The 56,850-nt window shown below is 71.3% G+C and carries 54 protein-coding genes (2 of these 54 cut by a window edge); 35 read left to right on the top strand and 19 right to left on the bottom strand.

From position 1 onward, the window contains the following. Together JQS43_RS05325 and JQS43_RS05320 are read left to right on the top strand one after the other, a co-directional pair. A protein-coding gene (locus JQS43_RS05325; RefSeq protein ID WP_239677943.1) for a carbohydrate ABC transporter permease crosses the window boundary here: on the top strand, positions 1-115 show its 3' portion. It extends 728 nt beyond the left edge of the window; the window shows 115 of its 843 coding nt (coding positions 729-843); its start codon lies off the left edge, out of view; its stop codon occupies positions 113-115. 14 nt (positions 116-129) lie between these two features. Beyond that, complete coding sequence (locus JQS43_RS05320) at positions 130-1,380, top strand: ABC transporter ATP-binding protein (protein ID WP_239677942.1); 1,251 nt, start codon at positions 130-132, stop codon at positions 1,378-1,380. On the opposite strand, the gene JQS43_RS05315 is transcribed toward JQS43_RS05320, so the two are convergent. Together JQS43_RS05315 and JQS43_RS05310 are read right to left on the bottom strand one after the other, a co-directional pair. Then, complete coding sequence (locus tag JQS43_RS05315) at positions 1,375-2,832, bottom strand: sensor histidine kinase (protein ID WP_239677941.1); 1,458 nt, start codon at positions 2,830-2,832, stop codon at positions 1,375-1,377. The genes JQS43_RS05320 and JQS43_RS05315 overlap by 6 nt on opposite strands. A gap of 2 nt (positions 2,833-2,834) precedes the next feature. After that, on the bottom strand, positions 2,835-3,527 hold the full coding sequence (locus tag JQS43_RS05310) for a response regulator transcription factor (protein ID WP_239677940.1): 693 nt from the start codon (positions 3,525-3,527) through the stop codon (positions 2,835-2,837). Positions 3,528-3,673: 146 nt separating this feature from the next. Here JQS43_RS05310 and JQS43_RS05305 point away from each other — a divergent pair, with 146 nt between their 5' ends. The 10 genes from JQS43_RS05305 (at position 3,674) to JQS43_RS05260 (ending at position 13,049) form a co-directional block, all read left to right on the top strand. Further along, on the top strand, positions 3,674-4,822 hold the full coding sequence (locus JQS43_RS05305) for a LolA family protein (protein ID WP_239677939.1): 1,149 nt from the start codon (positions 3,674-3,676) through the stop codon (positions 4,820-4,822). Beyond that, positions 4,819-5,763, top strand: coding sequence for an ABC transporter ATP-binding protein (locus JQS43_RS05300; protein ID WP_239677938.1), 945 nt, complete (start codon positions 4,819-4,821; stop codon positions 5,761-5,763). The genes JQS43_RS05305 and JQS43_RS05300 overlap by 4 nt, the downstream gene beginning before the upstream one ends. Then, on the top strand, positions 5,750-6,598 hold the full coding sequence (locus tag JQS43_RS05295) for an ABC transporter permease (RefSeq protein ID WP_239677937.1): 849 nt from the start codon (positions 5,750-5,752) through the stop codon (positions 6,596-6,598). Before JQS43_RS05300 ends, JQS43_RS05295 begins: the two co-directional genes overlap by 14 nt. Positions 6,599-6,655: 57 nt before the next feature. Next, positions 6,656-7,843, top strand: coding sequence for a MalY/PatB family protein (locus JQS43_RS05290; RefSeq protein WP_239677936.1), 1,188 nt, complete (start codon positions 6,656-6,658; stop codon positions 7,841-7,843). Between the two features lie 5 nt (positions 7,844-7,848). After that, a complete protein-coding gene (locus JQS43_RS05285; protein ID WP_239677935.1) occupies positions 7,849-8,448 on the top strand; it encodes a nucleotide-binding protein in 600 nt (199 codons plus the stop codon). 73 nt (positions 8,449-8,521) lie between these two features. Then, on the top strand, positions 8,522-8,881 hold the full coding sequence (locus tag JQS43_RS05280; RefSeq protein WP_239677934.1) for a hypothetical protein: 360 nt from the start codon (positions 8,522-8,524) through the stop codon (positions 8,879-8,881). Continuing rightward, the gene (locus JQS43_RS05275; protein WP_239677933.1) at positions 8,874-9,305 is read left to right on the top strand and encodes a hypothetical protein; all 432 of its coding nucleotides are present in this window, start codon (positions 8,874-8,876) and stop codon (positions 9,303-9,305) included. Before JQS43_RS05280 ends, JQS43_RS05275 begins: the two co-directional genes overlap by 8 nt. A 283-nt stretch (positions 9,306-9,588) precedes the next feature. Then, positions 9,589-10,890, top strand: coding sequence for a quaternary amine ABC transporter ATP-binding protein (locus JQS43_RS05270; protein ID WP_239677932.1), 1,302 nt, complete (start codon positions 9,589-9,591; stop codon positions 10,888-10,890). Positions 10,891-10,892: 2 nt separating this feature from the next. Next, positions 10,893-12,002: an ABC transporter permease gene (locus JQS43_RS05265; RefSeq protein WP_239677931.1), complete on the top strand. Its 1,110-nt coding sequence runs from the start codon at positions 10,893-10,895 to the stop codon at positions 12,000-12,002. A gap of 99 nt (positions 12,003-12,101) precedes the next feature. Next, entirely contained in the window at positions 12,102-13,049 is a 948-nt protein-coding gene (locus JQS43_RS05260; protein ID WP_239677930.1) for a glycine betaine ABC transporter substrate-binding protein, read from the top strand. Positions 13,050-13,109: 60 nt separating this feature from the next. Here JQS43_RS05260 and JQS43_RS05255 read toward each other — a convergent pair whose 3' ends face one another. Continuing rightward, positions 13,110-14,393, bottom strand: a complete 1,284-nt coding sequence (locus JQS43_RS05255; protein WP_239677929.1) for an MFS transporter — start codon at positions 14,391-14,393, stop codon at positions 13,110-13,112. Between the two features lie 58 nt (positions 14,394-14,451). Between JQS43_RS05255 and JQS43_RS05250 the strand changes: the two genes are divergently transcribed. Next, the gene (locus JQS43_RS05250; protein WP_239677928.1) at positions 14,452-14,838 is read left to right on the top strand and encodes a phage holin family protein; all 387 of its coding nucleotides are present in this window, start codon (positions 14,452-14,454) and stop codon (positions 14,836-14,838) included. A 157-nt stretch (positions 14,839-14,995) separates the two neighbouring features. Continuing rightward, a complete protein-coding gene (gene rocD / locus JQS43_RS05245) occupies positions 14,996-16,225 on the top strand; it encodes an ornithine--oxo-acid transaminase (RefSeq protein ID WP_239677927.1) in 1,230 nt (409 codons plus the stop codon). A gap of 34 nt (positions 16,226-16,259) precedes the next feature. On the opposite strand, the gene JQS43_RS05240 is transcribed toward rocD, so the two are convergent. The 5 genes from JQS43_RS05240 to JQS43_RS05220 form a co-directional block, all read right to left on the bottom strand. After that, positions 16,260-17,318 carry an FHA domain-containing protein gene (locus JQS43_RS05240; protein ID WP_239677926.1) on the bottom strand — a complete coding sequence of 353 codons (1,059 nt, stop codon included), beginning with the start codon at positions 17,316-17,318 and terminating at the stop codon, positions 16,260-16,262. Further along, positions 17,318-17,638: a 4a-hydroxytetrahydrobiopterin dehydratase gene (locus JQS43_RS05235; RefSeq protein WP_239677925.1), complete on the bottom strand. Its 321-nt coding sequence runs from the start codon at positions 17,636-17,638 to the stop codon at positions 17,318-17,320. Before JQS43_RS05235 ends, JQS43_RS05240 begins: the two co-directional genes overlap by 1 nt. 138 nt (positions 17,639-17,776) lie before the next feature. Beyond that, positions 17,777-20,359, bottom strand: a complete 2,583-nt coding sequence (locus JQS43_RS05230) for an SCO7613 C-terminal domain-containing membrane protein (RefSeq protein WP_239677924.1) — start codon at positions 20,357-20,359, stop codon at positions 17,777-17,779. Between the two features lie 71 nt (positions 20,360-20,430). Beyond that, positions 20,431-21,507 (bottom strand): 1-acyl-sn-glycerol-3-phosphate acyltransferase, encoded by a 1,077-nt coding sequence (locus JQS43_RS05225; protein ID WP_239677923.1) that lies wholly within the window; start codon positions 21,505-21,507, stop codon positions 20,431-20,433. Beyond that, a complete protein-coding gene (locus JQS43_RS05220; protein ID WP_239677922.1) occupies positions 21,507-22,337 on the bottom strand; it encodes a patatin-like phospholipase family protein in 831 nt (276 codons plus the stop codon). The genes JQS43_RS05225 and JQS43_RS05220 overlap by 1 nt, the downstream gene beginning before the upstream one ends. Positions 22,338-22,495: 158 nt before the next feature. On the opposite strand from JQS43_RS05220, the gene JQS43_RS05215 reads away from it, so the two are divergent. The 15 genes from JQS43_RS05215 to JQS43_RS05145 all read left to right on the top strand — a co-directional run bounded on the left by JQS43_RS05215 (position 22,496) and on the right by JQS43_RS05145 (position 36,763). Further along, positions 22,496-23,896: a serine/threonine-protein kinase gene (locus JQS43_RS05215; protein WP_239677921.1), complete on the top strand. Its 1,401-nt coding sequence runs from the start codon at positions 22,496-22,498 to the stop codon at positions 23,894-23,896. Between the two features lie 326 nt (positions 23,897-24,222). Then, positions 24,223-24,801: a hypothetical protein gene (locus JQS43_RS05210; RefSeq protein WP_239677920.1), complete on the top strand. Its 579-nt coding sequence runs from the start codon at positions 24,223-24,225 to the stop codon at positions 24,799-24,801. Between the two features lie 74 nt (positions 24,802-24,875). Beyond that, the gene (locus JQS43_RS05205; RefSeq protein WP_239677919.1) at positions 24,876-25,886 is read left to right on the top strand and encodes a hypothetical protein; all 1,011 of its coding nucleotides are present in this window, start codon (positions 24,876-24,878) and stop codon (positions 25,884-25,886) included. 29 nt (positions 25,887-25,915) lie between these two features. Continuing rightward, on the top strand, positions 25,916-26,668 hold the full coding sequence (locus tag JQS43_RS05200; RefSeq protein ID WP_239677918.1) for an SAF domain-containing protein: 753 nt from the start codon (positions 25,916-25,918) through the stop codon (positions 26,666-26,668). A gap of 3 nt (positions 26,669-26,671) precedes the next feature. Next, the gene (locus JQS43_RS05195; protein ID WP_239677917.1) at positions 26,672-27,496 is read left to right on the top strand and encodes a CpaE/TadZ family protein; all 825 of its coding nucleotides are present in this window, start codon (positions 26,672-26,674) and stop codon (positions 27,494-27,496) included. A 2-nt stretch (positions 27,497-27,498) separates the two neighbouring features. Next, positions 27,499-29,217 carry a TadA family conjugal transfer-associated ATPase gene (locus tag JQS43_RS05190; RefSeq protein WP_239677916.1) on the top strand — a complete coding sequence of 573 codons (1,719 nt, stop codon included), beginning with the start codon at positions 27,499-27,501 and terminating at the stop codon, positions 29,215-29,217. Next, positions 29,178-30,113: a type II secretion system F family protein gene (locus JQS43_RS05185; RefSeq protein WP_420847680.1), complete on the top strand. Its 936-nt coding sequence runs from the start codon at positions 29,178-29,180 to the stop codon at positions 30,111-30,113. The genes JQS43_RS05190 and JQS43_RS05185 overlap by 40 nt, the downstream gene beginning before the upstream one ends. Further along, on the top strand, positions 30,110-30,967 hold the full coding sequence (locus tag JQS43_RS05180) for a type II secretion system F family protein (RefSeq protein ID WP_239677914.1): 858 nt from the start codon (positions 30,110-30,112) through the stop codon (positions 30,965-30,967). The genes JQS43_RS05185 and JQS43_RS05180 overlap by 4 nt, the downstream gene beginning before the upstream one ends. 24 nt (positions 30,968-30,991) lie before the next feature. Further along, a complete protein-coding gene (locus JQS43_RS05175; RefSeq protein ID WP_239677913.1) occupies positions 30,992-31,198 on the top strand; it encodes a hypothetical protein in 207 nt (68 codons plus the stop codon). Between the two features lie 86 nt (positions 31,199-31,284). Further along, positions 31,285-31,632: a TadE family protein gene (locus JQS43_RS05170; RefSeq protein ID WP_239677912.1), complete on the top strand. Its 348-nt coding sequence runs from the start codon at positions 31,285-31,287 to the stop codon at positions 31,630-31,632. Continuing rightward, positions 31,629-32,075 (top strand): TadE family protein, encoded by a 447-nt coding sequence (locus JQS43_RS05165; protein WP_239677911.1) that lies wholly within the window; start codon positions 31,629-31,631, stop codon positions 32,073-32,075. The genes JQS43_RS05170 and JQS43_RS05165 overlap by 4 nt, the downstream gene beginning before the upstream one ends. Then, a complete protein-coding gene (locus tag JQS43_RS05160; RefSeq protein ID WP_239677910.1) occupies positions 32,075-32,533 on the top strand; it encodes a pilus assembly protein TadG-related protein in 459 nt (152 codons plus the stop codon). Before JQS43_RS05165 ends, JQS43_RS05160 begins: the two co-directional genes overlap by 1 nt. A 14-nt stretch (positions 32,534-32,547) precedes the next feature. Then, positions 32,548-35,961, top strand: coding sequence for a LysM peptidoglycan-binding domain-containing protein (locus tag JQS43_RS05155; protein WP_239677909.1), 3,414 nt, complete (start codon positions 32,548-32,550; stop codon positions 35,959-35,961). A 121-nt stretch (positions 35,962-36,082) separates the two neighbouring features. After that, positions 36,083-36,436 carry a hypothetical protein gene (locus JQS43_RS05150; protein WP_239677908.1) on the top strand — a complete coding sequence of 118 codons (354 nt, stop codon included), beginning with the start codon at positions 36,083-36,085 and terminating at the stop codon, positions 36,434-36,436. 21 nt (positions 36,437-36,457) lie between these two features. Then, complete coding sequence (locus tag JQS43_RS05145; RefSeq protein ID WP_239677907.1) at positions 36,458-36,763, top strand: hypothetical protein; 306 nt, start codon at positions 36,458-36,460, stop codon at positions 36,761-36,763. Positions 36,764-36,836: 73 nt separating this feature from the next. Here the strand turns inward: JQS43_RS05145 and JQS43_RS05140 are convergent, their stop codons facing one another. The 3 genes from JQS43_RS05140 to eccD form a co-directional block, all read right to left on the bottom strand. Next, on the bottom strand, positions 36,837-37,334 hold the full coding sequence (locus tag JQS43_RS05140) for a hypothetical protein (protein WP_239677906.1): 498 nt from the start codon (positions 37,332-37,334) through the stop codon (positions 36,837-36,839). After that, the gene (locus JQS43_RS05135; protein ID WP_239677905.1) at positions 37,331-38,353 is read right to left on the bottom strand and encodes a CpaE/TadZ family protein; all 1,023 of its coding nucleotides are present in this window, start codon (positions 38,351-38,353) and stop codon (positions 37,331-37,333) included. Before JQS43_RS05135 ends, JQS43_RS05140 begins: the two co-directional genes overlap by 4 nt. An 810-nt stretch (positions 38,354-39,163) precedes the next feature. After that, entirely contained in the window at positions 39,164-40,504 is a 1,341-nt protein-coding gene (gene eccD, locus JQS43_RS05130; protein ID WP_239677904.1) for a type VII secretion integral membrane protein EccD, read from the bottom strand. 102 nt (positions 40,505-40,606) lie between these two features. Between eccD and eccCa the strand changes: the two genes are divergently transcribed. Next, positions 40,607-44,557 carry a type VII secretion protein EccCa gene (gene eccCa / locus JQS43_RS05125; protein ID WP_239677903.1) on the top strand — a complete coding sequence of 1,317 codons (3,951 nt, stop codon included), beginning with the start codon at positions 40,607-40,609 and terminating at the stop codon, positions 44,555-44,557. A gap of 9 nt (positions 44,558-44,566) precedes the next feature. On the opposite strand, the gene JQS43_RS05120 is transcribed toward eccCa, so the two are convergent. The 5 genes from JQS43_RS05120 to JQS43_RS05100 are packed head-to-tail and all read right to left on the bottom strand — an operon-like array spanning position 44,567 to position 48,225. Then, complete coding sequence (locus JQS43_RS05120; protein WP_239677902.1) at positions 44,567-45,283, bottom strand: hypothetical protein; 717 nt, start codon at positions 45,281-45,283, stop codon at positions 44,567-44,569. Further along, positions 45,283-45,771 carry a DUF1795 domain-containing protein gene (locus JQS43_RS05115; RefSeq protein WP_239677901.1) on the bottom strand — a complete coding sequence of 163 codons (489 nt, stop codon included), beginning with the start codon at positions 45,769-45,771 and terminating at the stop codon, positions 45,283-45,285. Before JQS43_RS05115 ends, JQS43_RS05120 begins: the two co-directional genes overlap by 1 nt. Beyond that, the gene (locus JQS43_RS05110) at positions 45,768-46,592 is read right to left on the bottom strand and encodes a hypothetical protein (RefSeq protein ID WP_239677900.1); all 825 of its coding nucleotides are present in this window, start codon (positions 46,590-46,592) and stop codon (positions 45,768-45,770) included. Before JQS43_RS05110 ends, JQS43_RS05115 begins: the two co-directional genes overlap by 4 nt. Before the next feature lie 9 nt (positions 46,593-46,601). Further along, the gene (locus tag JQS43_RS05105; RefSeq protein WP_239677899.1) at positions 46,602-47,975 is read right to left on the bottom strand and encodes a hypothetical protein; all 1,374 of its coding nucleotides are present in this window, start codon (positions 47,973-47,975) and stop codon (positions 46,602-46,604) included. A gap of 19 nt (positions 47,976-47,994) precedes the next feature. After that, complete coding sequence (locus JQS43_RS05100; RefSeq protein WP_239677898.1) at positions 47,995-48,225, bottom strand: hypothetical protein; 231 nt, start codon at positions 48,223-48,225, stop codon at positions 47,995-47,997. 89 nt (positions 48,226-48,314) lie between these two features. Between JQS43_RS05100 and glpK the strand changes: the two genes are divergently transcribed. Next, positions 48,315-49,793, top strand: a complete 1,479-nt coding sequence (gene glpK / locus JQS43_RS05095) for a glycerol kinase GlpK (protein ID WP_239677897.1) — start codon at positions 48,315-48,317, stop codon at positions 49,791-49,793. Positions 49,794-49,828: 35 nt separating this feature from the next. On the opposite strand, the gene JQS43_RS05090 is transcribed toward glpK, so the two are convergent. From JQS43_RS05090 to JQS43_RS05080, 3 genes are read right to left on the bottom strand one after another with little or no spacing between them, the layout of a single operon-like run. Beyond that, complete coding sequence (locus JQS43_RS05090) at positions 49,829-51,037, bottom strand: S1C family serine protease (RefSeq protein ID WP_239677896.1); 1,209 nt, start codon at positions 51,035-51,037, stop codon at positions 49,829-49,831. Positions 51,038-51,074: 37 nt separating this feature from the next. Further along, positions 51,075-52,580: a HAMP domain-containing sensor histidine kinase gene (locus JQS43_RS05085; protein ID WP_239677895.1), complete on the bottom strand. Its 1,506-nt coding sequence runs from the start codon at positions 52,578-52,580 to the stop codon at positions 51,075-51,077. A 7-nt stretch (positions 52,581-52,587) separates the two neighbouring features. Then, positions 52,588-53,280, bottom strand: a complete 693-nt coding sequence (locus JQS43_RS05080; RefSeq protein WP_239677894.1) for a response regulator transcription factor — start codon at positions 53,278-53,280, stop codon at positions 52,588-52,590. 85 nt (positions 53,281-53,365) lie between these two features. Between JQS43_RS05080 and JQS43_RS05075 the strand changes: the two genes are divergently transcribed. From JQS43_RS05075 to JQS43_RS05060, 4 genes are all read left to right on the top strand, one after another. After that, entirely contained in the window at positions 53,366-54,049 is a 684-nt protein-coding gene (locus JQS43_RS05075) for a hypothetical protein (RefSeq protein ID WP_239677893.1), read from the top strand. A gap of 62 nt (positions 54,050-54,111) precedes the next feature. Beyond that, a complete protein-coding gene (locus tag JQS43_RS05070; protein WP_239677892.1) occupies positions 54,112-55,017 on the top strand; it encodes an ABC transporter ATP-binding protein in 906 nt (301 codons plus the stop codon). Continuing rightward, complete coding sequence (locus JQS43_RS05065) at positions 55,014-55,886, top strand: ABC transporter permease (protein WP_239677891.1); 873 nt, start codon at positions 55,014-55,016, stop codon at positions 55,884-55,886. Before JQS43_RS05070 ends, JQS43_RS05065 begins: the two co-directional genes overlap by 4 nt. A gap of 154 nt (positions 55,887-56,040) precedes the next feature. Beyond that, positions 56,041-56,850: the 5' end (the start) of a multifunctional oxoglutarate decarboxylase/oxoglutarate dehydrogenase thiamine pyrophosphate-binding subunit/dihydrolipoyllysine-residue succinyltransferase subunit gene (locus tag JQS43_RS05060; protein ID WP_239677890.1), read on the top strand. Its footprint extends 3,051 nt past the window's final position; only the first 810 of its 3,861 coding nucleotides appear in the window; the start codon lies at positions 56,041-56,043; the stop codon falls past the right edge of the window.

Here is a 56,850-nt window from a genome sequence, read left to right as displayed (position 1 = left end):
CACCGGATCGATCTCGGCAGCCGCGGTGGTGATCACCATTCCGATCATCATCTTCGTGCTGCTCTTCCAGCGCCGGATCGTCTCCGGCCTGACCTCCGGCGCCGTCAAGGGATAGTAGGTGAGCCGACCATGGCCGAGATCGTGTTGAGCAGCGTCAGCAAGAAATTCCCCGATGGCACCATGGCGGTCGCCGAGGTAGACCTCTCCGTGGCGGACGGTGAGTTCGTCATCCTGGTCGGCCCGTCCGGCTGCGGAAAGTCGACGACGCTGAACATGATCGCCGGCCTGGAGGACATCAGCAGCGGGGATCTCTACATCGCCGGGGAACGGGTCAACGAGCAGGCCCCCAAAGACCGCGACATCGCGATGGTGTTCCAGTCGTACGCGCTATACCCCAACATGACCGTACGCGAAAACATGTCGTTCCCGCTGCGGTTGGCCAAGCTGGACAAGGCCACGATCGACGAGAAGGTGGCGGAGGCGGCCCGGGTTCTGGAACTTACCGAGTTGCTGGACCGCCGACCGGCGAACCTCTCCGGCGGCCAGCGGCAACGGGTAGCGATGGGCCGGGCGATCGTCCGGAGCCCGAAAGCGTTTCTCATGGACGAGCCCTTGTCCAACTTGGATGCCAAGCTGCGGGTGCAGATGCGCACGCAGGTGTCGCGGCTACAGAAGCAGCTGGGCACCACCACCGTCTACGTCACCCACGATCAGACCGAGGCGATGACGCTCGGTGACCGGGTGGTGGTGATGCGCGGCGGCCGGGTGCAACAGGTCGGCCCGCCGCAGGAGCTCTACGACCACCCGACGAACCTGTTCGTGGCCGGCTTCATCGGCTCACCGGCGATGAACTTCCTGGAGGCCCAGCTTGCGGAGGGCCGGCTGCGCAGCGTCCTCGGTGACCTGGTGCTCCCGGACCCGCTTCGGCGCCGGCTGGCCGCGGCCGAGGCTCCCCGCGACCTGATTCTGGGCGTTCGACCAGAACACTTCGAAGACGCCGAGCTGGTCGAGCCGGCGCAACGCCAGGAAGGACTGGTCTTCGAGAGCCGAGCCGACGTGGTCGAATCGATGGGCTCGGACAAGTACGTCTACTTCACGCTGGAGTCGGGGCGGGCCAGCGCGCGGGAGCTGGAGGAGCTCGCCGCCGACGCCGGCACCACGGATCTCTCCGCCGCCAGCACGCAACTGGTCACCCGGCTATCGGCGGAGTCGACCGCCCGCGAGGGTGAACTGGTGACGGTCTGGTTCAACGCCGAGAAGCTGCACCTGTTCGACCCCGAGTCCGGCCGCAACCTCTCGACCGGCCCCGAGCCTCCGCCCGAGCCTCCGCCCGAGCCTCCGCCCGAGCCTCCGCCCGAGCCTCCGCCCGGCCGATCATGAGCCAATCAACCGACTCACCGGGCGAGTCGTACCAGTACGCTCATGATCGGCCGGGTGGGGATCGGCCGGAGGAGGGTCAACCAGCGGCGGGAGCCGGACCTCGGCCCGCAGACCGGGCGCCGGGTCCGCCTCCACCAGTCGCACCGAACCACCGTGCCGGCGCACCAGCTCCCGGACGATCGCCAGGCCGAGGCCGGCCCCACCAGCGTCGCGATCCCGGGCGTCGTCGAGCCGGGTGAACCGGTCGAAGACCCGTTCGCGGTCCGCCGCCGGGATGCCGGGGCCGTCATCGGTCACCGTAATCAGCTGGTACGGGCCGGCTGGTGCGACCGCCAGCGTCACCCGCTGGGCGGCGTACCGGACCGCGTTGTCGAGCAGATTCGACACCACCCGCCGCAACGCCTCGGGTTCGCCGGCTGCCCACACCGGCGGGCCTTCCGTGTCGACCACCACCGAGCCAGCCGGGTACCCCCGGGCGACCTCCCGCAGTAGCTGCCCTAGCTCGACCGGCGCCACCGGTCCGGGATGCCGCGCGGTCTCGTCGGCGCGGGCCAACAGCAGTAGGTCGTCCACCAGCCTGCTCAACCGTTCGACATCGGTGAGCAGCTCGTCGGAGAGTTGGGACCAGTCAGCCGCGGCCGGGTCGCGCTGGGCCAGCCGCTGCGCCACCTCCAGCTGGGTGCGCAGAGTCGCCAACGGGCTACGAAGCTCGTGGGCCGCGTCGGCGACGAATGCCCGCTGCCTGACCCGGGCGCGCTCCAACCGGTCGAGCATGTCGTTGAGGGTGACCGCTAGTCGCCGGACCTCATCCCTGGATGCCGGCACCGGCAGGCTCGCCGGCCCTCCGGCCGCGGTGATCTCGGCGGCGCTGGCCCGCAGGCCCTCGACCGGTCGCAGCGCCGCTCCCACCACTCGCCACATCACCATCGCGAGCCCGGCCACCAGCAGCGGGAAGGCCAGTAGCAGGATGCCGCGGACCGCTGCGTAGCTGTGCCGCAGGTCCGACATGGGCTTCGCCACCAGCACTGTGACCTCTCCTGCGGCCGGGCTGCTCGCCGCCACCGCCACCACCCGGACGCTGCCGGCGACCCCCAGCCGGTCGCCGTCGACCATGGTGTTGCCGCCGGTACGGAGCTCCGCCAGCTCGTCGTCGCGGAGGATCGGCACCAGCCGGTCGGCGCCAAGCGAGGCGGCGAGCACTCGGCTCTGCCCGTCGACCACCTGCACCACCTGCTCCCCCGTAACCGGCACCGGCTCGGGCAGGGCTCCTGCTTGGACCAGCCGGGCGACGTCCGTGCCGGTCCGGTTCGCCTCAGAATCGACGCTGCGTTGCATTGTCATGGCGAGGACGGCGAGCATCACCAGCCCGCCGACCGCGAGCCCGGCCGCGAGCCCACCGACCGCCAACGAGGTGAGCCGGGTCCGCAGGCTGGCCCGCCGCCACCACCGCATGGTCACCCCTCCGTCACCGGTTGCGGCTGCGCCACCGGTTCGCTCACCAGGCGGTAGCCCGCGCCGCGTACGGTCAGCAGCCGTTCCCGGCCGAGCTTGCGACGCAGGTAGCCGATGTAGACCTCGACCGCGTTGGGGGCGGTGGCCACCGCCGAGTCCCACACGTGGTCCAACAGTTCGATCTTGGAGACCACCTCGCCCTGCCGGCGGATCAGGTACTCCAGGACCGCGAACTCACGGCTGGTCAGCACCACCTCGGCGCCCTGGCAGGTAACCCGCCGCCGGGCCGGGTCGAGGCTCAGGTCCCCGGCGGTGATCACCGCCGGGCGCTGCGGGGCGCCGCGCCGCAGCAGCGCCCGGAGTCGGGCCAGCAGGACCACGTACGAGAACGGCTTGGTCAGATAGTCGTCGGCGCCGACGTCGAGCCCATCGGCCTGGTCGTACTCGCCATCTTTGGCCGACAACATCAGCACCGGCACCCAGTTCGATTCGTCCCGGAGCGCCCGCACCACCCGATATCCCGACAATCCCGGCAGCATTACGTCGAGGATCACCGCGTCGTAGCTACCGTGCCGGGCCGCGTCGAGCCCGCTCGGGCCGTCCAGCGCCACATCCACGGCGAAGCCCTCCGCCTGCAACCCGCGCCGCAGCGCCCCGGCCAACCGGGCCTCGTCCTCCACCACCAGCAGTCGCACCCAGACAGCCTGGCACGGCCACCCCGCGACCAGCGACTCGCGGTACACCTGCGGTGCTTCTCAGCTACCGCACAGACACCAGTCGGCACCCTGGCAACCAGGCGCCCGGCGGGCGACGATGGGGGCACGAGTGAGGAGGTACGGCGATGAGCGTGTGGAGCAGGCGACCGGCGCTGCGGTGGCTGGTGCCGGCGACCGCGACGGCGATGGTGATCGGCGGCGGAGCCGCCGCGAACGCGATCGCGGCGACCGAGCCCGAGCTGCCCCCTCGCAGCGCCACCGAGCTACTGGTGGATCTGCAGACCGCCGAGGTGGATGGGTTCTCCGGCACCGTGGTGCAGACGATCGACCTCGGGCTGCCCGGGCTCCCGGAGACCGCCGGCCACGGCAGCGCCGACCTGGGCACGCTATGGTCCGGCTCCAATACCCTGCGGGTCTGGTATGGCAGCCCGGACCAGCTGCGGATCGCACTGCTGGGCACGCTGGGGCAGTCGGACATCATCGTCGACGGCGAGGACCTGTGGATCTGGGAGAGTCGGGAAAATCAAGCCTCCCACCGGCAGCTACCACCGTTCGGCGAGGCGGGCGGGCCGCAGGACACCACGCCCGGGCTCACCCCCCAGGCCGCCGCCGAAGCAGTGCTCGCCTTCCTCGATCCCACCACCGAGGTGACGACCGGCGGCACCGCCGAGGTGGCCGGTCGGGCCGCGTACGAGCTGGTGCTCTCGCCGCGCGATGACGAGTCGCTGTTCCGGGAGGTCCGGATCGCCATCGACGCCGAGCACAGCGTCCCGCTCGCGGTGCGGGTCTTCGGCGCCGCCGCCGACCCGGCGGTCGAGGTGCAGTTCACCCACCTCAGCTTCGAGCGACCCGACCCGGAGCAGTTCCGGTTCAACCCACCGCCCGACGCCACCGTGACCGAGGCGGAGCTGCTGCCGTGGGGTCCGGTCACGGGGCACGAGGGGCACGAGGGGCAGCCGTGGCCGGCCGCGACCGTGGTCGGCGAAGGCTGGGCGAGCGTGCTGGTGCTGGCCGTCCCGGAGGCGAAGCTGGACCAGGACGAGCTGGCGTGGCTGCTCGCCGGGCTACCTACGGTCAGCGGTGAATGGGGCAGCGGCCAACTGCTCACCGGCGACCTGTTCAGCGCGCTGCTCACCGACGACGACCGGTTCCTGATCGGAGCGGTTCCCCCGGAGCGGCTGGTGGCGGTGGCCGACGACCCAGCGGCAGCGTTGCCGGACCAGCCGTCACCGGAGTCCTCGGGAGAGCCGGAGTCCCAGGGAGAGGATGAGTGACCGAGCCTGACCAGGGTTGGGCGGTCCGGACCGAAGGGTTGAGCAAACGGTACGGCGGGCGGCTGGTCGTCGACGGCGTCGACCTGGCGGTCCCCCGCGGCAGCGTCTACGGATTCCTCGGGCCCAACGGTTCCGGCAAGACCACCACCATCCGGATGCTGCTCGGCCTGGTCCGACCCAGCGCCGGGCGGCACACCCTGTTGGCGGCCCCGATGCCGGAGTCCGCCGCAGCGGTGCTGCCCCGGGTCGGGGCGTTGGTCGAGGGGCCCGCCTTCCACCCGTACCTGTCGGGTCGAAACAACCTGCGCCGGCTGCTGCTAGCTGACCGGACCGCCGATCCGCGTGGCGGGTCTGACCAGATCGCCACCGCGTTGCGTCGGGTCGGGCTCAGCGCGGCCGGCAACCAGCGGTACCGGACCTACTCACTCGGCATGCGGCAGCGGCTGGCGCTGGCGGCGACCCTGTTACGCCCGCGCGAGCTGTTGATCCTGGATGAGCCGACCAACGGCCTCGACCCCCAGGGCACCCGGGAGGTCCGGGCGTTGATCACCTCGCTGGCGCGGGAGGGCACCACCGTGCTGCTCTCCACGCATCTGCTCGCCGAGGTCGAGCAGATCTGCAGCCACGTGGGGGTGATGCACCGGGGCCGGCTGGTGACCCAGGCACCGCTGCCACAGCTGCGTACCGCCACCGCCCGGCGGGCGCTGATCCAAACCGATCAGCCTAGCGAGGCCGGCCGGACCCTGCGGCGACTCGGCCTCACCGGGATCAATCTCGGCGAGGCGACCGCTGGTGGCGAACTCGGCGAGGTGGCGCCCGAGCGGATCGTCGCCGAACTGGTACGCGACGGGGTGCCGGTCCGCGGCTTCACGGTTGCGAGCCCGGGGTTGGAAGAGACGTTCGTGGCGCTCACCGGGGAGGGTTTCGATGTCAGTGGCTGAGGTCGCGCCCGCCCGAGGGTGGCCGCGGCTGCGCCTGCTGCGCGGCGAGCTGTGGCTGATCTTCGGCCGCCGCCGGAACTGGGCCGGCCTGGCGGTCCTGGCGGCGGTGCCGGTGGTGATCGCGGTGGCGATCCGGATCGCGGACCCGGTCGCGGGGGCGGGCGGGCCGGAGTTCTTCACCAGAATCACCGGCAACGGTTTCTTCGTGGCGCTGGCCGCGCTCAGCGCGTGCCTGACCCTCTTCCTACCGCTGGCGGTGGCGGTGATCGCCGGGGACGCCATCGCGGGCGAGGCCCACACCGGCACCTTGCGTTATCTGCTCACCGTGCCGGTGGGTCGGACCACCCTGCTGGCGGTCAAGGGCGTGGCGGTCGCCGCGTTCACGGTCACCGCGGTGCTGCTGATCGCGGCGGTCGGGCTGCTCGCCGGCGGGCTGCTGTTCGGTGGTGGCCCAGTGACGCTGCTCTCCGGCCAGCAGGTCGGGCTGGGCGGTGGGTTGTTGCGGCTGCTACTGATCTGCGGGTACCTGGGGGTGGCGCTGTGCGCCCTCGGGGCGGTGGGGCTGTTCGTCTCCACCCTCACCGAGCAACCGATCGGCGCCAGCATCGCCGTGTTGATGCTGACCATGGCGAGCTTCGTGCTGGACTCGATTCCGCAGCTGGCCTGGCTGCACCCGTACCTGCTGACCCACTGGTGGACCGCGTTCGGGGACCTGTTGCGCTCCCCGATCTACCTGCCCGACCTGCAGCGGGGCCTGCTCTCCGCCGGTGCCTACATCGTGATCTTCTGGACTGCGGCCTGGGCACGGTTCGCCGGGCGGGACATCACCAGCTGACGCGGGCCGCCGACCACGCCCGGCGCCGGCCGCGCCCGATCCGGCATCATGGGTGGTATGGCCGACTTCCCCGGACCCTCCGAGCTGGCGTCGCTGACCACCGAACAGCTCCGCGAGCGGGGCAGCCTCAAGTGGACCAAGTTCGGCCCGGAGACGATCGGCGCGTTCGTGGCAGAGATGGACTTCGGCACCGCGCCCGCGGTGCTCACCGCCCTGCACGAGGCGGTCGCGCGCGGCGAGTTCGGCTACCTGCCGCCGGCGCTGGCGGCCGACCTGGCCGCCGCGTGCGCAGACTTCCAGCACACCCGGTACGGCTGGCGGGTCGAGCCGGAGCTGGTCTTCCCGGTCTCCGATGTGCTCACCGGCTTCGAGCTGGTGATGCGCCACTTCTCCCCGCCGGATACGCCGATCATCCTGCCTACCCCCGCCTACATGCCATTCCTGACGCTGCCGCCGTTGCATGGCCGGCAGGTGCTGCAGACCCCGATGCGCTGCGAAGCCGGTCACTACACACTAGACCTCGACCGGTTGGCGGCGGCCTTCCGCGCCGGCGGACGACTGCTGGTGTTGTGCAACCCCGCCAACCCGGTGGGCCGCGTCTTCACCCCCGACGAGCTCGCCGCGGTCACCGAGCTGGTCGACCGGTTCGGTGGCCGGGTCTTCGCCGATGAGGTCCACGCGCCGCTCACCTATGCCGGGCACCGCCACACTCCGTACGCCATGACCTCGGCGGCGGCCGCCGCCCACACCATCACCGCGGTCTCCACCTCGAAGGCGTGGAATCTGCCCGGCCTGCGCTGTGCCCAGATTATCCTTAGCAACCCCGCCGACCGCGCCGCCTGGTCGGTGGTCGGGACCGGCGCGAGTACGGCTCCGGCCACCATCGGGGTCCCGGCCGCCACCGCCGCGTACCGCGCCGGCCGGTCGTGGCTGGACGGCGCGATCGACTACTTGGACCAGAATCGACAGCTGTTGGCGCAGCTGTTCGCCGACCAGCTGCCGCAGCTGGCGTACCACCCCCCGGAGGGCACCTACCTGGCCTGGCTGGACTGCCGCCGGCTCCCGGCGGCAGATGCGCCCGGCGAGTTCTTCGCCCAGCATGCCGCGGTGGCCCTCGTGGACGGTGCCGAGTGCGGCGAGGCCGGCCGTGGATGGGTAAGGATGAATATTGCGACGCCCGCGCCGATCCTCCACGAGATGGTCACCCGGCTGGCGCGCGCGGTTGGTGAGGACGCGGTAACGTGAGCCGCATGATCGTCGTAGTGGCTGCGGTGAAAGGTGGGGTGGGCAAGACGACCACCTCGGTGTACCTGGCGGCGCTGGGAGCAGGCCGGCGCTCCGCCACGATCGTGGATGTGGATCCGCAGGCGGCCGCCGCCGAGTGGGTCGAGTACTCAGGCGACGAGCGGCTCGCCAAGCTCAGCGTGGTGGAGGCCCCGACCGACCGGCTGGTCACCCGCGCGCTGGACCGACTGGACGAGGAGCATCTGGTGGTCGTGGACTGCCCACCAGCCAACGACCGGATGCTCGGCAAGCTGATCGACCGGGCGAGCGTGGTGGTGATCCCGACCCGGGTGGGCGGCATCGAGGCGCCCCGGGTGGAGACCGTGCTGGGGCTGGTCCCGGCGGGCACCCCGGCGGGCCTGGTGGTCACCTCCGCGCGCACCTTCACCCGCGACTACCAGGAGATGGTGGGCCACTGGACGGAGGCGCGGGTGCCGATCTGGGGGACCATCCCGGAGCGGGTCGGCATCGCCGCCGGGCCCACCCGGCCACTGCATGAAGATGGCCTGGCCGCCTACAAGAAGGTCTGGCGTCGGGTCCAGACCGCTGCCCGCAGCGCCGGCTGACCGGTCCGCGCCGTGGCGCCGACGAGCGCTGCCCCGCCGAGGGCGGCGCCCTTCGGCATCATAGGCTTCCCCTATGGTCAACGGCCTCGCCACCAGCATCATCGTCGCCGGGCTTCTGGTGGGCGGGTTCGCCGTGGTGACGGCGATGCTCGATCGCCCGCCGGGGCTGCTGCACCTGGCGGGACTCGCCGTGCTGGAGGGCCTGCTGGTCGTGCAGGCGATAGCCGCCCTGACTAATGTCTTCGCTGGTGAGCGGCCCGCCGACGGCCTGGCCACGTTCATCGGCTATCTGTTGACCGCGGTGTTGATCCCACCGTTGGCGGCGCTGTTGAGCATGGCCGAACGGACCCGGTGGGGCTCGGTGATCGTAGCCATCGCCGCGGGGGTGACCGCGGTGCTGGTGCTCCGGTTGCAGCAGGTGTGGAGTGGCTGAGCCGCGCCCGGTCGGCTCTGGTCCCGGCGCCGGACCGGCCGCCACCGGGACCGGCCCGGGTCGGCTGCTGGTGGCGGTCTACGGTCTGTTCGCGCTCTCCGCGGGCGCCCGCGCCGGGTGGCAGCTCGCCACCCGGTTCGAGGAGGCCCCGGTGGCGTACCTACTCTCCGCGCTCGCCGCGGTGATCTATCTGGTCGCCGCGATCGCGCTGGCCCGCGGCGGGCCGTCCGCCCGTCGGGTCGCGCTGCTGTGCTGCCGGGTGGAGTTGGCCGGGGTCCTGGTGGTAGGTGGCTTGAGTCTGGTGCTGCCCGATGCCTTCCCACGCGCCACGGTCTGGTCGGGTTTCGGGATCGGATATGGCTTCGTCCCGTTGGTGCTTCCGGTGCTTGGTTTGTGGTGGCTGTCCCGTACCCAGGACCGTTAGCCGGGCTTTGGGTTCCCACCGGACCGCGCCGCACCAAGGTTGTTATGGTTTCGTACTCCGGCTGGTCTAGGCGTAATTGGCTCGGCTGCAGCCTCCTCCGGTAAAGTAGAGCTTGGCGTCCGGGGGCTTGCCGGGTGCTGCTGACGGGACACACATCATGGCGGATGTGTCTTCCCCACCCCCAGGCAGCGCCGGTGTCGCGAGCCGCTCCCGCCTGGGCGGGCTTGAGGCGTGACCGCTGCACCCCTGGCGGTCTGCGTTGCCAACCAACGGAGAGGGAACTGTGTCTGCCTTACGTGCAGAGGGACTGTACAAAATCTTCGGTCGACGCCCCCGGGAAGTGGTGCGCCACCTCGAAGAAGGCGCCCCGCTGGAGGCGGTCAAGGAGCGGTTCGGCGCGACTTGCGCGGTTATCGACGCGAACTTCGAGGTGGCGCCGGGCGAGATCTTCGTGGTAATGGGTCTGTCAGGATCCGGAAAGTCCACGCTGATCCGGATGCTCAACGGCCTGCTGGAGCCAACGGACGGTCACGTCTACGTCGGCGACTCCGATGTCGCGGCGCTCTCCTCCGGCGCCCTGCGCTCGCTGCGCCGGGACCGGATGAGTATGGTCTTCCAACACTTCGCACTGCTGCCCCACCGGACGGTGCTGGACAACGCGGCGTACGCGTTGCGGGTTCGGGGAGTCGACAAAGCCACCCGGTATGAAAAGGCCGAAGCGGCGTTGGCGATGGTCGGCCTCGACGGCTGGGGCGACAAACTGCCCTCGCAGCTCTCCGGTGGCATGAAACAGCGGGTTGGGTTGGCTCGGGCGCTCGCCGCCGAGACCGAGATCATGCTGATGGACGAGGCGTTCTCGGCGCTGGACCCGTTGATCCGACGGGAAATGCAGGATCAGCTGCTGCGTCTGCAGAGCACCCTCAACAAGACCATCATCTTCATCACCCACGACCTCAACGAGGCGATGCGGCTCGGCGATCGGATCGCGATGATGCGGGCCGGCCGGATCGTCCAGGTCGGCACCGCCGAGGAGATCCTGCAGGATCCGGCGAACGACTACGTCGCCCAGTTCGTGCAGGATGTCGACCGTACCCGGGTGTTGACCGCCTCGTCGGTGATGGAGCCGGCCCGGTCGGTGGTCATCGACACCGGTGGCCCCCGGGCCGCGCTGCGGACCATGCGGGAACACCAGAGCCAGGCGGCCTACGTGGTCTCCCGGGAGCAGGAGCTCCGCGGCGTGATCCGGGACGAAGCCGCGCAGCGGGCGGTCAAGCAGCAGACGACCACACTGGACAGTGTATTGGACAAGCCGGCCACGGTATCCGCGAGCACGTTGCTCGCCGACGTGTTCGCCCCGTCAGCGGAGAGTCCGCTCCCGGTCGCGGTGGTGGACGACGATGAGCATCTGCTCGGGGTGATTCCACGGGCGACGCTGCTGACCGCGATGGCCACACTGGCCACCGACGCCCCACCCGAAGAATCCCCACCACCCGAGGGCGGCCCTGCCGCCGAGTCGTCCGCAGCGGCGGACGATGAGCGGCCGGACGTCATCGTGGAGCGACGGGAACCGGGCGGGAGCGCGTAGACATGGACAACTGGCGAGATTGGTTCGAGTGGTTCACCCTCGGCGACTGGGCGCGGGACGGCATCGAGTGGTTCATGGCCACCTTCTCGATGGTGCTCAACGTCATCCGCGACGGGCTCCTCAACGCCTACAACACGTTATCCACGGCACTGATCACCCCACCGTGGTGGCTGGTGATCCTGCTCGGCGGGTTGCTGACCTGGTTCGCGGTTCACCAATACCGAGGGCGGAGCTGGCCCACCTGGCAGATCGGGCTCGGCGCCGCCGGCGCGCTGCTGGTGGTGGACGTCGCGCTCTGGTACCTCCACCGCAGCAACGGTTTCACGCTGCTGGACAGCTACAACGGGCCGTACTCACTCCTCGACGTGGAGCGCGCCTCGTTCCTGCTGATGTTCCTCCCGCCGTCGTGGGTGATGATCCTGCTCTTGGCGGCGCTCGGCGGGGTCGCCCGCGGCGCGGTCTTCGGGCTGATCACACTCGGTGGACTGTTCCTCATCGATCTCATGGGACAGTGGAACAACGCGATGCAGACGCTGGCGATGGTGCTGGTGGCCTGCCTGGTGGCGACGTTGCTGGCGATCCCGATCGGGATCCTGGCGGCTCGGTCCCGAGCGGTCAGCCTGGTCGTCAAACCGGCCCTGGACCTGATGCAGACCATGCCGGCACTGATCTACGTGCTGATCGCGGTCTTCATGTTCCGGGTCGGGGTGGTGCCCGGCATGGTCGCCACCATCATCTTCGCGATGCCCCCGGCGATCCGGCTCACCGAACTCGGGATCCGGCAGGTCGACTCCGAGGTGGTGGAGGCCGGGCAGGCATTCGGGAGCCCGCCCTCTCGGATCCTCTGGCAGATCCAGTTGCCCTTGGCGCTGCCGACCATCATGGCCGGCATCAACCAGGTCATCATGCTTGCGCTCTCCATGGTGGTGCTCGCCGGTTTCGTCGGCGCCCCCGGGCTGGGCCAGCAGGTGTTGGCGGCTATCTCCCGCACAAACCTCAGCCTCGGTGTCGAGGCTGGCCTGTCCGTGGTGATCCTCGCGATCTTCCTGGACAGGGTGACCGCGGCCATCGGTGCCCGGTCGACCGTGGCGCGTCTACAACGCGCCGGGTGAACGAAACCACAATGATCACGAGATCATGACCCGATGAGGTGACCGATCTCCGAACGCGTCATGCGTCGGGTCGGCACCGAGGAGGATGAAGTAATGAACATGAGGCGCTACAGGAAAGCTTCGGCGCTGATGGCGGGCGCCGCGGCGACCGCCCTACTGGTCGCGGCGTGCGGCAACGGCGACGACAACGGCAACGGCGACGACACCGGTGCCAACGGCAACGGTGAGCGCGTCTGCGACGAGCCGGCCGACTCGAACTCCATCACTATCGGTGCCTTCAACGGTTGGGAGGAGGGCATCGCCGCGACGTACCTGTGGAAGGCTGCGTTCGAGGCGGAAGGCTACGACGTGACGGTGGAGTTCGCCGATGTCGGACCGCTCTACCTGGGCATGGCCCAGTGCGCGTACGACGTGGCGTTCGACGCCTGGCTGCCGGCCACCCACGAGGACTACTGGGACGAGCACGGTGACCAGATGGAGGACCTCGGGGTCTGGTTCGACGAGGCGCCGCTGACCATCGCGGTGAACGAGGACGCTCCGATCCAGTCGCTGGATGAACTCGCCGACGCCGCGGACCAGTTCGACAACCGGATCGTCGGCATCGAGCCGGGCGCCGGGCTGACCCGAATCACCCAGGACGAGGTCATCCCGACCTACGGCCTGGAGGGCATGGAGTTCATCGAGTCCTCCACCGCCGCCATGCTCGCCGAACTGCAGGGCGCGGTCGACCGCGGCGACAACGTGGTCGTGACCCTGTGGGAGCCGCACTGGGCGTACGACGCGTTCCCGATCCGGAACCTGGAGGACCCGGAGAACGCGTTGGGTGACCCGGAGCAGATCCACGCCTTCGCACGGGCCGACTTCACCGCGGACTTCGCGGAGGCCGCCGAGTGGGTGGGCAACTGGTCGATGACCGCCGACGACCTCTACTCGCTCGAGAACATCATGTTCAACGAGAACGAGGCCGCCACCGAGGATGAGTACGAGGCCTCGACCCAGCAGTGGCTGGACGAGAACCCGGACTTCCTCCCGAACATGACCAACTGACCTGACCGTCAGTAGTTCCCTGGTGGGGCCCGGCGCTACGGCGCCGGGCCCCACCGGTGGTTAGGGCTCGGTACCCGCCGCCGACCGTTGGTCCGGCGGCCCCGACAACTCCGAGCCCGCAGGCTCCCCCGCCTCCCCGCCGGCCGACCGGCGGTGTGCCCACAGGTAGAGCGCGCCTAGCAGCGCCCCGAACACCAGCAGCGATGGCCCCAGCACCGCGGCGCTCCAGAGGTCGATCAACACGCCGATCAGCGCCGGCGCCGCGGCACCGCCCAGCGTCCCGGCAGCGACCTGCATACCGACCACCCGGTCGCTGTGCGACTCGCCGACCCGCCGGGCCGTGGTCAACATGAGCAGCGGGAAGATCGGCGCCACGCCGAGCCCGATCAGCACCAGACCGGTGACGGTCGCCGGCGCCGCCCCCGGCAGCGCGACCACGGCGGCGCCGAGCACGATCACCGTCACACTGCCGACGAGCACCCGGTGGACACCGATCCGTTCCACGACCACCCCCACCAACAGCCGCCCCACGAACAGGCTCCCCCAGTACGCCGAGACGGCCACCCCGGCGAGCTGGCCGGAGACCCCGTCCACCTCCGTGAGCAGGGTGTACGCCCACAGCCCGGCGCCGGCCTCGATCGCCACCCCAACCGCGAACGCCCCCGCCCCCAGCCACGTCCCCGCCTGTCGCAGGGTGGCCACAAGCGGCGGCGGGCGGCGGATCGAGCGGGCGGTTGCGGGCGGCAACGCTGGACCGGCGGTGGCCGGTGCCGGCGGCCGGCCCTGCTCCACCCGGTCCGCTGCCCGGTCCCGCCAGGCCCGGACGGTCAGCGCGAACGCGACCGCCAGCGCCACCTGGCCCACCGCCACCGCCACGTAGCCGCCGCGCCACGCCAGCCCGACCGCGACCGCTGCGGTCACCACCAGCGGGCCGAGCGTCGCCCCGAAGCTGAAGCTGGCGTGCAGCCAGTTCATGTGCCGGGCCCCGAAGTGCCGGGCGGCGTACGCGTTGAGCCCGGCGTCGATCGCACCGGCGCTGGCCCCCAGCAACCCGGCCACCAGCACCATCGGCACCAGGCCCGGTGCGGCGGCGAAGCCCAGCAACCCGGTCGCGGCCAGGCCGGTGCTGGTGGCGAGTAGCCGGCCGACGCCGAACCGCGCGAGCATGAACCCGGCCGAGACGCTGGAGAGCAGGTAGCCGGCGGTCAACACCAGCAGCACGAAGCCGATCGCGCCAGCGGGGCGGTCGAAGTCGACGCGCATGTAGGGCCAGGCCACCCCGAGCATGCCGTCCGGTAGGCCGAGGCTGATGAAGCCGAGGTACGCCAGGAGTAGTAGGGGCATGAGCGACAATCCTGCCGTAGCGGTTCGCCGCGCCGGCAGGGCGCGGTAGGTTCAGAGGGTGGACTTCGTCATCCGGACTCTCGCGACAGCGCTGGCGCTATGGGTCGCCACGCTACTGCCGGGGATCAACCTGACCGGCGACACCGCAATCGCCAATGTGCTGACGTTGATCCTGGTGGCGGTGATCTTCGGAGTGATCAACGCCTTCATCAAACCGATCATCCAGGTCGTTGGCTGCGTCTTCTACGTCCTCACGCTCGGACTGATCGCGTTGGTGGTCAACGCGCTGCTGTTCTTGCTCACCGGGTGGCTCGCCGACGCGATCAACCTTCCGTTCGAGGTCGACGGGTTCTGGGCGGCGTTCTGGGGCGCCATCATCGTCGGCGTGGTGAGCTGGGCGATCACCCTGGTCTTCCGGAGCCGCGGCACCGCCGCTCGCGGCTGAACGAACCGCTGACCACCGGCGCTACGGCGCAACGAACCACCGCCCCGACCGGCTGAATTCGCAACCATCGGCGACGCGGCGCAAGCATTCGCAATGGCCAGCGCGGCGCCCGCCGCATACCGTGGCGAGTGCTACGACCGGACGGAGAGGTGCGACGATGACGGCTGGGCAGGGTGACGACGGCCAGCTGGCCGATGCGGTGGCGGCGGCGGAGCGCTGGACAGCGCACAACTACCATCCGCTACCGGTGGTGGTCGCCGAGGCCACCGGCGCCTGGGTGACCGACGTGTCCGGCCGGCGCTACCTCGACTGCCTCGCCGGATATTCGGCCCTCAACTTCGGCCACCGCCACCCCGCGCTGATCACGGCCGCCCAGACACAGCTGGACCGGCTCACCCTCACCAGCCGCGCCTTCCTGCACGACCAGTTCGCCGACTTCTGCCGGGGGTTGGCCGAGCTGTGCGGCATGGAGCTGGTGGTGCCGATGAACACCGGCGCCGAGGCGGTCGAGACCGGGATCAAGGTCGCCCGCAAGTGGGGCTACCAGGTCAAGGGAGTGCCGGAGGGCCAGGCCACGATCGTGGTCGCGGAGAACAACTTCCACGGCCGGACCACCACCATCGTCAGCTTCTCCACCGACAAGGATGCCCGGGACGACTACGGCCCCTACACCCCCGGGTTCCGGATCGTCCGCTACGGCGACCTCGCGGCGCTCGCCGAGGCGATCGACGACACCACCGTGGCGGTGCTGCTGGAACCCATCCAGGGCGAAGCCGGCGTGCTGGTGCCGCCGCCGGGCTACCTCCCCGGTGTCCGCCGCCTCTGCGACGAACGGAACGTGCTCTTCCTCGCCGACGAGATCCAGTCTGGGCTGGGCCGCACCGGCGCCACCTTCGCGCTGGACCACGAAGCCGTCCGCCCCGACGCGTACCTGCTGGGTAAGGCGCTGGGGGGCGGGATCGTCCCGGTCTCGGCGATGGTGGCCGACCGGTCGGTGCTCGGCGTGCTCCGCCCCGGCGAACACGGCTCGACCTTCGGCGGCAACCCGCTGGCCTGCGCGGTCGGCAGCGCCGTCGTGGAGCTGCTGCGCAGCGGCGAACCGCAGGCCCGCGCCCGGGAACTCGGCGACCACCTCCACCAACGGCTACAGTCGCTGGTCGGCCACGGGTTGGTGGCGGTCCGGGGCCGGGGCCTATGGGCCGGCATCGACATCGACCCCGGCCGCATGTCCGGCCGCCGCGCCTGCGAACTGCTCGCCGAACGCGGCGTGCTGGCGAAGGACACCCACGGGTCGACGCTGCGGCTGGCGCCGCCGCTGGTGGTCGAGGCCGCGGAGCTCGACTGGGCGGTCGATCAGCTACAGGCCGTGCTCAGCCACCGGGCGTGACCCGCCCGGGCAGCTCAGCCTGCTGACCCGACGGTCATCGCGGCATCCGCAGCGAGATCGTGGGCGCCTCCCCCATCACCGAGGCCGGCCGGGCAGCCCCGCCCTGGAACCGGTTCGGGCGGCCCAGCTCCACCCCCTGGAAGAGCTCCACCACGTCGTCGTTGCCCATCCCGTACGCCTGCCCGGGGCCGAGCTGCGCCGGGCCGGCCGGGGTCCGGATCGTCGTACCGTTGGTGCTGGTGTCGGTAACCACTAGCGCCTGCCCCCGCAGCTCCAGCCAGAGGTGGTTCCGGCTGATCCAGCGCAGCGCCTCATCCCCCAGCAACGGGCCCAGCTCGACTACGGTGCCGGTGGCGGCCGGCGAAGGCGCCCGGCCGATCACCACCGGTGACGCCTCGCGGACCACAAACCGGCCCCGCACCGCCCCATCGACCCGCACCGCGAAGACCCGGGCCGGTGGCTGCGGGCCGGCGTCGCGCAGCCGGGTGCCGTGCCGCGGACAGGTGGGTACGGCCGCTTGCAGCTGCGGCGGCGGCTGGCCACCGGCGGGGGCGCCGAACCCGGCACAGGCCGACTCCGGGCACTGCCACAACCGGACCAGCACCGGCGCGGCCGCCGGACCGGGGAGCCCTTCGGCGGCGGGGACCATCCCGGCCGGGGTCGGCGCTAGCAACCCCCGCGGCAGCCAGCGGTACTGCTGGGCGTACTCGGTGAAGCCGCGCCGGCTCACCACCGGCACCCCCAGCAGCTCCGCCACCGACAGCACCCGGTCGGCCGGGTCGGGCAGCACCTCCACCAGACCGTCATCGGCCCAGCGCCGCACCACCATCCGCTCATTGGAGGTCAGATCGAGGTCCGAGAGCACGGAACGGTCGGCCACCACGTAGATCGCGACCCCGTCCTCGGCCAAATATTGACCTAAGGCGTCCAACACCCGCCCGAGCCGCAACAGGGTCGCCGGCTTGCTGTCGTTGCCGTCGAGGTCGACCAGCCGCACCACCTCGGCGAGGTCCACCACCGCCCGGGCCAACGCCGGATCCAGCGTCAACCGCGCCTCGATCGCGTCGAGCACGTGACTGATCTCAAACCGCATCAGTGTGCTCCGGCGCTGACGTCCCGACCGCCCGCGGCCGCCACGATCTCGTCGATCCGGCCCGAGAGGTCAAGGTCGCGGGCGGTGACTCCGCCGACCGAGTGGGTGGCGCAGTGGAACGTCAGCGTCCGCCACCGGATGTCGATATCTGGATGGTGGTCGAGTTCCTCAGCGACCACAGCGACCCGGTCCACCACCGTGATCGCCGCTGGGAAGGTCGGAAACTCCACTGTGCGTGAGATCCGCGCCGGGTCACCGGACCAACCCGGCCGGGTCCCGAGCGCCGAACGCACTTCGTCGGGTGCGAGCAGCTCAGCCATGCCGCTGACCCTATACCTCCCATCCCCGGACAGCGCCGTGAGGAACCACCCTTCCCACCAGCGCACGCGACCGACAGCGACCCAGCCGGCCCGACAGCGCCCGCCAGCCGGCCCCCGCGCTCCAGCCGGCCCACCAGCTCAGCCGAGCCGGCGCAGCGCCGCCGCGGCCCGGGTCAGCTCCCGGCGGTGTCGCTCATAGGTAGCGGCCAACAGCAGCAACAGCGCACCCGCCACCGTCAACGGCACCCAGGCGTCCAACCGCTGCCAGACAAACGCCAGCTCCCGCAGCGCCGCCAGGATCGCCACCGTCGCCCCCACCACCACCGGCGCCTGCAGCCGCCACCGCACCCCGGCCAGCAGCACCACGACCGCGGCCAGCCCGACCAGCAGCCGCCGCCCGGGCGATGGGTCGATCACGGTGACCGCCAGGCTGGGCAGCGCCGCCGCGGCCAGCGCCGGCCCGTACGCCAGCCAGCTGCCGAGCCCGGACGAACCGGCCAACCGGCGGCGAGCCAGGTACCCGAACCACAGGGCGATCGCCGCCACCGGCAGCGTGTACGCCTCAACCGTGGTCACCTGCCAGGACACCACCAGCACCCACCACGCCAACAGCTGGCAGCCGGCCGCCGCCACCCACCCCGTCACCCGCAGCTGCTGCCGCCGCGCGACCACCGCGGCCAGCACCGCCGCCACCGCCAGCACCTCGAGTGCGGCCACAGTAGACCAGACGGTCGGCGACGCCCCGGCGAGGCCGGCGCCTGCCAGCACCCCGCCGTAGCCGAGGCCCGCCAACGTCCACCACCCCGAACGGCAACGGACCGCCGCGACCAGGATCGCGGCTCCCCCCATCAGGCTGACCGCCGGCACCGTCGGCCACGGTGCCTGCGCCCAGTCCAACGTCACCAGCAGCGCCAGCCCGGCGACTACCCCACCCGCCGCGAAACCGGTTCGCCACCGGCGGGTGGCCAGCCAGCCGCCGAGCAGGGTCACACCGGCCAGCAACCCCGTCCCGAGCGCCGCCGGACCGCTAGCCACCGAACCCCCACCGGCGAACAGCCCGGTCCCCGCCGGGGCGCCCGGCCAACCCTGGAACAACCAGGAGTAGGGCCCGAGCAGCACCGCCCCGAGCTGCGGCGCCGCCGCCGCTGCCGCGAGCAGCACCGCGGCCACCGCGATCAACCGGCGAGCCAGCGGCCACGCCCAGAGCAGCCACCCGGACGCCGCCGCGACCACCACCACCGACACCGGTAGCTGCCACGGGTACGCACCGCCCGCGACGGCTCCGAGTTCGGTACGGGCGGGGTCGTTCGCCGTCCGGAGCGCCGAGCCGGCCGACCCGAGCAGCCCGAGCGCCTGCCCCAGCAGCGCGTGCCCGAGCAGCCCGAGCGCGACCAGCCCGCCCACCCAGCGACCCGGTCGGGGGCCCACCAGGCGGGCCAGCCACCCCTGCTGCCCCGCGGTCGCCACCGCCGCCCCCGCGATCACCACCACGGCGGCGAGCTGCGCGAACTCCGGCACCGCCACGGCGGCCAGCCGGGCACCGGCCAGCGCCGGAACCAGCACTGCGCCAGCAGCCACCACCTGCCGCCAACCGGTCCGGTCCGCCGCCTGAGCCGTGCCGACCAGCACCACCACCAACCCGACCAGCAGCCCGGTGGCGATCGCGGCGGTGCCGAGCTCCGGCACCAGCAGGACCAGCCCGGCCAGTACGCCGCCCAACACCAGCCACGCCCCGACCAGCAGCCACCCCAACCCGAGCAGAATCGCTGAGCTGGCCGGCCGCGGATCAGGCCCCCGCCGCAGCCGCTCCACCAGCACCAGGTTGCCGGCGGCCAGCAGCAGCGCGAGCGCGGCCGCTCCGAGCGACTGCGCCGCCAGGCCGTCCAGCCGGCCGATCAACGTCGCCGCCAGCAGCGGTACCGACCCCTGGGCCAGCACCAACGCCACGAACCGGAGGCCGACCAGACCGCTGAGTCGGGCGTAGCCGAGGCTGATCCCGGCGACGCCGGCGAGCACCGCGCCCGCCCAGGTCGACCCGGCGACGAGGGTTACCATCCCCGCCTGCCACGCGGCGTAACCGTCGAGCAGCAGTACCAGCATGCCTACGACGGCGAGGGTTTCGGCGGTAGCGGGCAGCTGCCGCCACTTGGCCAACGCCGGCCCCAGCAGGCCGATGACCGTGGCGGCGGCGAGCGTCGCGGCCTGCCCCACCACCCCGTAGCGGCCCCACCCCACCAGCACGAAGACGACCGCCCCGATCCCCAACAGCCAGCCACCGGCGACGAAGAGCACCGTCTGCACGCTCCGGCTCGCCAGCTCCGGCCCGGGCCGACCCGGCGGCACCGCAGGTGGCGGAGGCACCGGAGCCGGCGGCACCCCCGGTGGCGGGGGCACCGGCGAGTGCGCCGACGCAGCGGCGGGTCCGGCCGGGTAACCCGCCGGGACCGCAGCGCCGCGCGCTGCCCGTACCTGGGCGGCGAGAGCGTCCCGCCGGGACCTTTCGGTGCGCAGCTGCTGCCGTACCTCGGCGAGCCCCCGCCAGCGCCGGTGCTCCTCCCCTGCCAGCTCGGCGACGCGCGCCGTAGCTTGGATGACCGCCGCCGCGATCGGGTCCGGCGGCCGACCACAACCGGAACATCCGGCGTCGAGGTCGGCCGGCGCCCGGCAGACCGGGCACGGATACGCCGCCGGCCCCGGCGTTGCTCGGAACTGCTCAGTCATACCGGAAATCATCGGCCCGGGAGCCGTCGGCCGGTAGCTGGCTGGTACTCAACCTGGCTGAGTACGAGGGCCTACTCCGCCGACCGGCCCGGCCACCGCCATCCCAACGTCCACCAACGGCGCGGTGGCGGCTCCGGCACCGGCTGATGGGAGCCGACCCATTCGTCGATCCGGCGCCACCAGTCGTAGAGCCAGTCGATCCGAGCCTGCCGGTCCACCGGCACCTCGTCCGGCGGCACCGACCAGAACTTCATCGTGATCCGCTTGTCCATCGGCAGCTCGCGCCACACGTCGGCGACGGTGACCATCCGCTCGAGTCCGGTGTGCGCCACGAAGACCACTCCAGCCTTCGGGGCGGCGTCCAGCGCGGCCAGCACCCCGCCGGGCTGCGGCGCCAGCACATGCCGCAGGTCCTCGGCCCGGCGGGCCGCGTCGGCCAGGCCGCGAGCGCGCAGCCGGTCGATCGCCGCCACCCGCCGGCGGGGCGTGAAGTTGCCTCCCTCTGGGAAGATCACCATCGCGTCGTTGTCGTCGAGGCCGGCGGCGAGCTCCGCGGCCATCGCCGCTATCGACCAGTCGCCGCGCCGATGCCCGGGCGCGACGAACTGGTTGGGCAGCCGGTTCAGCAGCACGTCCACCGCCGGGTCCCACTGCAGGGTGTCCTTCAGCACCACCCGGGGTTCGCGGTCGAACCAGTTGACCAAGGCGTGGATCAGGATGAACGAGTCTCCTGGCCCAGCATGCCGGCACAGCACCAGCTCCGGCCGGCCCGGCGCAGCGGTGTCCGGGTCCGGCCCGGAGATGTCGATCCGCAGCCGCAGGGTCCACCGCGCCTGCCAGAACAACACCGCCAGGCACCAGCCGGTCAACGCGTAGTGGGCCCGTTGGAACCGGGGCGCGCGCTTCTTCCAGCCGAGCCCGGACGCCACCCAGAGCCCGAACATCACCACCAGCGCGGCGGCGTTCAACACCAGGTAGAAGAGGCTGATCCAGAACAGTCGCAACGGCCGCAGCCAACCCGGCATCAGCGGCGACGCTGCCGCGGCCACCAGCAACCACAGCGGCAGCGTCGTCAACGCGAAGAACGCGAGCGCCACCACCGCCGGGGCCAGCACCACCCGGCGTACCCAGCGCGGCGGCGGAGCCATTACTCCTGCCCCAGCGTTTGCAGATAGCGACGGGAGGCGACATAGGCGCGGCTGATCCGGCGCCCCACCGCGGCCATGTCCCGGTAGGCCAGCGGCGAGTCGTCCCGGGCTTCCCCTCCGGCCGGCAGGACATGCGCGGTGACCCCGGGGGGCAACGCCGCCAGCTCCCTGGCGAACCGGTGCCGCCGGGCAATCTCGAACGCCACCTGCGGCACCTCCCAGGGTCGACGCGGCGGACTCAGCGGGCGCTCGATCCGGCCCACCTGCAGCACGAAGATCGTACCGGCGCCCAGCTCAACCGCCCTACCAATCGGGATGGAATTCACGATCCCGCCGTCGAGATAGTGCTCGCCGGCGACCCGGGCCGGTGGCAGCAACCCCGGCACAGCGCTGGAGGCGAGCACCGCGTCGATCACCGACCCCTCGTCGAACCAGTGTTCGGCGGCTCGTTCGATGCTGGCCGCGCAGCAGTGGAACGGCACCGGTAGCTGGTCGAACCGGCGCCCCGGCCCCAGCTCCCGCTCCAGCAGCCGGCGCAGCGGCCGGGGCGAGTGCAGGTGGGTACGGGCGACGAACCGGCGCACCTGCCGGGCCATCGAGTCGCCGTAGACCTCCCGGGCCTCCGGCGAACCCCACATCCGCACCAGCCGGTCGGTCACCTCGGCGGAGGGGTCGGCGGCGACCAGCGCCCCGTTGACCGCCCCGATCGAGGTCCCGACCACCAGGTCCGGCTGGTAGCCGGCCCGGAACAACGCCCGGAGCATGCCCACCTCGACCGCGCCGAGTACTCCGCCGCCTCCCAGCACGAACGCCACCGGCTTGTCGACCATCCTGCAATCCTGGCACGGCGGCCGGCAGTGCCCGCGACCGATCATGCTGCTGGGCCGCTCCGACCAGGTAGTCCTCAAGATCGATTTAACCTGCCGTTGACAAAACCACGTCGCTCGACGCAATCTGGAGGCCCCTCCCGATCTACGGATGGTCCGAGATGGACGCGTTAGCACCCGGCACCGTGCTCGGTCGCCGCTACCGGCTGCTGGACCGGATCGGCGTGGGAGGCATGAGCGTCATCTGGCGGGCCAACGACGAGATGCTCGAACGCGGCGTCGCGGTGAAGGTGCTCGCCTCGGACCTCGCTGCGGACGACCGGTTCCGGGCACTGGTCCGCACCGAGGCGCGCGCCGCCGCCGGGCTCACCCACCCGCACGTGACCGCCACCTACGACTACGGCGAGACCTTCAACGCCCAGGGCGAGGCCACCGCGTACGTGGTGATGGAGCTGCTGGACGGCGAACCGCTCTCGGCCCGGCTCCGGGACGGCGCGCTGCCCTGGCCGGAGGCGCTCCGGATCTGCACCGAGGTCGCCGAAGGGCTCGCCGCCGCCCACCGGCGGGGGATCGTCCACCGCGACGTCACCTCGGACAATGTCATGCTCACCACCAGCGGCGCGAAGATCCTCGACTTCGGCATCGCCACCACGGTCGGCGCGCCCGATGAGGACACCGACGGCATCACCTTCGGCACTCCCACCTACGTGGCCCCGGAGCGGCTCGACGGCCGCCAGGCCCGGCCGGCGACCGACACGTACGCCCTCGGTGTGCTGCTGTTCGAGACGCTGACCGGGTCGCCCCCCTTCCCCGCCGACACCTGGGAAGAGCTCGCGCTGACCCAGCGCGAGCAGCCGCCGCCGCTGCTCATCCCTGGGCTACCACCACCGGTGGTGAAGCTCTGCCTGCAGTGCCTGGCTACCGATCCGCAACACCGCCCGACCGCCAACCAGGTCGCCTGGACCCTCCGCCGTCACCTGCCCGGAGCCGGTCGGCGGGGCGCGTCCCGTACCCAACGCCTGGTCGCGACCGCCGGCACGGCCGCGGCGCTGGTGGTGGGGCTGGTGCTCGGCGCTACCGTGCTCGGCTCCAGCCACCCGCCAGGGTCCTCACCGGAGGCGAACGAGTCCGCCAAGGATGACCCCTCGGAACCCGACGGCCCGGCCGGCGCCCATCGGGCCGGTTCCTCGCCCGTGCCCTCGTCACCCGGACCGACCACGACCGAGCCGACCTCTGCTGGGGCCGACAACCAGCTCGAAGATCACGACCCAGCGGATCCGCAACGGCTGGAGCAGGACCCCGGGTTGGAGTCGGTCACCCTGCACACGGTGGGCGAGTTGGTCGACGACGGACACGCGCGCGACGACATCCGGGAGGATGTGGCGCTTGATCTGAACAACTTGATCAGCAACCTGCAGCGGGAGGTGGAGGCCGGGGTCACCGACCTGGCGTCGGCCGCCGCCCAGCTGCGGGACAAGGTGCAGATCCGAGCCGCCGAGGGCGGTATGAGCCCCACCTCGGCGGCGACCCTTGAGGAGGCGTTGGACCGCCTCACCGCCTGAGCTGGACGGCAATCCTGGAAAGACAGTTGCCAGTTTCGGCAATTGCCCAAACTGTAGGATGCACTCCACATAGATTCGCTGTCGAGTCAAATAGTGGACGCTTATTCTCTCGCTTGGTGGGCTGGGTGGGGATCTTGCGCCCGGAAAAGTCGGATATTCCGGGGTGCAAGATCCCCACCCAGCCCACCAAGCGCATCTGGACAGTCAGTTGCACGGATTGATCCATCTGAAGGGGTTGTGTCGGCGGTTTAGACTGCTACCCACCGAGCCAGCGCGACGGGAGAGCGCTCGGCTCGAGATCACACCATCATGGGGAGCTATCGATCGTGACTCGTAGAGACGCCCACCCGCGCCGGTGGCTCACGCTCGCACCGGCGGTCGCGCTCGTCGCCGCCACCGCGGCCTGCGGCGACGACGACCTCGACCTACCCGATCCGCCCGCCGCCCCGCCCACTGCGGCCACCGCCACCCCGACGGTCGACCCAGAGCTGCAACCCTTCGTCGAGTCATACGAGGAGGCACTGAGCGCCGTGGTCGTGGCGCACGAGGCCGGCGACCCAGAGCATCCCGACCTGCTCGCCAACTTCCTAGACCCCTCCGGTGCGCTAAACAACCTACAGAACACCATCCGGCGCAATGAGGACCACGATGTCTACTACAAAGGGGAGTTGGTCATCATCTCGGCAGAGGTGGCCGAACTCGACCCACCAGACCTCCCCACCGAGGCGACCATCGATTTCTGCATCGACTACAGCGGGTACGACCTGGTAAACAGGGAGGACGATTCGCCAGCGGGTGACGGCGACCCACTCGGCCGATACCCGGTCACCGCCCTCTTTCTCCTTGGCACCGACGACAACTGGTATGTCGTGGGGCAGAGCACTGATTGGGATGAGGAATGTTGATCAAATCATCGTTTGCTCGTCTATTAGTTCCGGGCTGCACAATGGCGCTACTGGTCTTGCTCGTCAGTAGCGCCATGTCCGAAGGGTCCGGGGCCGAGCAGTACCCCCTCCGCCATGACACCGCGCTCGCGGCCCAGGGAGATCACGCCGGCTGCACCGACAGTCTCGACCCGGAGTGCTTCGTCGGAGACGAGGACAGCCGTGACGACGAGGGTGGCGACAACGACCAGGGCACTCCGCGGGGCGGCGGCGACTCCGGTTGCTATTGGCACGCGAGCAGCGACGCGGTGCAGGTCGGCGCGGAAGTTTCGGAGCCGGGCGCGCTGATCCTGGTCGCCCAGTCCGACCTTGTCGAGATCCCCTGCGTCACCGACGACGGCGCCTTCTTCCTGGACGGCTGCTATTGGGGCGACCCACCAGCTGTGGCGAGGCGGCCGGCGCATGAAGATGGACGCGTGGATGGCGAGGACGGCCGCTGGTTGTGGGGAACCTGCCTGATCAGCGTCATCGGCGAGATGCCCACTCAGTCGTTCAACGTGAACTCGGCCGCCAACTGGCGCTGGTTCGAGTTTGGCGAGACCGCGGTGGCGATCGATCCGGAGACGGTCGCGCGGCATTGGCTCGCCCAGATCGACCTGGCGCCGGTGGAGTTCGAGCTGGCGCCGCCGGAGACCGGCGCCGGGCTGATCGGCCTGCCGGTATGGCTCGGTGTCGGCGACGACGAGGGCTCGTGGGGCCCGATCAGCGCCGAGCACTGCCTCGAGGGTGTCTGTGTCACCATCAGCGCTGAGGTAACCGAGGTGAGTTGGGACATGGCAGACGGTACAGTCTTCACCTGTGCCCGAGACCAGCATCGCGTGTGGGACTCCAGCCAGGACTTCCGCTCTCCCGGCGACAACTGCCACCACTACTACCACCGAGCCAGCCGAGACCAGCCGGGCGGCAAGTATGAGATCACCGCGACCAGCCACTGGGCCGTGACCTGGGAGGCCCAGGCGAGCGACGCCAGCGACACGCTCACCGCCGAGTCAGCCAGCTCGGTGGCGCTGCAGATCGATGAAATCCAGGTCCTGACGAGAAACTGACCAGCTCCGGTTGACGAGGCGATGAGTTGATGAGCCAGAGCAATTCCCCGATCAGCGCACCGACCGCTCCGGCGCTGCCGGGCGGGCCCGCCCACCCCGGTGCGCCAGCCGCCCCCATCCCCGCCCCGGTGGGCCCCCGCGAGCGCCGGGTCCGACTCGGACATTTAGCGTTGGCGGTCGCGCTGGTGGTCGTGGGCGCCCTCGGCACCACCTTCCTGGTCACCCTGGTCGCCGCCGAAGGGGAGTACCTCGCGGTCGCCCAGGATGTGAATTACGGCGCTCCGATCAACGAGACCGACCTCGTGGTGGTGCGCATGAGCAATCCACAAGGGGTGCAGCCGGTGCCCGCGAACGAGCTCGCCCGGGTGGTGGGCAACTACGCCACCATGCCGCTCGCCGCAGGCACGTTGCTGACCCCTGCGCACGTGACCGACCGGCCGCATCCGGGCCCGGGCGAGGTCCGGCTGGGGGTGTCCGTCCGCAGCGACCGGCTACCCGCCCAGCCGGTGCAGCCCGGCAACCTACTGCTGTTGGTGGAGACCGGCGGCCCGACCGGCGACAGCACCGAGGATCAGCCGGCCTCCTCCGCGCGTACCTGGGAAGCGATCGTGGTCGGCGTCGGCGGCGACGGCAGCGACTCCGGGCTGCTGGGCGGCGGTGGTGGTTCCCGGACCGTCACGCTGGACATCGTGGTTCCGGCCCGGGACGCGCCGGTGATCGCCGCGCTCGCCGCCGACAACGAGCTGTCAGTGGCGGTCATGCCCGGACAGCCAGGGAGCTGACGGATGGCCGTCATCGCCCTCGTCTCCGCCAAAGGCAGCCCGGGCGTCACCACCGCGGCGCTGGCGCTCACGCTGATCTGGCCAAACCGGTGTGTGCTCGCCGAATGCGACCCGGCGGGCGGCTCGGTCCAGGCCGGTTACCTCGCGGGGTCGCTCGCCGCCGACCGCGGCATCCGGGAGCTGGCCGTCTCCGAGCTACGCGGCGAGAGCCTGCGCGACCGGTGGTGGGGACAGCTGGTCGACCTGCAGCATCCGACGCTCAAACGGTTGCTTCTCCCCGGCATCAGCGACCCGGTCCAATCCGGAGCGCTGCGGCCGGTGTGGGACCGGTTCGCCACCTTCTTCGCCGAACTCGAACACCTCACCCCCGGCTACGACGTGATCGTCGACTGCGGCCGGCTAGCGGCCCCCAATACTCCCTGGCCGGTCATCAACCGGGCCGACGCAGTGTTGCTGGCGCTGCGCCCCTCCCTGCCAGGTATGGCCGCAGCCGTGCCGACGCTGCGGACGCTGCGTTCCCAGCTGGTGGAGCACGGCGCCGGCACCACCCCGCTGGGGCTGCTCGTGACCGGCCCCGGCGACCAGTCCGTCCGCACCGTCGGCCACGAGCTGCACAATCCAGTGGTGGCGTGCCTACCCGACGACCCGAAGACCGCGCGGGTGCTGAGCCACGGCGGCAACATCCGGATGAACTCCCCGCTGATGCGGGCCGCGGCGCGCGCCCACCCCACGCTGGTCTCGCATGTGCAGCACCGGCGGGCGGCCGGTGCCCAGCCCGATCCGGGGCAGCCACCGTCCGCGCCCGCCAGCCAGAACACCGGGGTGTGATCATGGCCGCCGACGAGCAACCGCCACCGAACCCGACCGCTGCGGCCGGTCAGGCCGCGCCGGCCGGCCACCGTCGAGTCGGCACTGCCCAGGTGTACGCGCACAATGGTGCCGTCGCCGCGTCCCCACCGCCGGTCCCTGGCACACCGCCACCACCACCGCCGGTCGTGGTGCCGCCCCCGCCGACCGCCGCCCCACCGCCCGCCGGCCCGCCGGTGGCCGCGCCGCCGGGGGTTGCCCCGCAGCCGCCCACCGCCCCGCCGCAAGCCACCGCCCCGCCGCCGCAAGCCGCCGCCCAACCGGCCGCCCAGTCCGTCGCGACCCCCGGGTCGGCGCCCCCGGGCCGGGGCACGCTCCGCGCCGACTTCGCCATCGTGCGCGAACTGCGCGACGCGGTCAGCACCGAACTGTCGCAACTGCTCGGCGGCCGACCGGTCGAGGCCCAGCAACGCCAACTCGAAGCCGAACGGGTCGCCGCCCGACATGTCCGGGACTGGGTCGACAACCAGCGGCGGGCCGGCGACCCGGTGCCGCCCGAGTACGAAGAGACGCTGCTCGACGCGGTCATCGCCGAGCTGCTCGGGTTGGGTCGGCTGCAGCTGCTGCTCGCCGACCCGGAGGTCACCGAGGTCCACATTCTCGGCCACGATCAGGTCCGGATCGAGTACGCCAACGGTACGGTCGTCGACGGTGACCCGGTCGCGGACAGCGACGAAGAGCTGCTCGACATCCTGCAGACCCTGGCTCGCCGGGCGGGCAGCGAAAAAAACCTTTCGCCGGCCAACCCCCACCTGTCGATGGAGTTGCCGGACCAACACCACAGCCGGCTCACCGCGGTCGGCTGGGTAACCCCTCGCCCGCACGCGGCGATCCGGCGGCACCGGGTGCTCGACGTCGACCTCGACCGCCTGGTCGAGCTGGACATGGTCAGCGACCTGGTCCGCGACCTCCTCAAAGCCGCCATGGCCGCCGACCTCAACATCATGATCGCCGGGCTGGGTGGCGCCGGCAAGACCACCCTGTTGCGGGGTCTCGCCTCCGAGATCGCCCCCAGCGAACCGCTGGTGGTGATGGAAGACCGGCGGGAACTCGGCCTGCACACCACCGGTCGCCACCCGTGGGCGATGTCCATGGAAACCCGGCAGGGCCACGGCGAGCTGGACGCGCGGGGCCGCCACCGGGGCGAGGTGTCACTGGCCGACCTGATCCCGGTCTCGCTCAGCCTCGGCGTGCTACGGATCATCGTCGGTGAGGTCCGCGGCGGCGAAATCGTGGCGATGCTGCAGGCGATGACCACCAGCCGGGGCTCCATCTGCACCATCCACGCCCGCAACCCGGCCTCGGTCGTCGACCGCGCGGTCGAGCTGGCGCTCAGCCACGGCACCGACATGACCGCCGAACTGGCGCAGCGCATGGTCGCCGGCGCGCTCGACCTCATCGTCTACGTCAACGTGGTCGACGAAACCAAGATCGGCGGCCGGAAACACCGGTTCGTTTCGCATGTGGTGGAGGTGGTCGGCGCTGGCGACCGCGGCCAGGTCGTCACCACCGAGCTGTTCGGACCCGGCTACGACGGCCGGGCGGTGCCCCGCCACCATCCGGAACGGGTCCGGGAGCAGCTGCTCCGGATCGGCTACGACAGCCGCTACCTCACCCCGTACATCGCCGCCGGGGACGGTGCCTGGCGACGCCCGTTGGCGACCAGGGCGGGGCGACGATGACCGGGGTGCAACTGCTCGCCGCCATCTCGGGCGGATTGTTGGTCGCCGGTCTGATCGTCTTCGTCCGCGCGTTCGCGACCCCCCGGCACCGCCCGACCGGCCCACCACCGTGGCTGGCCAAGGTGGCGACCCGGCTCTGGCGCGGCGGTGGCCGCAACCCCGAAGAGCAGCGGCGCTACCAGATCGGGGTGGCCGCCGCGGTGCTCGCCGGCTCGGTGACCTGGCTGGTCAGCGGGCTGCCGGTGCTCGGGTTGGTGGTCGCGGCCGCAGTGCCCGGAGTGCCCTGGCTCCTCGCTGGCGGCCGAGCCGAACGTCGGGCCATCGCCCGGGTCGAGGCGATCGCCGAGTGGACCCGGCGGCTGCGGGACGTGGCCGGCACCGGCGCCGGCCTGCAGGCCGCGCTGATGTCGGCCGCCTCGACCGCCCCGCCAGCGATCGAAGAGCAGGCGGGCGCGCTCGCCGCCCGGCTCCAGGCCGGTTGGAACGGCCGGCAGGCGCTGCTCGCGTTCGCCGACGAGATCGACGATTCGGTCTGCGACCAGATCGTCGCCGCGCTGCTGCTGCACCTGCGGGACCGTGGCGACCGGCTCGGCACCGTGCTCGGGGCGATCGCCGGCGCTACCGCCAAGGAGGTAGCGATGCGTAAGGAGGCCGACGCCGAACGCTCCTCCGCCCGGCTCTCCATCCGGTTCATGGTCGGCTTCACCATCCTGGTGGTGGTGGTCGCCGCGTTCAGCGGCGAGTACATGGCCCCATACGCCACCGCGGGAGGCCAGATCCTGATGGCGTTGCTCGCCGGCGTCTTCGTCCTGCTCCTGATCTGGGTGCGGATGATGACCCGGCCAGCCCGACTCCCCCGGCTGCTCGGGCCACCGAACCCGGAGGTGACCCGATGATCCCGGCGGCGATCGGCGCTGGCGGCCTGCTCGGCCTGGGCGTCTTCCTATTGGTGTGGCGGGCGTTGCCGGCGACGCCGGACGCCGGGCGGGCGCTGCACCGGCTCCACCCGACCGGGCTCGACCCGGTGACGCTCGGCGGGATGGCCCGGCGGCCCCCATGGTGGCAACGGGGGTGGCGGCCACCGGCTCGGGAGCTGACCCTGCTCGGCCGCACCCCACAGCAATACTGGCTCTCGATCGGGCTGTCAGCCCTGATCGGGTTCGCGCTGCCGTCGGTCCTCGGTGCCCTGTTCCTGCTGGCCGGCATCGGCGTGCCCTTCGTCATCCCGCTGTTGGCCAGCCTGGTCTTCGCCGCGATCGGCGGCCTCGCCGCGCACTTCGACGTGATCACCAAGGCGGCCAAGGCTCGGTACGAATTCCGGCGGGCGATCTGCTCCTATCTGGATTTGGTCAGTCTGGAGCTCGCCGCCGGCCACGGCCCGGTCGCCGCGCTGGAACGCGCCTGCGGGGGGGTCGACGGCTGGGTCTTCGAGCGGCTCCGGGAGACGCTGCTGCGGGCGCAGCTACAGCTGCACCAGCCGTGGGACGGCCTGCGAGAGCTCGCCGCCACCATCGACGTGCCGGAGCTCGGCGATGTCGGCGACATCGTCCAGGCCGCCGGCGCCGACGGTGCAGTGGTGCACGAGACGCTACTCAGCCGGGCCGAGTCACTGCGCGACCAGATCCGGGTGGAGGCGCTGGCGCGAGCCAAAGCGACCACCACCAAGCTCGACATACCCGGTGCCGCGCTCCTGCTGGTGCTGGCGGTGTTCATCATCTACCCCCTGCTCTCCCGCGTCGGAGCGCACTAGTCGCCAACAGGAAGGACGAAGACCATGACCCGGTTGCACCAGCTGACCGCCGCAGTGGCCACCCGGCTGCGGCAGTTGTCCCACCAACCCGACCGCGGCGACAGCCCGATCCCCTCGACCGTGATCATCATCGGGATGGCGGTGCTCGCCGTAGGCCTGCTGGTCGCGCTCGGCGCCTATGTGTCGGAACTGCTGGACAGCGCACCCACCATCCCCGACCAGAACTTCTGATCATGACGCGGATGCTCACGGCCGGGCCACGGGTGGCTCGGGGACGCATCCCGCGATCGGAGCGTGACCGGGGCGGGTCATCCATCGTGGAGCTGGCGATTCTGTGGCCGGTGCTGGTGGCGGTGATCTTCGGCGCGGTGCAGGTCGCGACGTACTTCACCGCCCGCACCGTCGCCCTCTCCGCCGCCCAGCTCGCGGTCTCGGCCGAGCGCCGCTATGACGCCACCCCCGGTGCGGGCCAGGAGCGAGCCGAGTCCTACCTCGCCAACTCCGGGGACTGGTTGGTCGACGCCCAGGTCGATGCCCCGGTGCGGAGCGACGACGAGGTCTTCGTGACGGTGCGCGGCGAGGCGCTGTCGATCCTTCCCGGCGTCACCTGGGAGATCGAGCAGACCGCGCGGGGGACGGTCGAGCGATTCACGGAGGCACCATGATCCGCCGGCGTGGCCTGCTGCGCCCGGACCGCGAGAGTGGTTCGGTCACCGTCGAGATGGCCATCCTCACCCCCGTATTCCTCCTGATCATCGTCGCGGCGATCGTGTTCGGCCGGACCGCGGTGGCGCTCAACGCCATCGACGTCGCCGCCCACGACGCGGCCCGGGCTGCCTCGATCAGTCGCAGCGAAGCCGCCGCCGCCGGCAACGCCCAGAACGCGGCCGCGGCGGCGCTGGCCGAGCAGGGGCTGAACTGCGCGCAACCGCCGACGGTCACCCCCCAGCTCAGCGGCTTCTCGCAGACCGGGACCGACCTGGCCTTCGTCTCGGTGACCGTCTCCTGTGAGGTCTCCTTCACCGACCTCGCCCTGCCCGGGGTACCCAACTCCTTCCAGTTGCAGAGCACCTTCGTCTCCCCCCTCGACTCGTACCGGGAGCGGTGATGGGACGCTCGTGGCCACGACTCCGCCGCCGGCTAACCCAACCCGAGGGTGATCAAGGCCGGGTCAGCGTCTTCATGGCGATCGCCTTCTTCGGCCTGGTCATGGTCTTCGGTGGGGTGGTAGACGGAACCGGCCAGCTGCGGACCCTGATGCGGGCCGAGAACCTCGCCGCCGAAGCGGCGCGGGCGGCCGGCCAGGCGGTGGACGTGGAGGTCGTTGCCGCACAGGGAGACCACCGAGTGAACGCCGCGCTCGCCGCCCAGTACGCCGAGGAATACCTCATCCAGGCGAACGAACGTTACGACATGCTGCCGCCCGCCGTGACCCTGATCGACGACGGCACCACTGTGCACATTGAAGTCCGGATGCCGTACCGCAACCGGATCCTCGGCCTGTTCGGGCGCTCCGACGTCGAGATCACCGCCACCTCCACCGCTGTCCTGGTCACCGAAGCCTGAGCTGGGAGCGCCCCGTGCCGCCGAAGACCCCGTTCGTCCCCGCCAGCCCCACCCAGCGGTTCGCCCGCGCCTTCGGGTCGCTGCTGCTGCTGTGCGCGCTGGTGGGTGGCCTCCCGGTGGCGTTGGCGCTGCTAGCGGGCAACCCACTCCCCGACCAGTGGCCAGACCTCGACGGGGTGTGGGCGGCGCTTACCTCGCCGGACGACGGCTCGCTGTTCCTGTCCTTGCTCGCAGTGTTGGGCTGGCTGGCGTGGGCGGTCTTCACCGGCACGGTGGTGCTGGAGCTGCTGTCGCGGATGACCCGTCGGTCGACTCCGCGCATCCCCGGCCTGAGCGGGCCACAGCGGCTGGCGGCGGTGTTGATCGCCGCAATCGCCACGGTCGCGATCACCCCGACCGTGGCCAGCGCCAGCGCCGCGATGGTCGACACCGCACCACCGAGCATCGCCGCACCCGCCGCCGGCCCGCTCGACCCGTCGGTCTACAACTACGCCACCAGCTCCGCCGTGGCGGCGGAGTCCGTTGTGCACCTCGTCGAACGCGGCGAAGGGCTACTAGACCTGCAAGAGAAGTACGGCGTGCCCTGGCAACGGATCGCCGAGGCAAACTACGGCGTCGAGCAGCCAGACGGCCGTACCCTCCAGCGGGGGCAGACCCGCATCTACGCCGGCTGGCAGCTGACGATCCCCACCAGCGCCACCAGCGCCACCGGGACCGCGCAGACCACCACCCCCGGCGCCGAGATCTCCGCCCCGGCCATCGTGGGGTTCGGGGCCCTGCCGGTGGCGACCCCAGCGGTGGGCGAACCGGCTAGCGGCGACCAGACCGACGAGGTGGCCGCGGCCCAGCACGAGTACGAGGTCGCGCAGGGCGACTGGATGTGGCACATCGCCGACCGGTATCTGGGCGACCCGCACCGCTACCAGGAGATCGCCGACCTCAACCCCGAGTACGGCGACCGGAACGGCAACTTCCCCGACCACATCGAGCCGGGCTGGACACTGCAGCTGCCACCCGACGCCGTCGACAGCGGCGTGACCCCCCACGCCACCGGCGACAGTAGCGTCCCCGCCGACGCCGGGCCGCCGGAGGCAGACCAACCCTCGGAGGCAGACCAGCCCGAGCCGCCACACGATCCCGAGCCGCCACACGATCCCGAACAGCCAGACGATCCCGAACAGCCGGAAGGGCCGGCCGAGCCAGACCAACCCGGCGGACCGGGCGCGGTCGACGGGCTCGGGCCCGCCGACGACGGCGGGCAGACCAGCGACGAGCGGGCGGGGTCGGTGCCCACCGCCAGCGGATTCGGCACCGCGCCGGCCGCCGAGGCGGCCCCCGAGGTGACAGCCGACGACGAGGCGGAGCTCGACCGGCTGGCGCCGGCGACATTCGCCGGCGCCGGCCTGCTGGCGGCGCTGGTCCTGGGGGCGGCAGCATTGCTGCGGCAGCACCACCGGCAGCACCACCGGCCGGGTTTCCGGTTCGCCACCGACGGCGCCCGCCGACTGGAGAAGGCGCTGCGCAGTGCCGAGCAGCCGCTCGACACCGCCCGGTTGGACGCGGCGTTGCGACACCTCGCCAGCTCGCTGGCGGGCCGGGACGGGCCGCTGCCCGACATCGCCGGCGCGATGATCGACGAGGGTTCGGTGCATCTGCTGCTCGGTTCGGCCTGCCCGGGGCCGCCGGCGCCGTGGCGCGACCATCCTGATCGATGGACTCTGCCCGCCGGCACCATCCTGCCGCCGGCCGGTGAGCCCCGGCTCGCGCCGCTGCCGACGCTGGCCACCATCGGCTCCCAGGCCGGCATTCACCTGCTGCTCGACCTGGAGCGACTGGGCTTCGTCACGATTCACGGCGACCCGGCCCGGGCGTTGGATCTGCTGCGCTACCTAGCCGCCGAACTCGCCTGCAATACCTGGTCCGACCACGCCGAGGTGCTGCTCGCAGGGTTCGAGCCGTACGAGGCGGAGCTGCTGACGTCGGTCAACCCGTATCGGGTCACGGTGGCGGCCTCCGTGGACGCCGCCATCGCGCAGGTACGGCAGCGCGTCGCCGCCGCCCGCGCCACGCTGTCCCACACCGGCGCGGGCGACGCGCTCAGCGGCCGGGTCCGGGGGGTGGCCGGTGACTCCTGGATGCCGCAGGTGTTGCTGGCGAACCCGACGACCTCGGCGGACGCCGCGGCGCTGGCCGAACTGTCGCGGGAGCTCACGGGTGCCGCCCGCTGCGCCGTCGCGACCGTCAGCCCTGATCCGGCTCCGCCCGCCGCCGGGTCACCGCAGGTCGAGGTGACCCTCGACGGGGCCGTCCAGGTCCGGCTGCCGTTCCTGCGGGCCTCGTTGAACGCCGCCGCGCTACCGGTGCCGCAGCTGGCCTCGCTCGCCCAGACCATGCGCGCCGCCCGGACTACCCAACTGGTGCCGGTACCACCGGCGGCTGAGCCGGAGGGCTGGACGCTCGGCACCGACGCGGCCGGGGCGGTACGGGGCGTGGGTCGGGCAGTAGTGGGTGCCGCGCCGGCTCCGGAACCGGTCACGGTCGCCACCGCCGGCCAGACCGGGACGGTCCCGGTCGTCCTTGCCGCCGAGGCCGATCAGCGGCTGGATGCAGACGTGGCGGCGTGGTTCGACGAGGATCCAGCCCGGCCGCGGATCGGGGTGCTCGGACCGGTCACTGTAGCCGCCGGTGGCGACCCGCCGCAGAGCCGCCGACGACTGCACACCGAGCTGCTGGTCTTCCTGGCACAACGGGCCGGTAGCGGCGCGGACGCCAACCTGCTCGACGACGCCCTGTGGCCGGGTGGGCAGGTCACCGCCGCCGCCCGGCAACTGGTCATCAGCCGGGTTCGACAGTGGTTGGGCCACGACGAGCAGGGGCGGCCGTGGCTGCCGGATATCGGGGCCGACCTGGCTTACCGGCTCGCGAACGGGTACCTGTTCGACTGGCATCTGTTCCGCCGGCTCCGGGCCCGGGCGGCGCTGCGGGGAGCGGCCGGCACGGCGGATCTACAGACAGCGCTCCGTCTGGTACGGGGGGTGCCGCTGGCCGACGCGCAGTCGCCAGCGACTCCGGGCACCCGCAACCCGTACCCCTGGTTGGCCGGGTCGGAGATCTACCCGGAGCATCTGCTGGCCGCCATCGTGGATACCGCGCATGAACTCGCCCAGCGTTGCCTGGCCGACGGGGACCCGGCCGGGGTCCGATGGGCAGTTGCCCAGGCCTGGCTGGCCGACCCGCAGCGACGTCACGACCAGCCGTGGCGGGATCTGTTGCGGGCCGAGCACGCCGACGGTCAGACCGGCCGGATGCGGGACCTGCTGCGGGAGCTGCTGGAATCCCGCGACGCCGAGTCGCTCGAGGACTTGGCGCCCGAGACGTACCGGCTGGTCAGCACCTGGCCCCGCGACCTTCTCGTCCCTACCGGATAGCCGACACATTTTCGGTAGGCGAGAGGTTGCACGATGGAGTTACTGTGTTATCGGAACGGCAAGCACCATAGGCCCGGGTCGTTCCCGGCTCGGGAAGATCGACGAGGGGGAGAGATCCTCGATGCCAGAAAAGTACGTTAATCTCACCGAGACCGGTGCGCTGACGCAGACCGGCCACCGCTACAACACCGACGCCCAGGACGGTCACGCCCAGTCCGACGCCTTCCGTAACCGCATGGCGGAGTCGCAGGTTGGCCTGCGGGGCCGTGCCGGTATCCAATTCACCGGCATGACCGGCACCCACGCCGAGAACCTGAAGCGGCTCGGTGCCCAGTTCGCCGACCAGGCGGTCCGCGCCGTCCGCGGTGAGCAGTCCATCGTCGCTGGGGAGGAGGAAGCCGTCTCGACTCAGCAGGTTTCGGCTTCGAACGTGGAGACCCAGGTCTCCACCCTCAGCCGGCAGATCAACGCCTAAGCGACGAGAAGGGACAGCCCGATGAATCCAAACCAGATTCACGCCAACTTCGGAGTGATCGATCAGCTCGGCGCTGACCAGGGCGCGTTCGCAGGCAATGTGGAAGGCCTGCGGGCACAGCTGCGCACCCACGCGCAGCAGGCTCTCTCCACCCTCGATGGTGGTATGGGTAGCGACGAACACGCGCTCTGCATGCAGAAGGTCGACCAGTTGATCGACGAGTACATCACCTCTACCAAGGACATGCAGCGCAGCACCGGCACGGTCAACCAGACCCTGTTCGCCGGCGGCCAGAAGGCGGCCCGGCTGCTCGGCTCCGGTAGCTGACTGGCGTCCAGCCCAACAAACTGGCGAGGCCCCTGGGGGCCTCGCCAGTGCTGTCTTCGCCGCCAGGCTCGGGTTACGGGATGTTCGGCAGCGGCAGGGTCGAGCCCCCGGGCGGCGGCTCCGGGATCGCCGCCGCTTCCCCACCCGTGCCGGCGGTCTCCTCTTGCAGATCTCGCTGCTCTTCTTGTTCGCGACGCTGCTGCTCGAACTCCTCGTCGCGTTGCTGTTGTTCTTCTTCCCGCTGCCGCTGCTCCTCTTCGCGTTCCCGCTGCTCCTCCCGTTGCTCACGGCGGTAGTTCTGAAAGGTTCCGGTGACCGCGATCGCGGCCGAGATGATCGCCACCAGGATGACCCCGGCGACCACCGCCGGCCAGATCCGCCGCCGGTCCCGCCAGGTCCGGCTTGATCCATGCAACAGCGCGGATCGGAGCTGGCGGCGCCGCAGGTTGTCCGCCTCCAAGAGGTAGCGCTCGGCGTTTGGCGTGCTGCCGAACGGGGTGCTCTGCGGAGCGCTGGGCGGGCCGGCAGACGATGCCGAGTCATGCCCCTCCGACTGCTGCGGGCTGGTCACCGCGGTGCCCCCGGACGTCGCCCGGGTGAGCCGACACCGGGCGGCCCCGGCGCGGGCGGATGCGGCGCGGGCGGATGCGGCGCCGGTGGCCCAGCCGGGTGCGGAGCCGCCGGCCGGTACCCCGGCGGTGGAGCCACCGGCGCACCGACCTGGGCGGGTACGCCACCGGCGCTGGGCTGGGCGAACCACTGCTCCTGACTTCCAGGCTCCACAACCAGCGCCGCGATCTGCAGATACGCCTCCCGGGTGGCTGCCCGAAACTGCGCCGGGTCGATCTGACCACCAGCCGCCAGCCACGGGTCGAATCCGATCGGCACGGTACGGGGTGCCTGCATGCCGAGATCGGAGCGCAGCCGCCGGACCGTGTGGCGGGCCTGCCGCGGGTTCAGACAGGTCAACGCGAGCACCGCCGTACCCAACCGGAACGGGTCGGCGTCGTGCACCCGGCTGAGTGCGACCTGCACCGCCACCACCGCGTCCTGGCTCGCGCTGGTTACCAGGACCACCTGGTCGGCCTTTTCGATGGCGGCCTGGCCCGCCTCGCTGAGCTCATTACCGACATCCACAATGGTAAGCGGATGCTGCCCCCGGGAACGGTCCAGCAGCTGCACCATCGCCGCCCGGTCGGTGGGCGAATGCCAGGGTGCGCCGTCTACCACCGCCAAGCTGTCATGCACCCAGAGCGGATCCGGTGGCTCCTGGCCGATCACCGCCGACACCGGCGGGGCCGCCCGACCGATAAGCCGTTCACCTAACGAGCCGCTGCCGCAGCGGGCCGAGACGAAGGCCGTGGTGTCGCTGCGCAGGGTCGCCAGGGTAAGGGCGACGCTCGCCGCGGTGGTGGTGGCGCCCACCCCGCCTTTGCCCGCCACCACCGCGATCACCCGCGGCTCCGGCCGCCGGAGCCGCGCCCTCGCCACCAACTGGCGTTCGTACTCCATCGCTGCCGCGGCGCGCGGTTCGATCACCCCCAGGGTGACTGCCCGGATCAGCCGGCGGACGCCCGCGGAAGGTCCCATGCTCGGGGGCAGCACCAGTCTGGTCAATGGGCGCAGCGCCTCCGGGGTGGGCGCCGCGGGCCGGGTCCCACCGCCGATGGGCCGGCTGAGAGTAGTGTCCGCCGGCTCTTGCTTGGGGTCAGCGTAGGCGGGACCCCGTGCTCCGGGAGGCGGGGCAGGTTGCCGAGGCCGGCCGTAGGTAGTGGGGCGGGACGTGCCCGGCGGCGCAGACTGTGGCCCAGCCGGCGGGGCAGACGGTCGCGCAGACTGTGGCCCAGCCGGCGGGGCAGACGGTGGCGCAGCCGGAGCCGGTGGAGCAGCCGGTGGCCCAGCCGGAGCCGGCGGCCCGGACGGTGGCGCAGCCGGTGGTGGGGTTGCCGCTCCTCGCGCTGGGGTCGGCGGCACCGCCCGGCCAGCCGCTGGCGGTTTCTGAGCCGCTGGTGGCGGCGGCGCTCCGGGCTGACCTGGCAAAGACGCGACGCCACGTACTGGGACCGGCGGACCCCCGGGGCTGGCACGACCGCTCACTCTGCCGCCCGCCGAACCGCCGGCGGCTGCGGTTCCGGTCGACCCGCTCTCAGCCGGCGCCGGCCCCGGGGGCGGCGCCGGCGGCTCCGGCGCGGCGGCTTCCAGGCCGAGCGCCCGCGGATCGATCCCCATCTTGGCGAGCTCCTCGGCGCTGTCCTGCGCCGCCCGCCGGACCGCGCCGGCCGCCTCGTCGGCCGGTTCGCCGGCTGGCTCGGACGCCATCGTCGCCCCCCTCTCCTGGCTCGCAGGTCTTCGCGTCTCGGTTCGGTTCGTACTCGTTGGTCGCAGCCCGGTGACCGGTGCTCAGCTCGGGGTGAACTCTTCCACCCAGTCGAACCAACCGAGCGCGGCGGCGGCCAGGGCCAGCACCCCGACCATCACGATGAGCTCGACCCGGTTCAGCAATTGCTTGACCCGGGCGCGGGCGACATCGGACAGCGGCACCGCGCTGAGCGCCACCGCCCCGGTCGCCACCGCGGCCCCGATCAGCACCAGCCACGGCACCAGCTCCGGCACCGTCTGCGCGGCGAAGATCCCGTGCACGACGAGCACCGCCAGCCCCACCACCCGCAGCGGGACGATCTGCGGCACCCGGGAGAACACGCGGGATCGCAGCGCCAGCGCCAATCCGACCGCCGCCCCGAAGGCGGCGTCCCAGCGGGATCCGGTGGTGGCCAGGAGCACGCCGCTGCCGGCGCCCACCACGGCGGCCCCTAGCAGGCCGCCGTAGAGCAGGGCGTTGCTCTGTTCGATCCGGTGGGTCAGCTCTGCGCCGGTGATCAGGCCGTGGTTGCGGACCCGGTAGTCGGCGCTGGCGAGGCCGCCGACGGTGAGCGAGACCCTGGGCAACACCCCCACCATGATCACCGCTAGCACCGCAGCCACCCGTGCCGCGGCGATCGGGTCGGACCCGGCCAGTTCGGTGGCGCCGACCCCGATCCCCGCCGCGCCCACCAGGCTCAGGGCGGCCAGCTGGGCGGTGGCGAGGTGGGTGGCTACCCGGGCCAGGGCGGTGAGTAGCAACGCGGCGGCGAGCGCGGCACCGAGCGCCGCCGCCACCGGCCACTGCGGGAAGCTCGCCGCGAGCCAACCGGCCACCCCGGCCCACAGCGCCGCGACGGCGATCGTCAGCTGTGCCACCCAACCGTGGTCCTGCCGGGTGGCCCACCAGCCGGCGAGCACCAGTAACGCGGCGACCACCACCGCGGTGACCAACGGCGCGACCGAACGGGGTTGCCAGACCGACGGGAGCAGGGTGGCGAACGCCAGCCCGGCGGCGCCGGTGACGAGCGCGAAGCCGACCGTGGTCGACGGCTGCCACTGCCGGGCCGCCTCGTCCATGGTGTCCTCGAGCACGTCGCGGACGTCCTCGACGTAGGCGGGATGCACGTTGTCGTAGGCGGTCCGCAGCTCAAGGACGTCACCGTCGGTGATCCCGGCGTCCGCGAGAGTGGTGGAGAGGCTCAAGGTGCCACCGCCGAGCCGGACCAACGTCCATCCGGCCGGCTGCTCCGGCGCTCCGTCGGGGGCGCAGTAGCCGAGTAGCTGCGGCATCACCTCCGAGAGCGGCAGTGCGCTCGGCAGGGCGAGGTCGACTCGGCGGGCACCATTGACGACTGTGACACGACTGTACGCGGTGGGCACGTGGGGGTGGCTCCAAAGCTGCGAGGCTTGCTGCTGCCCGCCATACTACGGTGAGTTGTCACGCCCGGCGGGGCGACCAGCCACAGGGAGGCAGGAGCGCAGGTGAGCACGGTTCTGGTGAAGCGCCCGGCGCGGATCAATCCACCGGCGGTGGATTCAGGCGACATCACCATCGCTGACCCGCCGAAGCCGCAGCAGTCGCCGCCGGCGGCGATGAGCGCGTCGATGATCATCATGCCGGTGATGGCCGGTGGCGGTGGCCTGATGATGGCGCTGAACAGCCAGAACCCGCTGATGGCCGCGGCCGGTGGGCTCTTCCTCGTCGCCGCCGTCTCGGTCGGCATCATTATGCTGATCGCCCAGCGCAGTGGGCCACGCCGGCAGCTGCGGGAGGCGCGGGAGCGTTATCTGGACTATCTGGAGGAGCTGCGCCGCACCCTCCGTAAGACCGTCTCGGCGCAGCAGGCCAGCTCGGACTGGCGGCACCCGGAGCCCGCCCAGCTGCTCGACGTGGCGCGCACCAACAGTCGCCGCTGGGAGCGGCGGGTGGACGACGACGACTTTCTGGTGCTTCGGATGGGGCTGGGTGACCGGCCGGTGGCGACCCAGCCGTCGATGAACGCCGACGACGGTCCATTGAATGAGTTCGACCCGGTCTGCCTGGAGACCGCGAAAACACTACGTAACCGGTATGCGACCATTCGCGAGCAGCCGATCTGCCTCAACCTGGCCAAAACCGGCGTGCTCAGCGTGGTCGGTGACCGCCACGCCGGGCGGGAGCTGGCTAAGGCGCTCATCGCCCAGCTCGTCACCTTCCACGCCCCGCAGGAGGTTCGCCTCGCGGTAGTTCGGGCTCACCAGCAGGCGCCGGAGTGGGAGTGGGCGAAGTGGTTGCCGCACCATCACCACGCCAGCAAACTGGACGGTGAGCTCTCGGCTCGGCTGGTGGCGACCAGCGTGTCGGCGATGGCCGAACTGATCGGCTCCGATCTGGAGGCCCGGCAGGAGGCCTACCAGCGGCAGCGGGGGCAGCGGCTGCGGCCACGGGAGCAGCTCGTGATCGTCGTCGACGGCGAGCATCTGCAGGGGGTCTACGGCCTGGAGCCGCCGGAGCGTGGCGTCTCACTGGCTGAGCTCGGCGTACACGTGATCCTGCTGCTGGGCCATCGCCGTGAGGAGCCGGAGGCGGTCGACGGCCGGATCTCGGTCGTCGACGGCTCGGCCCGCCAGGAGTGGGACGGCACCACCTTCCGGGTGGACGCGCTGCCGGATGGGCTGGTGTCGGGCCTGGCCCGGATGCTGGCGCCGCTGCGGCTGGTCAGCGACGAGGGCGGCAGTGACCTGCTCACCGGCACCGTCGGCCTGCCCGACATCCTCGGGGTGGCCGACGTGGCCCGGCTCGCGCCGGAGGAGACCTGGCAACCCCGGGCGCTGCGGGAACGCCTCCGGGTGCCGATCGGCGTCGGCACCGGCGGCAACTCGGTGATGCTGGACCTCAAGGAGTCGGCGCACGGCGGCATGGGGCCGCACGGGCTGGTGGTCGGCGCGACCGGCTCCGGCAAATCGGAGATGCTGCGGACGCTGCTGACTTCGCTGGTGATCGGCCACCCGCCGGACCTGTTGGCGTTGATGCTGGTGGACTTCAAGGGCGGGGCCAGCTTCGCCCCGATGGCCGGGCTCCCCCACATCGCCGGCATGGTGACCAACATCGAGGATGACATCACCCTGGTGGATCGCATGCACGACGCGCTCTTCGGGGAGATGCGCCGCCGGCAGGAGGTCCTGAAGTCAGCCGGCAACCTGCCCAACGTCAGCGCGTACCACACCATGCGGGCCAGTGGCCAGCCGCTGGAGCCGCTGCCGCATCTGCTGGTGGTCATCGACGAGTTCAGCGAGTTGCTCACCGCCAAGCCCGACTTCGCCGAATTGTTCGTGGCGATCGGCCGGATCGGCCGGTCGATCGGAGTCCACTTGCTCCTCGCCACCCAACGACTGGAGATGGGCAAGATCCGGGGGTTGGAGTCCCACCTCTCCTACCGGATCAGCCTGCGCACATTCTCCGAAGGCGAGAGCCGGGAAGCGATCGGGGTCCCCGACGCGTACCATCTGCCACCGGAGCCTGGCAGCGGCTATCTCAAAGTGGACACCACGGTCTTCGAGCGGTTCAAGGCCGCGCTGGTCTCCGCCCCCTACACGCCGCCGCAGGCCGAGACCAAGACAGTCGTACCGGTGGTGCCGTACCTGTCGGTCAACGGCCTCGGCGGCTGGCTGGCCACGCAGAGCCAGGCTGCCGGGCCGAACGGCGACGGCAACCCGGCGCCGGCCGACGGCAAGGGCGGCCAGCGGTCGATCCTCGATGTCGCGGTCGAGCGGTTGGCCGGCGCCGGCGCCCCGGCGGTACGCCCGGTGTGGTTGGCGCCGCTGCCGGAGGTGCTGCCGCTCGACCTGGTGCAGGACCCGCAGGCGCGGGGCGGGGCCGACTCGGTGAGCGCCACCCTGGGGTTGGCTGACGACCCCAGCGGGCAACGCCAGTTCCCGTTCGAGTGGGACTTCACCGGCGCCGGCGGCAACCTGGTTGTGCTCGGCGCCCCACAGTCCGGCAAGAGCACTGTCCTGCGCACCATGCTCGCCTCGATGGCGCTGCGCTACGCCCCGGGCGAAGTGGCCTGCTACTGCATCGACTATGGCGGCGGTGGCCTGGTCCCGCTCGCCGAGTTGCCGGTCGTCGCCGGGGTAGCCACCCGCCTCGACCCGGAACGGGTCAGCCGGACCATCTCCGAGGTGGCGAACGCGGTCAACACCCGGGAGGCGCTGTTCCGCGAGTACGGGCTCGCCTCGCCGGCGGCGCTGCGGGCAGCCCGGGCAACCGGCACCGTGCCTGCCGAGATACCCGGCGCGGTCTTCTTGATCATCGACGGCTGGGCGGTCTTCCGGGAAGAGTTCGAGCTGCTTGAGGACCGGATCAGCGAGATCGCGGCGCGGGGGGCGAACTACGGCGTCCACGTGGTGATCTCGATCACGCAGGCGATGCAGATCCGGATGCGGATGCAGCCGTCGTTCACTGGCCGAGTCGAGCTGCGACTCAGCGACGCCTTCGACACCATGTTCGACCGCGAGCTGCAGAAACGGATCAGCAAGGAGACCCCCGGTCGCGGCGTCATCGAGGGCGACCTGCTGTTCCAGGCGGCGGTGCCACGGATCGACGGTCGGGCGGAGACCGCCGGCCTCGCCGACGCGCAGGCAGAGCTGATCACCACCGCTGCGCAGCGGTGGCCACAGGGCCGGGTCGCCACCGTCCAGGTGCTGCCACACACCTACCCGTACGAAGAACTTCCACCGGCCGAACCGGGCGATCGCGGCTTCCCGGTCGGCATCTCCGACCTGAACCTGAAACCGGCCGGCATCGACCTGTTCGGAGCCGACCCGCACCTGGTGATCTACGGTGACGGCGAGACCGGCAAGACCAACCTGCTACGCGTGATCCTCTCCGGGGCCCGTCAGCTCTACACCCCCGAACAGCTCGGAGTGGTGCTGATCGACTACCGGCGCAGCCTGCTGGGGGTGGTGCCGGACGAATACCTGCTCGCCTACAGCGCCAGCCCTGACCAGACCGCCGCGGTCACCCAGGAGATCGCCCAGGCGATCGCCAAACGTCGCCCCGGTCCCGACGTCACCCCCGCACAGCTGAAGGATCGCAGCTGGTGGACCGGCCTGGAGATCCTGTTCGTGGTCGACGACTACGACCTGGTCGCTACCGGCTCCGGCAATCCGCTGACGCCGCTGACTGACCTCCTGGCGCAGGCCCGCGACCTCGGACTGCACCTGGTGTTGTCCCGACGTACCGGGGGTGCTGCCCGGTCCGCACTGGACCCGGTCGTGCAGCGGCTCGGCGACGTCTCCGCGCCGGGTTTCCTCTTCTCCGGCGACCGGATGGAGGGCCCGCTGGCCAACGGGGTCACCTCGCAGCGGCTGCCGGCGGGCCGGGCTCTCTACGCGATGCGCGGCGGCGGCTTCCAGCAGGTGCAGGTCGCCTGGTTGCCGCCGGAGGTGTGACCCGGCCGGCTACTCGCTGGCGGGGAGCTCCTGGTCATTGGGGAGCACGCTCACCAACTCCCGCCACACCGCGCTGGCGGTGGTCGGGGTCAGCAGGGCCAGGTCACCCTCCCGGGTGACGTGCCATAGCCCGGCTGGAGTGTCGAGCACTCGCACCACCCGTATCCCCGGCGCGCCCCCGGGCGCCACCCAGCTGGCCTGCACGCGTGCGTCGCACCGCAGTTCCTCGGCGCCGGTAACGCCATGTTGGGCCAGCACCCGGACCGCGTCGGCGCGGCGTTCCGGCCGCGGATCGGTGAGTTGATCGAGCGTACCGGGATCGACCGCCACGGCATCGGCGCTCAACCGCAGCCGCGGCCCCAACGCCAGCACTCGCCACAGCATCACTGGTACGAAGATGGGATGGAGCAGACCCAGCTCGGCGCGGCCATCAGGCAGCTCCAGCAGCATTCCGGCCACCTCGGGGCCGAGCCACAGGTCGCCCTGCTCCAGTCGACCGGCCGGGTCGGTCATCCGCACCGCGATCCGGCACAGCGGCGCCGCCACCGTAGCCAGGCACGCAAGCGGGACCGGATGCAGGTCGCCCTGGTCGTCCAGGGCGCCGGCCGCCGACAGCTCGGGCGGCACCGCGCCGGGGCGGCCTTCGCGGAACCATTCGGTCAGCCGGGCGAAGCTATCCCGGTCAAGGCGAAGGTGGCCGCTGTCTGGATTGAACTCGATCGACATCAGGGCACGAACTCCGGATCAGGCCGGAAACCGGCGGCCACTCGGTAGAAAAGATCGGCGTAGTCGGCGTACTCCAGCGCCGCCACCGAGGCGGTCAAGGTGAAACCCAGCCCGCCCGCGACCACGGCCCACTGCTCGATCACGACGGCGTTGACCGCTTCCTCGTCCTCGATGGTGTGGTGGGCCAGCGTACGCCGAGCCGGCGCGCCGGCCAGTTCCCCGTCGGCCACGTCGATCAACACGAACTCCTGCAGTGTCTGGCGAAGCAGCTCCAGCGTCTCGTCTTGCCAGTCGGTCACCGGCGCCCCGGGTTCGATCTGACCGATGGTCACCACCACGTTGGCGCGGAACCACGGGCCGCGCGGTGGTTCCACCGCCACCAGCGCCACGCCTTCGATGTCCTCGATCCGCTCCCACTGCTCGGGCAGCGACAGCATGAACGCCGCGCTCGGATGCTCGTACTGGGTCACGCCCCGCCCTGCGGTCACCACACTCTCCCCCCGATCAACTCGGCCACCCGTGCGGCAATGCGCCGCGCCGCGCCCGTTTCAAAGACCAGGTCCCCACGGCCGGTGCCGATGACCAACCGGGCCCGGCGGACCCGCGATTTCGCCCGCCGCCGCAGCCCGTCCGGGCCCGCTCCGGCCGACGCGACCCGACCACCGCCCACCTCGGCCAGCGGCACCGCCAGCACCGTCGGCGCCCGGCGAAGCTGATCCTCCCACCGGTCAGCGGCGAAGACCAAGCCACCACGGTAGAGCGTGAGTACGCCGGACACCCCGCCGGGGATCGCCAAGGCATGAGCCGGTGCCTGCGCATCCGGATCGTCGATGAACGTAGCTCGCCAACGACCAACCTGCGGCCCGAAGGCCACCGCCTGGCCAGCCGCGATCGTCTCGCTGGCGGGCTCGGGGCGAGCACCGAAAGCCACCCCCACCGCGGTGATGGCGTCCGAGACATCGGGCGTCCGCGCCGCCGCCGGCAACTCGCGGAACCAGCGCGGCCCCCACCAGCCGGGGCGGAAGAACTGGTAGAGCAGGCCCGGCACCAGCAGCACGAAGCCGGCCACACAGAACACCCCACCAACCGCCACCCCGACCGGCTCGCCGAGCAGGATGAACACCCCGGTGCCGAGGAGCAGTAGCACCCCGAACGGACCCCAGGTCAGCACCAGCACCGTCTCCCCCGGCCGCCGGACCCAACGGCGGGTCCGGCCGGTCCAGCAACGCCACAGTTGCCAGCCGCCGAGCGAACCGCCGGCCACCATCGCCCCCGCCGCCACCAGGGTCGGGACCGTCTCCGATGCCATCGAGAAACCTTAACGCCCGAACAGGCCCTTGACGCCATCTCCGATCGCCGACCCGGCGCTCTTGAGCGCACCGCCGGCGCTGGAGCCGAGCTCCTTGACCCCGTTCCAGCCGGCGCTGACCGCATCGACCGCGTGATCGGCGACCATGTTGCCGACCCCGGAGCCGACCACGCCACCGACCAGGCCACCGACCACCGCCCCCTTCGGGCCCAGCACGGCTCCCACCATCGCGCCGGTCTTGGCGCCGCCGACTGCGCCCGCCCAGGCACCGCCGCCGACGGCCGCGCCGCGGGTCGCGCTACGAGCGACCCGCTCCCCGGTGTCGAGATCGGTCCGGCCAGCGTCTCGCGACCACTGGTCCCAGGTGCCACTGGCGCCGGCGGCGGCGACCCCACCGCGATTGACCCACTTGCCGGCAGTGGCCCACTTGGATGAGTGGGATTGCGCCACCGAGGCCGCCGCATCGTTGGCGACCGCCTGGTAGCCGAAGCGTTGCGCAGCGTGGAGGGCGGCATCCCGACCGAACTGCGCTGCCCGGTAGGCGCCCACCTGACCGGACCGGGCCCGCCAATATTGTGGGACCCACCGGCCGCTGGTCGGGTGGTAGTAGCCACCACCGCGTTGCCGCAGCGCCACCACCGCACCGGTGTGCTGCATCGCCACCATCGTCGACATCAACCAGGACATCCGGGCACCGTTGGCCAGACCGCGGAAGTGCCCGGCGGTGGCCGCGAAACCGGCGGCCCGGCTATCCAACAATGGCGCGGCGACACCGCTGACGATCCCGGCCGCGAACAGCGCGAGCTGGGAGCTGTTGAACCACCCCGAACCACCGCCGGGCGGTGTGAAGTGGTCGGTGGTCGGCCCCCACCCGCCGATCAGCCCGACCCGGCGCGCCTCCGCCACATGCTCGGCGGTCGGGCCCTCCCGCAACATCGCGGTCACCCGGTCCTCACCGTCGAGCACGTGGGTGTTGTACGCCTCCCACCATCGCCGGCGCGACTCCGACGTCACGGCGCTGCGGAGGCTGGCTATCTCCTCCGGCGTCTGACCGGCCTGGCTAGTCTGCAACAGGTCGGTCTCCCACTGCGAGACGATCCGGTCGACCTCGCTGTTGAACGTCTCCACCTGGTCGGCCCAGTAGTGGGCGACCACCGACGCCCAGGCCAATGCACCGTTCGCCGCCTGGCACTGCCGGTCGAGCGGATCCCGGGCGGCAGCGAGCTCCGGCGCGCCCAACCCGTCCCAGTGCTCGATCGCCGGCTGGTACGCCTGCCTGGTCAACCCGCCGTTGCGCAGCCCTTCGTCGGCCTGGGCCAACAGCTGGTTGCCGCAGGTCCGCAGCTCCACGACGTTGGCCCGGTGCTTTTCGAACGGTTCCATCGTGACCCCTGCCCGCCCGTCAGCGCGGCGCGTCGACCGGCCGCAGCAACCAGGACCGCTGCTGCTCCGCATGGTTGGTCTGGGTCCTGAGGACGGCTGCGCCCTCACCGTCGGCGTCGCTGACCAGGTTCGCGGCGCCGGTCGCGTTGGTGCCCAGGTTGCTCGCCCGGACGCCGAGCTGCTGCAGGTTCGGGCGCAACCCCCACCGGCCGTCGGCCAGCCGGTGTCGTCCGATGGTTTGATCAACCATAACGCTGGCGCGCAACCTGCCAGGGCGCCCACGAGCCTAGCTCCGGCCGGGCACCCCCGCCGGGGTGAAGATCCGGCAGACTTGACGCCGTGACTCGTTACCTCGCCGCGATCGACCAGGGCACCACCTCCTCGCGTTGCCTCGTCTTCGACTCCGACGGCCGAATCATCGCCGCCGACCAGGCCGAGCACGAGCAGTTCTTTCCGCAACCGGGCTGGGTCGAACACGACCCAGCCGAGATCTGGCACCGGGTGCAGCGAGTCACCCGGTCCGCACTGGACCAGGCCGGCCTGTCCCGGGCCGACCTGGCGGCGGTCGGGATCACCAATCAACGGGAGACCACCCTGCTCTGGGACGCGCAGACCGGTGAGCCGGTCGGTAACGCGATCGTCTGGCAGGACATGCGCACCGACCAGTTGATCCGTCGACTCGCGCGGGAGCACCCGGAGCAGTGGTGGCGGGAACGCTGCGGTCTGCCGCTGGCGACCTACTTCGCCGGCCCCAAGCTACGGTGGCGCTTCGAGCAGGACCCGGTGCTGCACCGCCGCGCCGAAGCCGGCGAGCTGCGATTCGGCACCATCGACGCGTGGCTGATCTGGCAACTCACCGGCGAACACGTCACCGACGTCAGCAACGCCAGCCGGACCATGCTGATGAATTTGGCCACGCTCGACTGGGACGACGAACTCCTCACCGCGATGGGCGTACCGCGGGGGTTGCTGCCGCGGATCGTGCCGTCGTCGCAGGTGTACGGCGAGGCGACGGGGGTGCTCGCCGGCGTCCCGGTGGCCGGGGCGCTCGGCGACCAACAGGCGGCGCTGTTCGGCCAGACCTGTTTCAACCCCGGCGAGGGCAAATGCACCTACGGCACCGGGTCGTTCCTGCTGATGAACACCGGGACCGCCCCGGTAACGAGTCGACACGGGCTGCTCACCACGGTCGGGTACCAGATCGGCAGTGAGCCGCCGGTCTACGCTCTGGAAGGTTCGATCGCTATCACCGGCGCGCTGATCCAGTGGCTCCGCGACAAGCTCGGCATCATCGAGCACGCGGCGCAGATCAACGAGTTGGCCGAGAGCGTCACCGACAACGGCGGCTGCTACATCGTGCCGGCCTTCTCCGGCCTGTTCGCCCCGCACTGGCGCCCGGACGCGCGCGGGGTGATCGCCGGCCTGACCTCCTACGTGAGCAAGGGCCATCTCGCCCGGGCCGCACTGGAGTCGACCGCGTGGCAGGTCGCCGACATCGTCGCCGCCATGAACCAGGAGTCCGACCTCGACCTGACCATGTTGAAGGTCGACGGTGGGATGACCGCCAGCGAGCTGCTGCTACAGATCCAGGCGGACCTGATCGACGCGCCGGTCGTCCGGCCGACCGTGACCGAAACCACCGGCCTCGGCGCTGCGTACGCCGCCGGTCTCGCGGTGGGCTTCTGGCCGGACCTGGCGACTCTACGGGAGAAGTGGCAGCCGGATCGGCGCTGGGAGCCGACCATGTCGGCGACCGAGCGGGAGGCGGCCCGGGCCCAATGGCGCAAGGCGGTCACCCGTTCCCTCGACTGGGCCTGACGCTGCGCGCTAACGGCTGGTCCGACCCCGAGCGGTCAGTCGTCCACCTCGGTCAGCACCACCGTGATGGTCTGGGTGGTCCCGCCCCTCCGGTACTCAAGCTCGATCGGCTCGTCCACCTCGGCCGCTTGCACGGCGGAGACCAGGTCACCATCGTCGGTGATCGCCCGGTCACCGATTCGGATGACCACGTCGCCGGGCTCCAACCCGGCGGCGTCGGCCGGGCTACCCGGCGTGACGTCACCGATCACCGCGCCGCCGTCCTCGGCCGGACCGACCGCCACCCCGAGAAAGGCGTGGCGGACCTCCTCACCCTGCAGCAGCCGCTCGGCCACATCGGTCGCCCGGTTACTCGGCACCGCGAACCCGAGCCCGATGAAGCCTCCCTGGCGGTCTTCCACCGCGATCGCGGTGTTGATCCCGACCACTTCGCCGGCCAGATTGACCAACGCCCCGCCGGAGTTACCACGGTTGATCGCCGCATCGGTCTGCACCAGCCCGGACAGGGTCGGCGCATCGGGGTCTTCCGGCCGCAGCGTCCGGTCCAGGGCGCTGACGATCCCCTGGGTAACCGACCCCTCGTAACCGAGCGGGCTGCCCAACGCCAGCACCGTGTCGCCGACCAGGACGTCGTCGCTCTCCCCGAACCTGGCCGGCGTCAACCCGCTGGCGTCGCTGACCTGAACCACCGCGATATCGCTGCGGCGGTCGGCGCCGACCACGGTGGCCTCGCCGGTCTCACCGTTGCTGAACCGCACCTGCACCTGGCCGTCCGGCGACGGCTCCACCACATGGGCGTTGGTCAGGATGACCCCGTCCTCCGACATGATCACCCCGGATCCGCCGAACCTCCCCACCTGGATCGAGACCACACTGGGCTGGACATCGGAGGCGATACCCGCCAGCGAGGAGTAATCCAGCTGCGGCCCGTCCACCACGCGGACACTCTCCGGGGCGGTCCCGCGACCCTCCAACGCCTGTGAATACAAGGCGGCACCGGCGATGCCCCCGCCCACCGCGGAGATCACCATGAGCGCTCCGATCAGGACGATCGAGGTCATCGACCGGCCTGGGTCCTGCCGCACCGGCCCCGGCCAGCTGCTGGCCTCGCCGCTCGGGGCAGCCCACGGATCCGGGTAGGCAGCCGACAGCGTGGGCCCGTCACCGGTCGCCGGGGCGGGCCCGGCCGGCTCCCCCCACGGCTCGGTCGGGCGCTGCCAGTGCCAGTCACGGTCGTCGCTCATCTACGCCACCCTTCCACAGCGCTAGCACCGCGCCGGTTCACCCAGTGGACCCGGCCGCATCCGACGCTATCGGATTCCCTTCGTCGCGCCACAGCGGCAACCGAACCCGAAACGTCGCGCCACCGCCGGGAGTCTCGTCAATCTCGACCGTCCCCTGATGCGCCGCCACCAACGCCGCCACGATCGCCAGTCCCAGCCCGGTGCCGCCCGCCCCGGTCGCAGCCGGGCGGGCCGGCCGTTGCCCCCCGTTCGCCGGCCGTGACCGGGCCGAATCCAGCCGGTAGAACCGCTCGAAGACTCGCGCCCGCTGTTCCTCGGAGAGTCCGGGGCCCTGATCGGCCACCTCGATCACGGCGTGGTCGGCCACCGCCCGCAGCCGCACCGATACCGGCGCCCCGCTCGGCGTGTGGGTCGTCGCGTTGTTCAGCAGGTTGCTCATCACCTGCCGCAGCCGGGCGTCGTCACCGCGTACCACCAACGGTTCGTCGGCGCCCTCGACCACCAACTCGATCACTCGCTCCGGGTCGATCGCCCGAGCGGCCTGCACCGTGTCGGCGACGATCACGGGCAGCTCCACCGGCGCCAACGCGAGCGGTCGTTCCTGGTCCAGTCGCGCCAACAGCAGCAGATCCTCCACCAGCAACCCCATCCGAGCCGCCTCGTCTTCGATCCGCCGCACCAACCGGCTCGCCTCAGCCGGTGAGTTCACCGCCGCTGCCTGCCGGTAGAGCTCGGCGAAGCCGCGGATCGTGGTCAACGGCGTACGCAATTCGTGGGACGCGTCAGCGACGAACTGCCGCATCCGGGCCTCGGACGCGGCACGGGCCGCGAACGCGGTTTCGATCTGCCCGAGCATGGTGTTGAGCGCCCGGGCCACCCGACCGAGCTCGGTGTGCGGCGTCACCGGCGGTGGTTCCGGCTCCGGCACCCGCTGGCTGAGATCGCCCGCGGCGATCGCGCCGGCCGTCCGTTCGATCTCCCGCAACGGCCGTAGGCTACCGCGCACCGCCACCACCCCCACTCCGGCCAGCAGCGCCAGCACCGCGGCGCCCACCACGACCTCGGTCCAGACCAACCGGGAGACCGCGTTGTCGGCGTCCGACAGGTCCTGCGCCACCGTGAGCACGGTTCCGCCGGGAAAGATGGTCACCACCGCCCGCCACCGAGGACCCCCGCCAACCGCGGTGACGGTGTACGGGTCGCCGGCCAATTCCTGCGCCTGCGCCAAATCGGCCGGCAGCGGCGGCAACTCGTCGTCGTCGTACCGGCGGTCGTGCGCCGTAACCCGCGCCGTACTGGGCAGCAACCAATCGATCAGGTAGTCGGTGGGCAGCACCGGGATGTGCGGCGCCACCTCGGCCAGGCTCTGGGTCTGCGCCCGCTGCACGGTCTCCGCCAACTGCACGTCGACCCGATTGGTCAGGTAGGCCCGCAGCGCCACGGTGCTGGCGGTACTGATGACCACCAGCGCCGCGGTCACCAACGCCAGCACGGCAGCGACCAGCTTGACCCGCAGCGGGGTCCGGCGGAGCAGCCCGGTCATGCCGCGATCAACTCGGCTTGCGCAGCACGTACCCGACCCCACGCAGGGTATGGATCAGCCGCGGCTCGACGGTGTCCACCTTGCGCCGCAGATAGGAGATGTACGACTCGACGATGTTGTCGTCGCCCCGGAAGTCGTAGTTCCACACATGATCGAGGATCTGCGCCTTCGACAGCACCCGGTTGGCGTTGAGCATCAGGTAACGCAACAGCTTGAACTCGGTCGGCGACAGCCCGACCCGCTCGCCGCCGCGATAGACCTCGTGGCTCTCCTCATCAAGCTCCAGGTCGGCGAAGCTGAGCCGCGGCGACGTCTGCGCACCGGCGCTACGGCGCAACACCGCCCGGATCCGCGCGGTGAGTTCTTCCAGACTGAACGGCTTGGTGACGTAGTCGTCGCCGCCGAGGGTAAGCCCGCGAATCTTGTCGTCGGTGGTGTCCCGGGCGGTGAGGAAGACCACCGGGAACCGGGCCCCTTCGGCCCGCATCAGCTTGATCACCTCGAACCCGTCCAGGTCCGGCAGCATCACATCGAGCACCACCAGGTCCGGCTGACTGCGCAACGCGCTCGTGACGCCCTCGCTGCCGGTGCTGGCGGTCGCGACCTCGAAGCCTGCGAACCGCAGACTCGCCGAAAGCAGCTCCAGGATGTTCGGGTCGTCCTCCACGACCAGCAGTCGCGCCTCCACCTGCCGGGTCATGCTCCAATCATCGCTCGCTCGGCTGAACGCCGCCTGCATCTCCGCTGACAACCGGCTGACCGCCCGGTACGGGTATCGTAGCCGCATGATCATCGGACGGCGATTCAACGGTCCGCCCGACTCCGGCAACGGCGGCTACACCGCGGGCCTGATCGCCGCCGAGGTACCCGTCGAGGCCGGGATGGTGCCCCAGGTGACGCTGCGCCGGCCGCCGCCGCTGGAGACCGAGCTTCGGCTGCGACCCGGAACACCGACGCTCGCCGTCCTCGCCGGCGACGACCTCATCGCCGAGGCGACGCCGGTCGCTCCCGCCGACCCGACCACCGCCCCCGCGCCGGTCAGCTGGGACGACGCCCAGGCAGCGGCCGACGCGTACCCGGGCTTCGCCCACCACCCGTTTCCCACCTGTTACGTGTGCGGACCGCGCCGCCCGGAGCACGACGGCCTGAATATCTTCCCGGGGCGGCTGGCCGACGGACGCACCGCTGCGACCTGGCGGGTGCCGCCGGCCGGCGTCGACCCGGTGACCGTGTGGGCGGCCCTGGACTGCCCCGGCGGTTGGGCGGTCCTCTCCCCCGCCCGCCCGTACGTCCTGGGCCGGATCGCCGCGCAGATCACCCGCCTGCCCACGCCCGGGGAGCAGTGCGTGGTCACCGGCGCGACCCGCGAGCAGGTGGGGCGCAAGGCTCAGGTGCGGACGGCGCTGTACGGCGCCGGCCCGGGGCAGCCGCTCCTGGCCCACGCCGCCGCCACCTGGATCGCGCTGTAGCGCCACCGCCGCCGCGCTTTCACCGCTGTGAGACGCTGGCAGCGAATTCAGGAGGAGTGACAATGTCCGACGCACAGATCGTCGTCTCCGGCCTGACCAAGGTATACCGCACAGTCCGGGCCGTGGACGACTTGTCGTTCGCGATCGAGCCCGGCCGAGTGACCGGTTTCCTCGGTCCGAACGGAGCCGGCAAGACCACCACCCTACGGATGCTGCTGAACCTGGTGACCCCCACCGCTGGCGAGGCCACCATCGGCGGGCGCCGCTACGCCGACCTGGAACAGCCGCTCCGGCACGTCGGGGCAGTCCTCGAGGCGTCAAGCGCGCACCGGGGGCGCACCGGCCGCAACCATCTGCGGGTCATCTGCGCCGCTGCCGGCCTGCCTCCGCAACGGGTCGACGAGGTGCTCTCGCTAGTGGGGCTCACGCCCGCGGGCAAGCGCAAGTTCAAGGGCTACTCGATGGGGATGAAACAGCGACTCGGGATCGCCGCCGCGATGCTCGGCGACCCCGATGTGCTGATCCTCGACGAGCCGGCGAACGGGCTCGACCCGGAAGGCATCCGGTGGATGCGGGACCTGCTCAAGAAACTGGCATCGGAGGGGCGGACGGTCCTGGTCTCCAGCCACCTGCTCTCAGAGATGCAGCTGCTCGCCGACGACGTGGTGATCATCGCCGCCGGCAAGCTGGTCACGCAGGGGACCATGGGCGCCGTCGTGGACGGACTCGCCGACGCCGCCCGGATCCGGGTCAAGACCCCCAACCCGGAGCAGCTGACCTCGGCGCTTGCCGACGCGACGGTCGCCACCGCCGACGGCGACGAGCTGATCCTCACCGGGGTCACCGCACCGGAGGTGGGCGCCGCGGCGCTGCGCGCCGGCGTCGAGCTACATGAGCTGGTCACCGACAAGCCCGACCTGGAGCGGGTGTTCCTGGAGCTGACCGCGGGGAAGGCGGGGATCCGATGAGCACGGCCACAACAGTGACGCCGACCCCCTCCCTCGGCGGCGGTCGCCCCGCCCGGTTCCGGCTGTTCCGCAGCGAGCTGCTCAAGCTGAGCACCACCAACACCTGGTGGTGGTTCGCGCTGGGCGCGCTCGCGTGGACCGGGATCGCGTTGGCGTTCAACATCTGGCTCGCCGCCACCGCGCTGGACGACCCGGCGATGTTCGGCACGGAGGGTGACTACGCCAACCCCGTCTACCACGCCGGAAACATCTACACCTCGGGCCAGTTCCTTGGGTTGATGTTCGTGATGCTGATCGGCATCGTGATGGTCGCGAGCGAATATCATCACCAGACCGCGACCACCACCTACCTCACCACGCCGCACCGCACCACGGTCATCCTGAGCAAATCGGTCACCGCGGTGTTGATCGCCTTCGTCTTCTGGGCGATCACCTCGGCGATCGCGATCGGGGTGGGGGCGTTGTTCTTCGCCGGGCGGCCGGAAGGGCTGCTCCTCGGCGACAGTGAGGTGCAGCGGACGATCTGGCTGAACCTAGCCGCGTACCTGGTCTGGGCGATCTTCGGAATCGCGATCGGCACGCTGATCACGAACCTGCTCGCCGCCACCATCACCGCCGCGCTGGCGTACCTGATCGGCACCCAGCTGGTGTCGTTGGCGTTCATGCTGCTGTCGATGCTGCTCGAAAACGAGACGGTGCTGGAGTTCCAGGTGCTCGTCCCGTCTATCGCTTCCCAGGTGATGACCACCGGGGGTGAGGGCGTGCCGGGGACCCCCGCGTGGTGGGTCGGGGCGCTGGTACTGCTCGCCTACACGGTGGTCGCTGGCGCCATCGGCGTAGTGATCAACCGGAAACGGGACATTTCGTAACGCAACGCCTATTCCGTACCGGAGGCCCGATCATGTCACACCATGATCGGGCCTCCCTGCTCCCCACATCCGGCCGACACGGCGTAGCCTGGGGACGGGACTCTAACTTTGGTCCCACCCGACGAGCGATCTCGAAAGAGGCGAACAGTAGGCCGTGTCAGCGCCACAGACGTCGCAGGATAATCCGCTAGCAGGATTCGGCCCGAACGAGTGGATCGTCGAAGATATGTACCAGCGCTACCTCGCCGACCCGGCGAGCGTAGATAGCGCTTGGCACGAGTTCTTCGCGGACTACCAACCCGCGGCCCCGACCGCCACCGAGAGTGACCGAACCGCCGACCGCGCAGCAGCGGGCGACGAGTCGGCGGAGGCCAAAGCTCCCGCCGCCGAAGGCCCCCCGAAAGGCCAGCCCCCGCCACCGGCGCAGGCCGCCGGCGGGCAGGCCACCACCGCGCCGTCGGCCGCCCCGGCCGGGCAGAGCGCGGCATCGGGCAAGGCCCCGCCGAAGCCGGCCGGTGACACCGGCCCGCAGGCCCGGCCGCCACGGTGGGCCGAGTCGAAGTCACCGGATGGCGGGCCGACCACGCCCGCCCGCTCGGGCGACGGCGCCAAGAGCACCCCGGCAGCCGACAGCCCACCCGAGCAGCCGGCCGAAGAGCCGACCCAAACCCCGCTACGCGGCGTAGCCGCCCGGATCGCCCAAAACATGGACCAGTCGCTGACCATCCCCACCGCGACCAGCGTCCGCGCGATCCCGGCGAAGCTCGCCGCCGACAACCGCATAGTGATCAACAATCACCTCTCGCGCGGCCGCGGCGGCAAGGTCAGCTTCACGCACATCATCGGGTACGCACTGGTCAAGGCGCTCGCCTGGCATCCGGGGATGAACAACTCCTACGGCACCGCCGACAACGGCAAGCCGGCACTGGTCTCCCCGCCACACGTCAACCTCGGCCTCGCCATC

It is taken from the genome of Natronosporangium hydrolyticum, from assembly GCF_016925615.1.
GTDB lineage: Bacteria > Actinomycetota > Actinomycetes > Mycobacteriales > Micromonosporaceae > Natronosporangium > Natronosporangium hydrolyticum.
Note: the sequence above shows the minus strand (reverse complement) of the source record. Positions and strands in the feature narration are given on the sequence as shown.

Excerpts from the sequence above, each read along its gene's own strand:
- JQS43_RS05320 (WP_239677942.1), top strand. The coding sequence starts at position 130 with ATGGCCGAGATCGTGTTGAGCAGCGTCAGCAAGAAATTCCCCGATGGC.
- JQS43_RS05315 (WP_239677941.1), bottom strand. The coding sequence starts at position 2,832 with ATGCGGTGGTGGCGGCGGGCCAGCCTGCGGACCCGGCTCACCTCGTTG.
- JQS43_RS05305 (WP_239677939.1), top strand. The coding sequence starts at position 3,674 with ATGAGCGTGTGGAGCAGGCGACCGGCGCTGCGGTGGCTGGTGCCGGCG.
- JQS43_RS05295 (WP_239677937.1), top strand. The coding sequence starts at position 5,750 with ATGTCAGTGGCTGAGGTCGCGCCCGCCCGAGGGTGGCCGCGGCTGCGC.
- JQS43_RS05290 (WP_239677936.1), top strand. The coding sequence starts at position 6,656 with ATGGCCGACTTCCCCGGACCCTCCGAGCTGGCGTCGCTGACCACCGAA.
- JQS43_RS05285 (WP_239677935.1), top strand. The coding sequence starts at position 7,849 with ATGATCGTCGTAGTGGCTGCGGTGAAAGGTGGGGTGGGCAAGACGACC.
- JQS43_RS05280 (WP_239677934.1), top strand. The coding sequence starts at position 8,522 with ATGGTCAACGGCCTCGCCACCAGCATCATCGTCGCCGGGCTTCTGGTG.
- JQS43_RS05265 (WP_239677931.1), top strand. The coding sequence starts at position 10,893 with ATGGACAACTGGCGAGATTGGTTCGAGTGGTTCACCCTCGGCGACTGG.
- JQS43_RS05260 (WP_239677930.1), top strand. The coding sequence starts at position 12,102 with ATGAGGCGCTACAGGAAAGCTTCGGCGCTGATGGCGGGCGCCGCGGCG.
- JQS43_RS05255 (WP_239677929.1), bottom strand. The coding sequence starts at position 14,393 with ATGCCCCTACTACTCCTGGCGTACCTCGGCTTCATCAGCCTCGGCCTA.
- rocD (WP_239677927.1), top strand. The coding sequence starts at position 14,996 with ATGACGGCTGGGCAGGGTGACGACGGCCAGCTGGCCGATGCGGTGGCG.
- JQS43_RS05240 (WP_239677926.1), bottom strand. The coding sequence starts at position 17,318 with ATGCGGTTTGAGATCAGTCACGTGCTCGACGCGATCGAGGCGCGGTTG.
- JQS43_RS05235 (WP_239677925.1), bottom strand. The coding sequence starts at position 17,638 with ATGGCTGAGCTGCTCGCACCCGACGAAGTGCGTTCGGCGCTCGGGACC.
- JQS43_RS05230 (WP_239677924.1), bottom strand. The coding sequence starts at position 20,359 with ATGACTGAGCAGTTCCGAGCAACGCCGGGGCCGGCGGCGTATCCGTGC.
- JQS43_RS05225 (WP_239677923.1), bottom strand. The coding sequence starts at position 21,507 with ATGGCTCCGCCGCCGCGCTGGGTACGCCGGGTGGTGCTGGCCCCGGCG.
- JQS43_RS05220 (WP_239677922.1), bottom strand. The coding sequence starts at position 22,337 with ATGGTCGACAAGCCGGTGGCGTTCGTGCTGGGAGGCGGCGGAGTACTC.
- JQS43_RS05215 (WP_239677921.1), top strand. The coding sequence starts at position 22,496 with ATGGACGCGTTAGCACCCGGCACCGTGCTCGGTCGCCGCTACCGGCTG.
- JQS43_RS05205 (WP_239677919.1), top strand. The coding sequence starts at position 24,876 with ATGTCCGAAGGGTCCGGGGCCGAGCAGTACCCCCTCCGCCATGACACC.
- JQS43_RS05200 (WP_239677918.1), top strand. The coding sequence starts at position 25,916 with ATGAGCCAGAGCAATTCCCCGATCAGCGCACCGACCGCTCCGGCGCTG.
- JQS43_RS05195 (WP_239677917.1), top strand. The coding sequence starts at position 26,672 with ATGGCCGTCATCGCCCTCGTCTCCGCCAAAGGCAGCCCGGGCGTCACC.
- JQS43_RS05190 (WP_239677916.1), top strand. The coding sequence starts at position 27,499 with ATGGCCGCCGACGAGCAACCGCCACCGAACCCGACCGCTGCGGCCGGT.
- JQS43_RS05180 (WP_239677914.1), top strand. The coding sequence starts at position 30,110 with ATGATCCCGGCGGCGATCGGCGCTGGCGGCCTGCTCGGCCTGGGCGTC.
- JQS43_RS05175 (WP_239677913.1), top strand. The coding sequence starts at position 30,992 with ATGACCCGGTTGCACCAGCTGACCGCCGCAGTGGCCACCCGGCTGCGG.
- JQS43_RS05165 (WP_239677911.1), top strand. The coding sequence starts at position 31,629 with ATGATCCGCCGGCGTGGCCTGCTGCGCCCGGACCGCGAGAGTGGTTCG.
- JQS43_RS05160 (WP_239677910.1), top strand. The coding sequence starts at position 32,075 with ATGGGACGCTCGTGGCCACGACTCCGCCGCCGGCTAACCCAACCCGAG.
- JQS43_RS05150 (WP_239677908.1), top strand. The coding sequence starts at position 36,083 with ATGCCAGAAAAGTACGTTAATCTCACCGAGACCGGTGCGCTGACGCAG.
- JQS43_RS05145 (WP_239677907.1), top strand. The coding sequence starts at position 36,458 with ATGAATCCAAACCAGATTCACGCCAACTTCGGAGTGATCGATCAGCTC.
- JQS43_RS05135 (WP_239677905.1), bottom strand. The coding sequence starts at position 38,353 with ATGGGACCTTCCGCGGGCGTCCGCCGGCTGATCCGGGCAGTCACCCTG.
- JQS43_RS05120 (WP_239677902.1), bottom strand. The coding sequence starts at position 45,283 with ATGTCGATCGAGTTCAATCCAGACAGCGGCCACCTTCGCCTTGACCGG.
- JQS43_RS05110 (WP_239677900.1), bottom strand. The coding sequence starts at position 46,592 with ATGGCATCGGAGACGGTCCCGACCCTGGTGGCGGCGGGGGCGATGGTG.
- JQS43_RS05105 (WP_239677899.1), bottom strand. The coding sequence starts at position 47,975 with ATGGAACCGTTCGAAAAGCACCGGGCCAACGTCGTGGAGCTGCGGACC.
- JQS43_RS05100 (WP_239677898.1), bottom strand. The coding sequence starts at position 48,225 with ATGGTTGATCAAACCATCGGACGACACCGGCTGGCCGACGGCCGGTGG.
- JQS43_RS05090 (WP_239677896.1), bottom strand. The coding sequence starts at position 51,037 with ATGAGCGACGACCGTGACTGGCACTGGCAGCGCCCGACCGAGCCGTGG.
- JQS43_RS05085 (WP_239677895.1), bottom strand. The coding sequence starts at position 52,580 with ATGACCGGGCTGCTCCGCCGGACCCCGCTGCGGGTCAAGCTGGTCGCT.
- JQS43_RS05080 (WP_239677894.1), bottom strand. The coding sequence starts at position 53,280 with ATGACCCGGCAGGTGGAGGCGCGACTGCTGGTCGTGGAGGACGACCCG.
- JQS43_RS05075 (WP_239677893.1), top strand. The coding sequence starts at position 53,366 with ATGATCATCGGACGGCGATTCAACGGTCCGCCCGACTCCGGCAACGGC.
- JQS43_RS05070 (WP_239677892.1), top strand. The coding sequence starts at position 54,112 with ATGTCCGACGCACAGATCGTCGTCTCCGGCCTGACCAAGGTATACCGC.
- JQS43_RS05065 (WP_239677891.1), top strand. The coding sequence starts at position 55,014 with ATGAGCACGGCCACAACAGTGACGCCGACCCCCTCCCTCGGCGGCGGT.